This is a genomic window from Devosia sp. MDV22-iso42 (assembly GCF_058629155.1).
In genome coordinates, this window is sequence record NZ_JBZVWR010000006.1 from 168,650 (window position 1) to 225,030 (window position 56,381).

Annotated in this window: 54 protein-coding genes and 1 tRNA gene (2 of these 55 running past the window's edge); 39 read left to right on the plus strand and 16 right to left on the minus strand. The window is 64.2% G+C overall.

Translation table 11 applies throughout. The features are described from left to right. Positions 1–722: the 5' portion of a type III PLP-dependent enzyme domain-containing protein gene (locus tag AC4NN3_RS02525; protein ID WP_491925549.1), read on the minus strand. Its footprint begins 460 nt before the window's first position; the window shows 722 of its 1,182 coding nt (coding positions 1–722); it begins with the start codon at positions 720–722; its stop codon lies beyond the left edge, outside the window. A 201-nt stretch (positions 723–923) separates the two neighbouring features. Here AC4NN3_RS02525 and AC4NN3_RS02530 point away from each other — a divergent pair, with 201 nt between their 5' ends. Then, positions 924–2,393, plus strand: a complete 1,470-nt coding sequence (locus AC4NN3_RS02530; RefSeq protein WP_491925550.1) for a Do family serine endopeptidase — start codon at positions 924–926, stop codon at positions 2,391–2,393. A gap of 46 nt (positions 2,394–2,439) precedes the next feature. On the opposite strand, the gene AC4NN3_RS02535 is transcribed toward AC4NN3_RS02530, so the two are convergent. After that, positions 2,440–2,823: a VOC family protein gene (locus tag AC4NN3_RS02535; protein ID WP_491925551.1), complete on the minus strand. Its 384-nt coding sequence runs from the start codon at positions 2,821–2,823 to the stop codon at positions 2,440–2,442. 133 nt (positions 2,824–2,956) lie between these two features. Between AC4NN3_RS02535 and AC4NN3_RS02540 the strand changes: the two genes are divergently transcribed. From AC4NN3_RS02540 to AC4NN3_RS02560, 5 genes are read left to right on the plus strand one after another with little or no spacing between them, the layout of a single operon-like run. Continuing rightward, the gene (locus tag AC4NN3_RS02540; protein WP_491925552.1) at positions 2,957–4,285 is read left to right on the plus strand and encodes a replication-associated recombination protein A; all 1,329 of its coding nucleotides are present in this window, start codon (positions 2,957–2,959) and stop codon (positions 4,283–4,285) included. Positions 4,286–4,287: 2 nt separating this feature from the next. Continuing rightward, positions 4,288–4,668 (plus strand): fluoride efflux transporter CrcB, encoded by a 381-nt coding sequence (gene crcB, locus AC4NN3_RS02545; protein WP_491925553.1) that lies wholly within the window; start codon positions 4,288–4,290, stop codon positions 4,666–4,668. Further along, positions 4,665–5,651 carry an RluA family pseudouridine synthase gene (locus AC4NN3_RS02550; protein WP_491925554.1) on the plus strand — a complete coding sequence of 329 codons (987 nt, stop codon included), beginning with the start codon at positions 4,665–4,667 and terminating at the stop codon, positions 5,649–5,651. The genes crcB and AC4NN3_RS02550 overlap by 4 nt, the downstream gene beginning before the upstream one ends. Beyond that, entirely contained in the window at positions 5,648–6,310 is a 663-nt protein-coding gene (locus tag AC4NN3_RS02555; protein ID WP_491925555.1) for an HAD-IA family hydrolase, read from the plus strand. Before AC4NN3_RS02550 ends, AC4NN3_RS02555 begins: the two co-directional genes overlap by 4 nt. Before the next feature lie 4 nt (positions 6,311–6,314). Then, on the plus strand, positions 6,315–7,094 hold the full coding sequence (locus AC4NN3_RS02560; protein WP_491925556.1) for an ATP12 family chaperone protein: 780 nt from the start codon (positions 6,315–6,317) through the stop codon (positions 7,092–7,094). Here AC4NN3_RS02560 and folK read toward each other — a convergent pair. The 4 genes from folK to AC4NN3_RS02580 are packed head-to-tail and all read right to left on the minus strand — an operon-like array spanning position 7,091 to position 10,563. Next, positions 7,091–7,537, minus strand: coding sequence for a 2-amino-4-hydroxy-6-hydroxymethyldihydropteridine diphosphokinase (gene folK / locus AC4NN3_RS02565; RefSeq protein ID WP_491925557.1), 447 nt, complete (start codon positions 7,535–7,537; stop codon positions 7,091–7,093). The two genes, AC4NN3_RS02560 and folK, sit on opposite strands and share 4 nt — an antisense overlap. Next, complete coding sequence (gene folB, locus AC4NN3_RS02570; RefSeq protein ID WP_491925558.1) at positions 7,534–7,920, minus strand: dihydroneopterin aldolase; 387 nt, start codon at positions 7,918–7,920, stop codon at positions 7,534–7,536. Before folB ends, folK begins: the two co-directional genes overlap by 4 nt. A 4-nt stretch (positions 7,921–7,924) precedes the next feature. Continuing rightward, positions 7,925–8,794, minus strand: a complete 870-nt coding sequence (folP, locus tag AC4NN3_RS02575) for a dihydropteroate synthase (RefSeq protein ID WP_491925559.1) — start codon at positions 8,792–8,794, stop codon at positions 7,925–7,927. Further along, entirely contained in the window at positions 8,794–10,563 is a 1,770-nt protein-coding gene (locus AC4NN3_RS02580) for an SLC13 family permease (protein WP_491925560.1), read from the minus strand. The genes folP and AC4NN3_RS02580 overlap by 1 nt, the downstream gene beginning before the upstream one ends. Before the next feature lie 125 nt (positions 10,564–10,688). On the opposite strand from AC4NN3_RS02580, the gene AC4NN3_RS02585 reads away from it, so the two are divergent. Beyond that, positions 10,689–11,609 (plus strand): phosphotriesterase family protein, encoded by a 921-nt coding sequence (locus AC4NN3_RS02585; RefSeq protein WP_491925561.1) that lies wholly within the window; start codon positions 10,689–10,691, stop codon positions 11,607–11,609. A gap of 124 nt (positions 11,610–11,733) precedes the next feature. Here the strand turns inward: AC4NN3_RS02585 and AC4NN3_RS02590 are convergent, their stop codons facing one another. After that, positions 11,734–12,588 carry a helix-turn-helix domain-containing protein gene (locus AC4NN3_RS02590; protein WP_491925562.1) on the minus strand — a complete coding sequence of 285 codons (855 nt, stop codon included), beginning with the start codon at positions 12,586–12,588 and terminating at the stop codon, positions 11,734–11,736. A 132-nt stretch (positions 12,589–12,720) separates the two neighbouring features. Between AC4NN3_RS02590 and AC4NN3_RS02595 the strand changes: the two genes are divergently transcribed. Beyond that, on the plus strand, positions 12,721–13,659 hold the full coding sequence (locus AC4NN3_RS02595) for a phytanoyl-CoA dioxygenase family protein (protein ID WP_491925563.1): 939 nt from the start codon (positions 12,721–12,723) through the stop codon (positions 13,657–13,659). Between the two features lie 105 nt (positions 13,660–13,764). Further along, positions 13,765–14,982 (plus strand): HPP family protein, encoded by a 1,218-nt coding sequence (locus tag AC4NN3_RS02600; RefSeq protein WP_491925564.1) that lies wholly within the window; start codon positions 13,765–13,767, stop codon positions 14,980–14,982. A 39-nt stretch (positions 14,983–15,021) separates the two neighbouring features. On the opposite strand, the gene rimO is transcribed toward AC4NN3_RS02600, so the two are convergent. Continuing rightward, positions 15,022–16,353: a 30S ribosomal protein S12 methylthiotransferase RimO gene (gene rimO, locus AC4NN3_RS02605; protein ID WP_491925565.1), complete on the minus strand. Its 1,332-nt coding sequence runs from the start codon at positions 16,351–16,353 to the stop codon at positions 15,022–15,024. Between the two features lie 237 nt (positions 16,354–16,590). Here rimO and AC4NN3_RS02610 point away from each other — a divergent pair, with 237 nt between their 5' ends. Beyond that, a complete protein-coding gene (locus AC4NN3_RS02610) occupies positions 16,591–16,965 on the plus strand; it encodes a DoxX family protein (protein ID WP_491925566.1) in 375 nt (124 codons plus the stop codon). 73 nt (positions 16,966–17,038) lie between these two features. On the opposite strand, the gene AC4NN3_RS02615 is transcribed toward AC4NN3_RS02610, so the two are convergent. Together AC4NN3_RS02615 and lipB are read right to left on the minus strand one after the other, a co-directional pair. After that, entirely contained in the window at positions 17,039–17,632 is a 594-nt protein-coding gene (locus tag AC4NN3_RS02615; RefSeq protein WP_491925567.1) for a DUF4282 domain-containing protein, read from the minus strand. 44 nt (positions 17,633–17,676) lie between these two features. Then, the gene (gene lipB / locus AC4NN3_RS02620; RefSeq protein WP_491925568.1) at positions 17,677–18,402 is read right to left on the minus strand and encodes a lipoyl(octanoyl) transferase LipB; all 726 of its coding nucleotides are present in this window, start codon (positions 18,400–18,402) and stop codon (positions 17,677–17,679) included. Between the two features lie 116 nt (positions 18,403–18,518). On the opposite strand from lipB, the gene AC4NN3_RS02625 reads away from it, so the two are divergent. From AC4NN3_RS02625 to AC4NN3_RS02660, 8 genes are all read left to right on the plus strand, one after another. After that, the gene (locus tag AC4NN3_RS02625) at positions 18,519–18,752 is read left to right on the plus strand and encodes a FliM/FliN family flagellar motor switch protein (RefSeq protein WP_491925569.1); all 234 of its coding nucleotides are present in this window, start codon (positions 18,519–18,521) and stop codon (positions 18,750–18,752) included. A gap of 206 nt (positions 18,753–18,958) precedes the next feature. Beyond that, positions 18,959–19,045 (plus strand) — tRNA-Leu (locus tag AC4NN3_RS02630). A 167-nt stretch (positions 19,046–19,212) separates the two neighbouring features. Continuing rightward, entirely contained in the window at positions 19,213–19,503 is a 291-nt protein-coding gene (locus AC4NN3_RS02635; RefSeq protein ID WP_491925570.1) for a type II toxin-antitoxin system TacA family antitoxin, read from the plus strand. After that, complete coding sequence (locus AC4NN3_RS02640; protein WP_491925571.1) at positions 19,500–19,991, plus strand: GNAT family N-acetyltransferase; 492 nt, start codon at positions 19,500–19,502, stop codon at positions 19,989–19,991. The genes AC4NN3_RS02635 and AC4NN3_RS02640 overlap by 4 nt, the downstream gene beginning before the upstream one ends. Positions 19,992–20,223: 232 nt before the next feature. Further along, positions 20,224–21,639, plus strand: a complete 1,416-nt coding sequence (gene mgtE, locus AC4NN3_RS02645) for a magnesium transporter (protein ID WP_491925572.1) — start codon at positions 20,224–20,226, stop codon at positions 21,637–21,639. Between the two features lie 491 nt (positions 21,640–22,130). Next, entirely contained in the window at positions 22,131–22,556 is a 426-nt protein-coding gene (locus AC4NN3_RS02650) for a DUF1489 family protein (protein WP_491925573.1), read from the plus strand. 88 nt (positions 22,557–22,644) lie between these two features. Further along, positions 22,645–23,505, plus strand: coding sequence for a division plane positioning ATPase MipZ (locus tag AC4NN3_RS02655; protein ID WP_491925574.1), 861 nt, complete (start codon positions 22,645–22,647; stop codon positions 23,503–23,505). 94 nt (positions 23,506–23,599) lie between these two features. After that, positions 23,600–24,508 carry a division plane positioning ATPase MipZ gene (locus AC4NN3_RS02660; RefSeq protein ID WP_491925575.1) on the plus strand — a complete coding sequence of 303 codons (909 nt, stop codon included), beginning with the start codon at positions 23,600–23,602 and terminating at the stop codon, positions 24,506–24,508. Positions 24,509–24,531: 23 nt separating this feature from the next. Here AC4NN3_RS02660 and AC4NN3_RS02665 read toward each other — a convergent pair whose 3' ends face one another. Together AC4NN3_RS02665 and AC4NN3_RS02670 are read right to left on the minus strand one after the other, a co-directional pair. Further along, on the minus strand, positions 24,532–24,801 hold the full coding sequence (locus tag AC4NN3_RS02665; RefSeq protein ID WP_491925576.1) for a hypothetical protein: 270 nt from the start codon (positions 24,799–24,801) through the stop codon (positions 24,532–24,534). Between the two features lie 94 nt (positions 24,802–24,895). Next, complete coding sequence (locus AC4NN3_RS02670) at positions 24,896–26,485, minus strand: SPOR domain-containing protein (RefSeq protein ID WP_491925577.1); 1,590 nt, start codon at positions 26,483–26,485, stop codon at positions 24,896–24,898. A gap of 493 nt (positions 26,486–26,978) precedes the next feature. Between AC4NN3_RS02670 and clpS the strand changes: the two genes are divergently transcribed. Further along, positions 26,979–27,311, plus strand: a complete 333-nt coding sequence (gene clpS / locus AC4NN3_RS02675; RefSeq protein ID WP_491926450.1) for an ATP-dependent Clp protease adapter ClpS — start codon at positions 26,979–26,981, stop codon at positions 27,309–27,311. Between the two features lie 9 nt (positions 27,312–27,320). Further along, positions 27,321–29,660 (plus strand): ATP-dependent Clp protease ATP-binding subunit ClpA, encoded by a 2,340-nt coding sequence (gene clpA, locus AC4NN3_RS02680; RefSeq protein WP_193335677.1) that lies wholly within the window; start codon positions 27,321–27,323, stop codon positions 29,658–29,660. A gap of 111 nt (positions 29,661–29,771) precedes the next feature. Here clpA and AC4NN3_RS02685 read toward each other — a convergent pair whose 3' ends face one another. Continuing rightward, the gene (locus AC4NN3_RS02685) at positions 29,772–31,256 is read right to left on the minus strand and encodes a sensor histidine kinase (RefSeq protein WP_491925578.1); all 1,485 of its coding nucleotides are present in this window, start codon (positions 31,254–31,256) and stop codon (positions 29,772–29,774) included. Positions 31,257–31,707: 451 nt separating this feature from the next. Between AC4NN3_RS02685 and AC4NN3_RS02690 the strand changes: the two genes are divergently transcribed. Further along, complete coding sequence (locus AC4NN3_RS02690) at positions 31,708–31,929, plus strand: DUF2798 domain-containing protein (protein WP_491925579.1); 222 nt, start codon at positions 31,708–31,710, stop codon at positions 31,927–31,929. 71 nt (positions 31,930–32,000) lie between these two features. Here AC4NN3_RS02690 and AC4NN3_RS02695 read toward each other — a convergent pair whose 3' ends face one another. After that, positions 32,001–32,654, minus strand: a complete 654-nt coding sequence (locus AC4NN3_RS02695; protein WP_491925580.1) for a YoaK family protein — start codon at positions 32,652–32,654, stop codon at positions 32,001–32,003. Between the two features lie 379 nt (positions 32,655–33,033). Here AC4NN3_RS02695 and dnaE point away from each other — a divergent pair, with 379 nt between their 5' ends. The 17 genes from dnaE to AC4NN3_RS02780 all read left to right on the plus strand — a co-directional run bounded on the left by dnaE (position 33,034) and on the right by AC4NN3_RS02780 (position 52,963). Then, entirely contained in the window at positions 33,034–36,489 is a 3,456-nt protein-coding gene (gene dnaE, locus AC4NN3_RS02700) for a DNA polymerase III subunit alpha (RefSeq protein WP_491925581.1), read from the plus strand. Between the two features lie 163 nt (positions 36,490–36,652). After that, complete coding sequence (locus AC4NN3_RS02705) at positions 36,653–37,570, plus strand: aldo/keto reductase (RefSeq protein ID WP_491926451.1); 918 nt, start codon at positions 36,653–36,655, stop codon at positions 37,568–37,570. A gap of 157 nt (positions 37,571–37,727) precedes the next feature. Beyond that, a complete protein-coding gene (locus tag AC4NN3_RS02710) occupies positions 37,728–37,979 on the plus strand; it encodes a hypothetical protein (RefSeq protein ID WP_491925582.1) in 252 nt (83 codons plus the stop codon). A gap of 290 nt (positions 37,980–38,269) precedes the next feature. Further along, positions 38,270–39,619 carry an MFS transporter gene (locus tag AC4NN3_RS02715; RefSeq protein ID WP_491925583.1) on the plus strand — a complete coding sequence of 450 codons (1,350 nt, stop codon included), beginning with the start codon at positions 38,270–38,272 and terminating at the stop codon, positions 39,617–39,619. A gap of 542 nt (positions 39,620–40,161) precedes the next feature. After that, the gene (gene rpsB / locus AC4NN3_RS02720) at positions 40,162–40,962 is read left to right on the plus strand and encodes a 30S ribosomal protein S2 (protein ID WP_491925584.1); all 801 of its coding nucleotides are present in this window, start codon (positions 40,162–40,164) and stop codon (positions 40,960–40,962) included. A gap of 74 nt (positions 40,963–41,036) precedes the next feature. Continuing rightward, positions 41,037–41,966 (plus strand): translation elongation factor Ts, encoded by a 930-nt coding sequence (gene tsf, locus AC4NN3_RS02725; RefSeq protein WP_491925585.1) that lies wholly within the window; start codon positions 41,037–41,039, stop codon positions 41,964–41,966. A gap of 206 nt (positions 41,967–42,172) precedes the next feature. Next, complete coding sequence (pyrH, locus tag AC4NN3_RS02730; RefSeq protein WP_491925586.1) at positions 42,173–42,883, plus strand: UMP kinase; 711 nt, start codon at positions 42,173–42,175, stop codon at positions 42,881–42,883. A gap of 26 nt (positions 42,884–42,909) precedes the next feature. Beyond that, the gene (gene frr, locus AC4NN3_RS02735; RefSeq protein ID WP_193335694.1) at positions 42,910–43,464 is read left to right on the plus strand and encodes a ribosome recycling factor; all 555 of its coding nucleotides are present in this window, start codon (positions 42,910–42,912) and stop codon (positions 43,462–43,464) included. Positions 43,465–43,493: 29 nt separating this feature from the next. Next, positions 43,494–44,255: an undecaprenyl pyrophosphate synthase gene (gene uppS / locus AC4NN3_RS02740; RefSeq protein WP_491925587.1), complete on the plus strand. Its 762-nt coding sequence runs from the start codon at positions 43,494–43,496 to the stop codon at positions 44,253–44,255. 17 nt (positions 44,256–44,272) lie between these two features. After that, positions 44,273–45,112 carry a phosphatidate cytidylyltransferase gene (locus tag AC4NN3_RS02745; protein WP_491925588.1) on the plus strand — a complete coding sequence of 280 codons (840 nt, stop codon included), beginning with the start codon at positions 44,273–44,275 and terminating at the stop codon, positions 45,110–45,112. Between the two features lie 33 nt (positions 45,113–45,145). Then, entirely contained in the window at positions 45,146–46,303 is a 1,158-nt protein-coding gene (gene rseP, locus AC4NN3_RS02750; protein WP_491925589.1) for an RIP metalloprotease RseP, read from the plus strand. A gap of 184 nt (positions 46,304–46,487) precedes the next feature. Beyond that, the gene (gene bamA / locus AC4NN3_RS02755; RefSeq protein WP_491925590.1) at positions 46,488–48,626 is read left to right on the plus strand and encodes an outer membrane protein assembly factor BamA; all 2,139 of its coding nucleotides are present in this window, start codon (positions 46,488–46,490) and stop codon (positions 48,624–48,626) included. A 73-nt stretch (positions 48,627–48,699) separates the two neighbouring features. Beyond that, the gene (lpxD, locus tag AC4NN3_RS02760; RefSeq protein ID WP_491925591.1) at positions 48,700–49,728 is read left to right on the plus strand and encodes a UDP-3-O-(3-hydroxymyristoyl)glucosamine N-acyltransferase; all 1,029 of its coding nucleotides are present in this window, start codon (positions 48,700–48,702) and stop codon (positions 49,726–49,728) included. Continuing rightward, positions 49,725–50,189, plus strand: a complete 465-nt coding sequence (gene fabZ / locus AC4NN3_RS02765; protein ID WP_491925592.1) for a 3-hydroxyacyl-ACP dehydratase FabZ — start codon at positions 49,725–49,727, stop codon at positions 50,187–50,189. Before lpxD ends, fabZ begins: the two co-directional genes overlap by 4 nt. Beyond that, positions 50,186–50,995: an acyl-ACP--UDP-N-acetylglucosamine O-acyltransferase gene (gene lpxA / locus AC4NN3_RS02770; protein ID WP_491925593.1), complete on the plus strand. Its 810-nt coding sequence runs from the start codon at positions 50,186–50,188 to the stop codon at positions 50,993–50,995. The genes fabZ and lpxA overlap by 4 nt, the downstream gene beginning before the upstream one ends. Then, positions 50,995–51,840: a UDP-2,3-diacylglucosamine diphosphatase LpxI domain-containing protein gene (gene lpxI, locus AC4NN3_RS02775; RefSeq protein WP_491925594.1), complete on the plus strand. Its 846-nt coding sequence runs from the start codon at positions 50,995–50,997 to the stop codon at positions 51,838–51,840. The genes lpxA and lpxI overlap by 1 nt, the downstream gene beginning before the upstream one ends. Continuing rightward, positions 51,833–52,963: a lipid-A-disaccharide synthase gene (locus AC4NN3_RS02780; protein ID WP_491925595.1), complete on the plus strand. Its 1,131-nt coding sequence runs from the start codon at positions 51,833–51,835 to the stop codon at positions 52,961–52,963. Before lpxI ends, AC4NN3_RS02780 begins: the two co-directional genes overlap by 8 nt. Here the strand turns inward: AC4NN3_RS02780 and gltA are convergent. After that, positions 52,960–54,249 carry a citrate synthase gene (gltA, locus tag AC4NN3_RS02785; protein ID WP_491925596.1) on the minus strand — a complete coding sequence of 430 codons (1,290 nt, stop codon included), beginning with the start codon at positions 54,247–54,249 and terminating at the stop codon, positions 52,960–52,962. The genes AC4NN3_RS02780 and gltA overlap by 4 nt on opposite strands. Positions 54,250–54,405: 156 nt before the next feature. Further along, complete coding sequence (gene gltX / locus AC4NN3_RS02790; protein ID WP_491925597.1) at positions 54,406–55,824, minus strand: glutamate--tRNA ligase; 1,419 nt, start codon at positions 55,822–55,824, stop codon at positions 54,406–54,408. A gap of 77 nt (positions 55,825–55,901) precedes the next feature. On the opposite strand from gltX, the gene AC4NN3_RS02795 reads away from it, so the two are divergent. Beyond that, a protein-coding gene (locus AC4NN3_RS02795; protein WP_491925598.1) for a ComEC/Rec2 family competence protein crosses the window boundary here: on the plus strand, positions 55,902–56,381 show its start. It continues 1,668 nt past the right edge of the window; only the first 480 of its 2,148 coding nucleotides appear in the window; its start codon is at positions 55,902–55,904; the stop codon falls past the right edge of the window.

The window sequence follows — 56,381 nt, forward strand, 5'->3', positions numbered from 1 at the left end:
ATGGTTTCGAAATAATAGTCCATCGGCGGGGCTTCGCTGGTCGGGTAGGGGGCCGGATAGCCGCCACCGATATTGAGGCGCTTGAGCTCGATGCCCGATTCCTCGACGATGCGGGCCGCCGCGGCGATGTGGCGCTCATAGGCATAGGCATCTTCGCACTGGCTGCCGACATGGAAGCACAGGCTGGGCGTATACCCCATCTGCTCGACCATGGTGACGATCTCGGCGGCGCCCTGTTCCATGACGCCGAACTTGATGCCGAAGTCATAGGACTTGAGCGCCTTGCCGGCCTTGAAGCGGGTGGTCACTTCAACATCGCGCGATGGCGAGACCACGGCAGCCAGCTGGTCGAGCTGCTGGGGGTGATCGATGGTGAAGGAGCGGACGCCGAACTCCTCATAGGCGCGGGCGATCTCGCGCTTGTTCTTGATGGGGTTGTTGTAGTGCATCGCCGCGCCCGGCGCATTGTCACGCACCAGTTCCATTTCGGTATTGGAGGCGACGTCGAATGCCTTGAGCCCTTCGCGGTGCAACTGGGCGATGATGTGCGGGGAGGGGTTGCATTTCACCGCATAGGTCAGCAATCCGTCAAAGCCCTTGCGAAAGACCTTTGTCGCCTTGTGCAGCTCACGTTCAGAGAACAGGAAAGCCGGAAAATCGGGGGCTTCGGCTGCGATAAGCGCAGAGGTGTTCGGGTAAACGTGGTTCGGCTCGGTGGTCATGGACGACTGGCCTTTCAGGGCTGGGGAATGCGAGAAAATGAGCGCTGCATATAGGGCGGCATGCCCCCTCGCGCAAACGATTATTTGGGCGGCAAATGCGTCACTGGCGTGACGTCATTTTCGTGCCCGATTTCAGGCGCTTGCGTGGCGCCCAGACCAACCGGATCTGCCGGTTTGTCACTATGGCCGGAGGTTGAATTGATGTCGATGCGTAGGCTGCTGCTGGCGGGTGTGGCGATCATGGTCCTGGCAATCGGGGGTACGCTCGCCTTTGCCCCCTGGAACGCGCCAAGCCTGGCACAGGTTGCCGTGGCGCCTGCAACGCCACAGCTGGAGGCGCCAGCGGTGCCGAGCAGCGCTGCCCAGGTCAAGCTCAGCTTTGCGCCGGTGGTCAAGGCCGTCTCGCCCTCAGTGGTCAATGTCTATGCCACGCGCATAGAGCAGAGGGCGGTCTCCCCCTTCGCCAATGATCCGTTCTTCTCGCGCTTCTTCGGTCAGCAGCAGTTCCAGAGCCGGCCGCGCGAGTCGCAGTCGCTGGGCTCGGGCGTCATCGTGGAAGCGGGCGGGGTCATCCTGACCAACCGGCATGTCATCGAGGGCGCGACCGACGTGCGCATTGCTCTGTCGGATGGCCGCGAGTTCGCCGTCGACGTGGTGATCGAGGACGCCCAAACCGATCTGGCCGTGTTGCGGGTGCGCGACCCGGCTGACACCCGCTTTCCGGCCATTACCTTCGCCAATTCCGATAGCCTGGAGGTCGGCGACCTGGTGCTGGCCATCGGCAATCCCTTCGGCGTTGGCCAGACGGTGACCAGCGGCATCGTTTCGGCGCTGGCGCGGACCGGCGTCGAGCAGTCCGACTACGAGTTCTTCATCCAGACCGATGCGGCGATCAATCCGGGCAATTCGGGCGGGGCACTGGTCGACATGGATGGGCATCTGGTGGGCATCAATACGGCCATCTATTCGCAGAGCGGCGGCTCGGTGGGCATCGGCTTTGCCATCCCGGCCAATATGGCCCGGCTGGTGGCCGAGGCCGGCGTCAATGGCGGCGACATCATCCGCCCCTGGTTCGGGGCCAAGCTGCAGGCGGTCAATGCGGACATAGCCGCCAGCCTGGGTATGGTGGCGCCGCATGGGGCGCTGATCACCGAGGTGGCGCCCGATGGTCCTGCCGCCAGGGCTGGCTTTGTCTCGGGCGATGTGGTGCTCAGCGTGGACGGTACGGCGGTCGACGACCCGAGCAGCTTCAACTTCCGGCTGGCCACCAAGCCCATCGGCGAGCGGGCGGTGTTGCAACGGCTGCGGGCCGGCGTCACCGAGAGCGTCGATTTCACCGTCGAGGCCGCCCCGGTGCTCGACGCCAGCCAGATGGCGGCGATCAGCGGCAATTCGCGCTTTGCCGGCACCAGCGTGGCGCAGCTCGATGCGGCTCTGGCCGAGGCCAAGGGCCTGCCCTATGACGCCAAGGGGGTGATCGTCACGGCGGTTGAGCCCGGGTCACCGGCCGAGCAGATGGGCCTGCGGGTTGACGATGTGATCCTCTCGCTCAATGACGTGGCCATGGACACGGCCAAGGCTTTTGCCGATACCGCGTCCCAGCGGGTACGCACCTGGCAGATCATCCTGCAGCGCGGGGGCAGGGTGATGCGCAGTATCGTCAGCGGTTAGTTACCAACGGCACCCCGACGCCAGCGGCGCCGGGGCGTCGGCCGACCTATGCCGGCGCGTGGCAGACCGCTTCGATATTGTTGCCGTCCGGATCGCGGACGAAGGCGGCGTAATAGGTGGCGTGGTAATGCGGCCGCAGGCCCGGTCCGCCATTGTCGGTACCGCCCGCCGCCATGGCCGCCTGGTAGAAGGCATCGACCTGGGCATGGGTCTGGGCGGAAAAGGCGAAATGGGCGGGTGGCCGTTGCGCCTCGCCCTCGGTGATCCAGAAGGCGGCGCTGTCCTGGCCGAAGCCGCCGACTTTGACGCCGCCGGTATGCTCGGGCGGGATCTGCACGAGGAAGCGGGAACCCAGCGGCGCCAGGGCCTGTTCATAGAAGGTCTTGGCCTGGTCAAAGTCGGTTACGCTGATGCCGGAATGGTCTATCATGGTGGTCCTCCGTCGAAACTGATGGTGTCGTGCTGATAGAGCTCGCTGCTGACAGGGCGCGTCAGCAGTTTCTCGACTGTTTGTTTTGGCCAAGCGCCCGCCGCGGGCCGATGATTTTGAAGTGATATCTGGCATGGCCGATCTGTTTGCAGCCGATCCCGAAAGCGTCGTCGACAGCGACACCGCCCGCCCGCTGGCCGACCAGTTGCGGCCGCGCGCGCTCGACCAGGTGATCGGGCAGGGCCATCTGCTGGGGCCCAATGGCACGCTGCGCCGCATGATCGCCTCCGGCCGGCTGGGGTCGCTGATCCTTTGGGGGCCGCCCGGGACCGGCAAGACCACGGTGGCGCGGCTGCTGGCTGATCAGATTGGCTATCGCTTCGAGCAGATTTCGGCGGTGTTTTCCGGCGTGGCGGACCTCAAGAAGGTGTTCGAGAAGGCGCGCTTCGAGCGGCTGAGCGGGCACAAGACCCTGCTCTTTGTCGACGAGATCCACCGCTTCAACCGCGCCCAGCAGGATGGCTTCCTGCCGGTGATGGAAGACGGTACGGTGGTGCTGGTCGGCGCGACCACCGAGAACCCGTCCTTCGAACTCAATGCCGCTTTGCTGTCGCGCAGCCAGGTGCTGCGCTTTGAATCCCTCTCCTCCGCGGACCTTGAGGCCCTGGTGGCGCGTGCCGAGGCGCTGACGGGGGCCACGCTGCCGCTGGAGCCCGAGGCGCGGCAGACCCTGCTGACGCTGGCCGATGGCGACGGGCGGGCGCTGCTGGGCCTTGTGGAGGAGGTCCTGGCCTCAACCCGGCAGGACGAAATGCTCGATACGGCGGGCCTGCTCACTGTGGTGCAGCGGCGGGCGCCAATCTATGACAAGGCGCAGGACGGCCACTACAATCTGATATCAGCGCTGCACAAGACCATTCGCGGCTCCGATCCTGATGCGGCGCTGTATTATTTCGCGCGCATGCTCGACGCCGGCGAGGATCCGCTGTTCCTGGCGCGGCGGCTGATCCGCATGGCCGTGGAAGACATTGGCCTGGCCGATCCGCTGGCTTTGCCGCAGGCCGTGGCGGCGCGCGATGCGTTCCAGATGCTGGGTTCGCCCGAGGGCGAGCTGGCTTTGGCGCAGACCGTGGTCTATCTGGCGCTCGCCCCCAAATCCAACGCCGTCTATACAGCCTTCAAGGCGGCCAGCAGCGTGGCCAAGTCCACTGGCTCGCCGATGCCGCCCATGGTCATCCTCAATGCCCCGACCAAGCTGATGAAGGGGAGCGGCTATGGCGAGGGCTATATCTACGACCACGACACTCCGGAAGGGTTTTCGGGGCAGGAGTATTTCCCCGAAGCCATTGGCCGGCAGAGCTTTTATGAGCCGGTAGAGCGTGGTGCCGAGCGGGATTACCGCAAACGGCTGGACTATTTCGAGCGGCTGCGGGCAGCCAAGGCGAACAAGGACGAGGTCTAGACATGTATCCCTATCTCCTCGTCGGCCTTGGCGGCGCGATCGGCGCCATGTCGCGCTATGGCTTAGGCTCGATCATCGGCCGGTGGTGGCCGCTGTCGTTTCCGCTGGCGACCTTGCTGGTCAATATCACCGGCTCGGTGCTGATGGGGGTGTTCATCGGCCTGCTGGCGCGCTTCATGCCGCCGCAACAGGGCGAGCTGCGCCTGTTCGTGGCCGTCGGCGTGCTGGGTGGTTTCACGACATTTTCGGCGTTTTCGCTCGACACCATCGTGCTGATCGAGCGCGGTGCGCTGCTGCAGGCTGGCTTATATGTGCTGTTGTCGGTTGTGCTCTGCCTCATTGGGCTTTATCTCGGGCTTTTGATGACCCGAGGCGTGGCATGAGTGGCGTACAACAGCGGCAGGTAGAGGGCGACGAGGACGGCATGCGTCTCGATCGCTGGTTTGCCCACCATTTCCCCCAGCTCGGCTTTGGTCGGCTGCAGAAACTGATCCGCAATGGCGAGGTCAAGGTCGACAAGGCCAAGGTCACGACCAGCACGCGGCTGTCGCCGGGCCAGGTGGTGCGCATTCCGCCGATCGATGATCCGGGCGTGGTCAAGCCGGTCACCGTCAGCGATGACGACGCCCAGTTCATCCGCGACATGATCATGTACGAGGATGACGACATCTATGTGCTCAACAAGCCGCATGGCCTGGCCGTGCAGGGCGGCACGGGGATGAAGCGGCACCTGGACGGCATGCTCAAGAGCCTGCCCAACAAGAAGGGCGAGCCGCCGCGCCTGGTGCACCGGCTCGACCGTGATACGTCGGGCTGCCTGATTGTGGCCAAGACCAAGCAGGCCGCCAGCCATTTCGGCGAAGTATTCCGCTCGCGTTCGGCGCGCAAGATCTACTGGGCCATCGTCGCCGGCAATCCGCACCCGCAGCAGGGCGAGATTTCGTGCTTCCTGGCCCGGCAATCGACAGACGATGGCGAGCAGATGGCCGTGGTCAAGAACGGCACGCCGGGCGCGCAGCATTCGATGAGCTATTATTCGACCACCGATACGGCCAGCCGGCGCTTTGCCTGGGTGACGCTCAAGCCCGTCACCGGTCGCACGCACCAGCTGCGCGTGCATATGGCCCAACTGGGCACACCGATCATCGGGGATCCGCGCTATTTCAACATCGAGAACTGGCAGGGCGCGCCGGGGCTGAGCTATGGCCTGCACCTGCATGCCCGCCGCATCGCCATTCCGCTGCGCAATGGCGAGCGGCTCGATGTATCGGCGCCGCTGCCGCCGCATATGCGGCACAGCTTCGAGACGCTGGGCTTTGATCCGGACCGCTACGATTCCAGCGGCGATCCCGAGGACGGCATATGATCCTTGTCATGTTCGACATGGACGGGACGCTGCTCGATACCGAGGCGCTGATCACCGAGCACATGGCCGCCACCTTTCGGACCATGGGCCTGGCCGAGCCGACGCCAGCACAGTCGCGCCGGGTCATCGGCCTGTCGCTGCCGGTAGCCATGGCGAGGCTGGCCGCGACCGACGACGCCGTGCTGATCGGCGGACTGGTCGAGGCCTATCGCACGCATTATCGCGCCTCGGTGCTGACTGATCAAGGCCGCGAGGGCCTGTTTCCGGGCGCAATCGAGGCCCTGCAGCAGCTCAATGCCCGCGACGACGCCGTTTTGGGGATTGCCACCGGCAAGGGCCTCAATGGCGTGCATCGCCTGCTGGCTTTGCATGGCGTGGCCAACTATTTCACCACGCTGCAGACGCCCGACCACAATCCGAGCAAGCCGCATCCGGGCATGCTGGAAACCGCGATGCGGGAAACCGGCATTGGGCCGGAGCAGACGGTGATGATCGGCGACACCACTTTCGATATCGACATGGGCGTGGCCGCGCGTTGCAGGACCATCGGCGTGACCTGGGGCTACCACGAACCGCGCGAGCTGATCGCGGCGGGCGCCAGCACCATGATCGACCGCTTTGACCAACTGGACGGCGCCATCCGTCAATTCGTGAAGTAAAGCCATGCGCGACCAGCTCGACGACATCCAGAAGCACCTCAATGACGGCTATGGCCGCGCACAACACCTCAACAAGGTCGAGCTGCCCAAGCGGTTCTACAAGGACGTCGCCGTAGCGCCCGTCGAGGGCGGCTTCGGGGTGACGCTGGACGGGCGGCCGGTGAAGGCACCAGGGCTCAAGATCCCCGTCGTGGTGCCGGTGGCGCCGATTGCCACGGCCATGGCCGGGGAATGGGCGGCGCAGGGCGAGTTCATCAATCCGGGCACCATGCCCATGGTGCGGCTGATCAATTCGGGCGTCGAAAGCGGCGAGAAGATTATCCCCGCCTTTCGCGCCGAGATCATCAAGTTTGCCGGCGGCGACTTGCTGCTCTATCGGGCCGACAGCCCGCAGCCTTTGGTGGCGGCGCAGGAAGAGCACTGGGACGGGGCGCTGGTGCGGCTGGCGCGGCATTTCGGCGTCAGCTTCCAGCCCACCTTTGCCATCCAGCACCAGAAGCAGCCGCAGGCAACGCTGGATCGGCTGGCCGAGGCGCTGGAGGGGGAACAGCTGCTGACGTTGACCGCCATGGTGTCGATGACCGGGCTGACCGGCTCAGGCCTGCTGACCCTGGGATTCTGGCACAGATTGCTCGATGCCGACGCGGTCTGGGCGGCGGCGCATGTGGACGAGGATTTCCAGATTTCCCAGTGGGGCGAAGACGAGGAAGCCGTGGCACGGCGGGCGATGCGTCGGGTCGAGTTCGACACCGCCGTGGCCGTGCTGGAAGCGATGCGCGCCTAAGCGGGACCGGTGCCGGTGGCGATGACCCAGGCCACGGTGTCCGGGGCGATTTCGGCCAGCGGTACCGTCACGAAGTCGCGCTCATGCGCATGCGGGTGGGGCAGGGTCAGGCGCGGGGATTTCAGCACCAGCCGATCATAGGCGATGATGTCAATATCGATCAGCCTTGGACCCCAGACCTCCTTGCGGACGCGGCCCATGGCCAGCTCAATACCCAGCAGGACATCAAGCAGCGCAATGGGTTCGAGGCTGGTTTGCACCGTGATGGCCATATTGGCGAAGTCGGGCTGGTCGGTCTTGCCCCAGGGGGCGGTCGTCAGCACGGTGGACTGGGCTGTGACGGTGATATCGGCGTGATCGTCGATGGCCTGCACGGCCTGCGCCAGCTGCGCGCGGGGATTGCCGATATTGGCGCCGAGGCTGAGCCAGGCGGTCGCCATCATGCCGGCTTCCGCTGGCGATGCAGCTCGATGGCGGCTTCGCCGCGCACCATGGCGATCGGCGCTTCGGGCTTGCGCAGGCGGATGGTGATCCAGCTAACGCCTGGAAAAGCCGCGAAAAGATCGGTGACGATATTGCCGGCCACGGCCTCGAGCAGCTTCATGCGCCGGGTTTCGAAGCTGGCTTTGACCACGTCATAGATGTCGGCATAGGAAATGCTGTCGCCCAGCCGGTCGCTGGCGGCGGCGGCGGCCAGGTCGGTGCCCAGTTCGAGATCGATGAAGAATCGCTGGCCGAGCTTCTCCTCCTCGGCAAAGACCCCGTGGTAGCCGTAAAAGCCCAGATCTTTCAGGATGATACGGTCGCCCGTGAATGCGTCGGCCATTGCTTTACCCCAGCGCTGCAGGCGGACCATACAGCGTTGCCTCGGCGACGCGAAGGGCGTCGCGATTGGCCCTGACGTCATGCACGCGAAAGATATGCCCGCCTTGGACATAGCCCAGCACGCTGGTGGCGATCGTGCCGGCGAGGCGGTTATCCACGGGGGCATCGAGCAGCCTGCCAATCATCGACTTGCGCGAGGTGCCGACCATGGTCGCCATTTGGTCACCAGTATGAACGGATGATGTACAGGCGGCGCGGAGATTTTGCAGAATGGCGTAATTTTCGGCCAGGGTCTTGCCGAAGCCGAAGCCAGGATCGAGGATCAGCTGACCGGGATCAATGCCGGCCTGGCGGGCCCTGTCGATGGTGGTGGCGAAGTAGCGCTGCATCGCATCGAGCAGCGGCTCTCCGGGGTCGCGCGCCTTGTCCCAGTGCATGGCAATGACGGGCACGCCATAGAGGGCGGCGACCTCGGCCATTTCGGGCGCGCCCTGCAGGCCATGCACGTCGTTGATGATGCTGGCGCCCGCCTGGATGGCCTGGTCGGCGACCAGCGGCTTGAAGGTGTCGATGGAGATGGGCGCGGCAATGCCTTCGGCGATCAGCGCATCGATTACCGGCAGGACGCGGTCGAGCTCTTCCTGCACATGTACCGGCTCGGCGCCGGGCCGCGTGCTTTCGCCACCGATATCGATGATGTCGGCGCCCTCGGCCAACATCTGGCGGGCATGGGCGAGGGCGTGTTCGACCAGATTGTGCCGTCCACCATCGGAAAAACTGTCTGGCGTGACATTGAGGATGCCCATCACCAGGGCCGTCCGGCCGAGCTGCAGTGGCGGATGCCGGGGCAGGCGGATGGTGTGGGTACTGTGCATCAGAACGGCCAGACCAGCATCAGCATGGGCACGGCTACCAGCACCACGATGATCGAGAGCGGTGCGCCCAGCCGCCAGTAATCGCCGAACTTGTAGCCGCCCGGTCCCATGACCAGCGTGTTGCACTGGTGCCCGATGGGGGTGAGGAAGTCGCAGCCGGCGCCAATGGCCACCGCCAGCAGGAAGGCCTCGGGCTGGTAGCCCAGATCGGTGGCGAAGGTGGCGGCAATGGGCGCCATGACCAGCACGGTGGCGGCATTGTTGAGGAAGGGGGTGACGGCCATGGCCGCCACCATGATCAGGGCCAGCGCCCCCCAGCCGGGCAGCACGCTGGCGGTGGCGGACAGCCAGCTGGCAATGACGTCGGTGCCGCCGGTGCTCTGCAGGGAATCGGCGACCGGGATCAGGCAGGCCAGCATGATCAGGATGGGCGCATCGAGCTGGGCATAGACGTCGCGCAGCGGCACGGCGCGGCTGAGCACCATGGCCACGGCTGCAGCAAAGAAGGCGGGAGCAACCGGCACAAGACCCAGCGCGGTGGCGCCCATGGCCACGGCCAGGATAGCCAGCGGCAGCAGGCCGTTGCGGATGCTGCCCAGGCGCAGGCCGCGTTCGACCAGCGGCAGGCAGTCCCATTCGCGCAGCAGTTCGGGCAGGCGGTTGATATGGCCCTGGATGAGGATCACGTCGCCATTCTGGAAGCGGATCTGGCCGAGCCGCTCGGTAAAGCGTTCGTCGCGGCGGCTGACGGCCAGCAGGTTGAGGCCGGTACGGTCGAACAGGGTGAGTTCCTGCGCGGTGGCGCCGATCAGGCCCGAGCTTTCGCCGACGACGGCCTCGATGACGCCGAAATCGGCGGCGTCCTTGGTCGCCGCGCCGCGGCGCTCGGAAAATACCATGCCGGACTGGTTGACCATCTTGTCGAGGGCATCCGGTTCGCCGGCAATCAGCAGGATGTCGCCGGCGCGCAGCTTGGCGTCGGGCAGGGGCGTGCGGGTGCGGCCGCCGGTGCCCATGATGCGGGTGACCATGCCGCGGCCGTCGGCCAGAGCCTGGATCTCGCCGATGGTGCGGCCAATGGCCGAGGAGTCCTCGGTGACGCGGGCCTCGGTCGTGTAGTTCTTGATGTCGACGGCGCTGTCCATGCCCTGGGATTCGCGCTGACGCTCGGGCAGCAGCTTGTAGAACAGGGCGAGAAAGACCAGGCCGACCACGGTCAGCGCCAGGCCGACGGGGGTGTAGTCGAACATGGTGAAGGGGGTGCCGGTCAGCTCCATGCGCACGCGCGAGACGATGATATTGGGCGAGGTGCCGATCTGCGTCATCAGCCCGCCCAGCAGCGAGGCAAAGGCCATCGGCATCAGGAAGAGCGAGGGCGAGACCCCCGACCGCCGGGCCATCTGGAAGGCGATGGGCATCATGATGGCCAGGGCGCCGATATTCTTGATGAAGGCGCTGAGCACGGCCACCACGACCACCAGCAGGATCAACTGGGCGCGCGGACCCGACAGGTTGGGGGCAAAGCGGCGCACCGCCACCTCCATGATGCCCGAGCGCGACACGGCGGCGCTGACGACCAGGGCGCTGCCGACAATGATGACAATGTCATCGGCAAAGCCGGTAAAGGCGTCGCCGGGAGCGACAACGCCCAAGGCAAGTCCGGCCAGCAGGGCACAGACGGCAACCACGTCATAGCGCCAGCGGCCCCAGATGAAAGCCACCATCATGGCGCCAATCAACAGGAAGGCCAGAATTTGCGGAAGGGTCATGTTGTTCCTGTCAGAAGCCGAACGGTGCCCAACTCACCTCAGAGCCGGTCCGGAGACAAGGGACAAAATCGACTTGCCTGCTTATAAACACGGGAACCGAATGGAATTTCGAGGGAGGAACAGACATGCCGGATAGACGCCTTTTCACCACACTGGGACTGTTGCGCCGGGAGCAGCTGGGCATGATCCTGCCGCATGAACATGTGTTCGTAGACCTGCGCACGCCCGACCAGCCCGGCTATGCCCAGGCCGAGGCGGCCGACGTGGTGGCGCTGATGGCGCCGCAGATCGAGGCGATCAAGGCGCAGGGCATTACCGCTCTGGTGGAATGCTCGACCGGTGGGGTGGGGCTGCGCGTGGATCTGGACCTCGCCGTGTCGCTGGCCACCGGCTTTCCCATCGTGGTGCCGACCGGCAATTATCGCGAGCCGTGGATTCCCGACTGGGTGCGCACGGCCAGCGAGGAAGCGCTCGAGGCGCATATGCTGGGCGAACTGACGACGGGCGTAGGGGACACCGGCGTGGTCGCGGCCTGGATCAAGGTCAGCGCCGGCGATGACGGCATCACCCCGATCGAAGCCAAAATCCTGCGGGCAGCGGCCCGGGCGGCCAAGGCCTGCAATGCCGTGATCGGCTCGCACACGATCAGGGGTCGTGTGGTGATGGACCAGCTCGATATCATCGAGGAAGCCGGTTACACCGCCAAACGCTTCATTTCCATCCATACCCAGGCCGAGCCGGATTTCGACTTGCACAAGGCGGTGGCGGCGCGCGGTGCCTGGATCGAATATGATCATGTCGGGCGTGAACCGGATGACGAGGTCGTGGCGCTGATTCTCCGGGCGCTGGAAGCTGGGCTCGGCGACCAGCTGCTGCTCAGCCACGATCTGGGCTGGTATGACCCGGCCCAACCCGGTGGCGGGTCGCCCAGACCCTATACGCATCTGGTCGACAGCGTCCTGCCCAAGCTGCGCGTGGCCGGAGTGGACGAGGCGATGATCGTGCAACTGACCCAGACCAACCCGTTCGAGGCGTTTGCGCGGTAGTTTTCCCCAACCGAGCCTCCCCCCTAAAAGGGGGAGGGACCGTGCGGTGGGTGGGGCATGTTCGTGCCAAATACCCGATCCGTTTCTCGCCCTTCAGGGGGAGGCCAGGTGGGAACCCCTCATCTCATAAAAACGCGGCCCGATATTCCCGCGGCGTGGTGCCCTTGAGCGCCTTGAACTGGCGGTTGAAATTGGCCAGCGAGTCATAGCCGACTGCGCCGGCGATCTGGCCGATGGGCATGGCGCCGGAGGAGAGCAGGGCGCAGGCGCGACCGATGCGCAGGCGGATCAGGTACTGGCTGACCGTCTGCCTGGTGTGGCGCCGGAAGGTGCGATGCAGGCCCGAGGGGCTGAGGGCGGCGATATCGGCGAGGTCGGCCAGGCCGATCGGCGCGGCGAAGTGCTGGTGAATATGGGTAAGCACGCGGTCGATGCGGCCGCGATTGGTGGCGGCCAGAGCCAGTTCGGGGGCGGTGGCCGATAAAGGCGTGGCCTCGCGATCCTCCGCGAGAATGGTCAGCAGCCGGACCAGGCCGATAAAGCGCTCCACGGCCGGCTGGGTGAACAGCGTCTCGATCAGCGGGCGCATGCGGGCGGCCATGGCGGGGGAAAACTGCAGGCCGGTGGCCGCCCGGGCCAGCAGGGCGGCCACCGGGCGCAGTTCGGCATTTGCCGTCAGCCGTTCGGCCCAGTCGGGCAGGAACCACATGACCAGCGCGGTATGGGGCTGGCCGGCATTTGGGCGGGCCAATGAATGCCAGGTATGGGGCAGATAGGGGCCGATCAGCACCAGGTCGCCGTGGTCATAGCGGCCGATATGGTCGCCAATGAAGCGCTGGCCCTGCGAGTTCAGCGTCAGAGTCAGCTCGAACTCGGGATGGTGGTGCCACTGGAAGGGAATGCCATCGTCCAGCCGACGGTTGAGCGTCGCCCAGGAGGCGCCATCATCGGCGGTGAGATGTTCGAGATAGGGCTTCATGTGGCGGAATGGGCCTGCGTTACGCCAGAATAGTATCAATCATAGCCAGCTCCGGGCAAGCGCGGCGGCGCGGCTCGGCATAGCCTGATGCCACAACCAGGCCCGAAGGGGGCAGGACAATGGGAGACCGAGATGCAGCCAGCAACCAAGCGCGACAGCCACCCCACCACGCAGGTGGTGACCACCCCGCTCAAGGACATCGTCAAGACGCTGCCGCTGCGGGTGCTGAGCCCGGCCGACTGGGAGCACTGGCAGACGCGCGGCTATGTGATTGTGCGCAATGCGGTGCCGCCGGAAAATGTGGAGCGGCTCAAGGCCTTATTGTGGGAATTTGAAGAAAAGAATCCGGCTGATCCGGCCACCTGGTACACGCCGCAGCGGCGCGACCACATCATGAAGGAGCTCAACGGCACCGGCATGGTGGAGATCTACAACCACCAATATCTCTGGGATAACCGGATGACGCCGCGCGTCTATGACGCCTTTGTCGACATCTGGGACATGGAGGAGCTGTGGACCAGCATCGACCGGGCGAATCTGAACGTACCCAAAAAGGTCAAGGGCAATCCCAATGGCTTCATCCACTGGGACAGCGATACCTCGCTCGATCCGCTGCCGATCGGCGTGCAGGGTGTGCTGAGCCTGGTCAAGCAGGACGGCGATGTCGGCGGTTTCCAGTGCATTCCCGAGCTGTTCTACAATTTCGACGACTGGGTGAAGACCCAGCCGGCCGATCGCGATCCGATGCATCCGGACACCACGGGGCTCACCATCACCAATATCGAGATGGAGCCGGGCGACCTGATGATCTTCAACACGCTGCTGGCCCATGGCGTGCGGCCCAACCATTCCGACGGCCGGGTGCGCATGGCGCAGTATATTTCGATGTTCCCGGCCGATGAGGGCAATCAAGCCGAACGGGTCGAGCGCATCCGGCTGTGGCGCGAACTGGACCACCCCCAGCGCGACGCCTTTCCCGGCGATCCGCGCGACTGGGAGAAAAAGAATGCGACCACGGCTGAACTGACCGAACTGGGCGAGAAGCTGCTGGGGTTGAAAGGCTGGCACTGAGCCGGTAGAGGTGGCCGAGGTCCCTCAGCCACCCTCTCGAGAATGGGAGGGTGGCTGGCGCCGCGCAGTTGGCGGTGCTGCGCGGGCCTGCTACAGGGCTCGCCCATGTCCAGCGTCATCCCCTTCTTCAAGCGTTTCGTCCCCGGCCTGGCCCCGGTCAGCCTGGGGGAGCGCCTGCGCGCCTCGATCGGGGCGCTGTTCGGCATCGTCATTACCGGTACCATTGCCAGCCTGGCGCTGAGCGGCAGCGATGTGCCGCTGCTGATTGCGCCGATGGGCGCCTCGGCGGTGCTGCTGTTTGCCGTGCCGATGAGCCCGCTGGCGCAGCCCTGGTCGATCATTGGCGGCAATACCGTGTCGGCTCTGATCGGAGTGACCTGCCTGCGCTATGTCGGCGATCCCATGCTGGCGGCGGGGCTTGCCGCCGGGCTGGCCATTGCGGCGATGATGGCCTTGCGCTGCCTGCATCCGCCCAGCGGGGCGGTGGCGCTTACCGCAGTGCTGGGCGGGCCCAGCATTGCCGCGGCCGGCTATGGTTTCGTCATCTGGCCGGTGCTGATCAATTCCCTGCTGCTGCTGGCAGTGGCGCTGGTGTTCAACAACCTGACCGGACGGCGCTATCCGCACCTGACGCCCGGGCCGGCGGTCAATATTCACAAGACGGCCGATCCGCTGCCGACCGGCCGGCTGGGCGTGTCGCAGGCCGATATCAGCGCGGTGCTGGCACAGCATGACATGGTGCTGCCGGTGGCGCCCGACCAGCTGGCGGATATTCTGCATCTTGCCGAGATTCGCGCCTATGACCGGCGCTCGGCCGGCGTCAGCTGCGGACAGGTGATGAGCCGGGATGTGCTGTCGGTCGGGCCCAAGACCAGCCTGCGCGAGGCGCTGCGGCATCTGCGCGCCCACCATATCAAGGCGCTGCCGGTGGTGGATGCGGACAATCGGGTGATCGGCATCCTCACCCAGACCGATCTGCTGGACAAGGCCGACTGGGGCATGTCGGCCACCGGCTCGGGGCTGGGATGGCGGCTGCGGGCGCTGAGCAATTCGGACCGGGCGCTCAAGGGCCGGGTCGAGGATATCATGAGCGCGCCGGTCCGCGCGGCGCATCCGGACACGCCGATTGCCCAGGTGGTGCCGCATATGGTCGATGCCGGGCTGCATCACCTGCCGGTGGTGGACGATGACGGCAGGCTGGTGGGCATGCTCACCCAGTCCGACGTGATGGCGGCGATGTATGCGGTGTCGCTGGGCGGCGCAGCGCAGGCGCCAGAGCAGGCCGGCATGCAAAAGGCGCCGCCGGTGGGCAGCGCCTCATGACTTGAGTCCGGAAAAGCCGGCAAGTGCCTGAAAACGAATCTAGTTCAGATTGGCGATCGGGGTGGCGAACAGGTCGTATTCGTCGCTGTCGGTGACCAGCACATCGAGCATGTCGCCCGGCTTGATGCCGGTGGCATTGGCGATGATGACCTGGCCGTCGATCTCGGGCGCGTCCCATTTGGAGCGGGCAATGGCCTTGTTGCTCTCGGGCTGCACGTCGTCGACCAGCACCTGGATGGTGCGGCCGACCTTCTTGGCGAGCTGGCCGGTCGAGACATTCTGCGCCACTTCCATCAGCCGCTCGAAGCGGTCCTGCATGACGTCGTCGGGAACGATGCCCTCGAGTTCATTGGCCGGAGCGCCGGTGACGGGCTCATATTTGAAGCAGCCGGCGCGGTCGATCTCGGCTTCCTCGATGAAATCGAGCAGCATTTCGAAATCGTCCTCGGTCTCGCCGGGGAAGCCGACGATGAAGTTGGAGCGCACGGTGAGGTCGGGCACCTGCTCGCGCCACTTGAGGATGCGGTTGAGCGTCTTGTCCTGGTGGGCGGGACGGCGCATGGCCTTGAGCACGCTGGGCGAGGCGTGCTGGAAGGGAATGTCGAGATAGGGCAGCACCAGGCCCTCGGCCATCAACTCCATCACCTGGTCGACATGGGGATAGGGATAGACATAGTGCAGGCGCACCCAGGCGCCGAGCTGGCCGAGTTCCTTGGCCAGGTCATAGAACTTGGCCTTGACCGGCCGGCCGCGATAATTGCTCTCGGCATATTTGATGTCGACGCCATAGGCGCTGGTATCCTGGGAGATCACCAGCAGTTCCTTGACGCCGGAACGGATCAGGCCCTCGGCCTCGCCCAGAATGCCGGCGGCGGGGCGGGAGGCCAGGTCGCCACGGATCTGCGGGATGATGCAGAAGGAGCAGCGGTTGTTGCAGCCCTCGGAAATCTTGAGATAGGCATAGTGGCGCGGGGTCAGCTTGAGACCCTGTTCGGGCACCAGGTCGAGGAAGCGGTTGGGGACGGGGGGCAGGTGCTCGTGGACGGCATTGACCACGTTCTCGTATTGGTGGGGCCCGGAAATGGCCAGCACCGAAGGATGGGTCTTGCGGATCAGCTCTTCTTCGACGCCGAGGCACCCGGTGACGATGACGCGACCGTTTTCGCTGAGCGCTTCGCCGATGGCTTCGAGCGATTCCTGCTTGGCGCTGTCGAGGAAGCCGCAGGTATTGACCAGCACGATGTCGGCGCCGGCATAGTCGCGGCTGAACGAGTAGCCCTGCGCGCGCAGGGTGGACATGATGCGCTCGCTGTCGACGAGGGCCTTGGGGCAGCCGAGACTGACGAGGCCGATTTTAGGCGCTTGGCTCATGAGAGCTTGATATTCCGAAACGGGAAAGGATTGCGCGCGTCATACAGAGAATTTGACGGTTACGCAATGTGACTGTCCCCCGGCCGGTGCGGGGCTGGTCTGCGCGGGCGGCGGCGGAGGATTGGTGCCGATCGTCGAACGATGCGTCGTTCATTGTTTCGTTTGCGGCGAGTCGGACACATGGCTATGGCTGTCGGCGCTGCGCCTGCGCGGCACAGTTCATCCTAAGGAAAACCAATGTTCGATCGTCTCTCCGCCTACGCGCCGCAGGCCCTCGCCGTGCTGCGCATCGTCACCGCCCTCCTGTTCATCGCCCATGGCACGCAGAAGCTGTTCGGCTTTCCCGTCGCCGCTGCCGGCCCCACAGAGGGCCTGATGCTGATCGGTGGCCTGCTTGAGGTGATCGGCGGCCTGGCCGTGCTGGTCGGCTTCTTCACCCGTCCCGTGTCCTTCGTGCTGAGCGGCATGATGGCCGTGGCCTATTTCATGTTCCATTTCCCCGCCAGCATCTTCCCGCAGGCCAATGGCGGCGACGCGGCCATCCTGTTCTGCTTTGTCTTCCTGTACCTGGTGTTTGCCGGTCCGGGCGCCTGGAGCGTCAACAAGAAGTAAGCTTGAACTCACAAATCAAGAAGGCCGCCCAGACGCTTGTCCGGGCGGCCTTTTTTGTACCTTAGCGTACTGATCAGGGCTTGGTCGGCGGGGTGCGCTTGGCGGTGCGGCGCGGCTTGAAGGTTTCGCCCGGCTTGGTGGCCGGGGCGCGGGGCGCCTCGCTGCCGGCGACGGCGGTGGCCGGCGTCACCGGGGTGGCCGGGGCCGCAGCGGCGGCCGGGCGCGGCGTGCTGGCCGGGGCCACATAGGGGGCCGGATCGGTGGCCGGGGTGATATATTCGTCGGCCTCGGCATAGTCGGCTTCGTCACCATGCTCGGCCAGGTCGCGAATGGCGTCGCGCACCTCGTCGATCAGCGAGGAGGAATAGCGCGCGCGGTTGACCGTGTCGCCGCTTGTCTCATGGGTCTTGAACCAGACCAGCAGCGCCTCGCAGGCAATGCGCAGGCCGATCAGCGAGAGCAGGCCGAAGACGAGGATTTCCAGAATCCCCCACAGGCCCATGCCGAAACCGTAGCCGAAGGTGAGGAAGAGGTGGCTGACGGCCCAGAGCAGGATGGCGGCCAGACCCAGGGCATAAAGGATGGGCACCAGCTTGGGCGAGAGAATGGCATCGAGCCGGAACAGGGTCTGGCGGGTGAACAGGCGCTTGAGGTCGTCCAGCGTCATGACGGGCTCCTAGGAAATGGCTTTAAACGGCGGTGATTCGATTTTTACGCAACTTGGTCCCGCAAGCCAGCCCCGACAAGGCCTTGCTCGGTTGCGGAAAGCGTGGGGCCGAAGCGCGCCTCGAAAGCCTGGCGCAGTACGGAATCGACCTCGGGCAGCGAGACCAGGTGGCCCAGATCCTCGAAGCTGGTGACGCCGCCATCGGTAATGCCGCAGGGGACGATGCCGCTATAGTGGCCGAGGTCAGGGGACACATTGAGCGAGATGCCGTGAAAGGTGACCCATTTGGACACGCGCACGCCGATGGCGGCGATCTTGTCCTCGGCCAGCACGCCCTTGTCTGGTCGCTTGACCCAGACGCCGATGCGCGGCGCCGGCTTGCTTTCCGCGACGATATTGAAGGCGGCCAGGGTATCGACCACCCAGTCCTCGAGCCCCTGGACGAGGCAGCGGATGTCGCGGCCACGCGCGGTCAGGTCGAGCATGACATAGGCCACGCGCTGGCCAGGGCCATGATAGGTATATTGCCCGCCGCGACCGGCGTCGAACACGTCAAAGCGCGGCGACAGCAGGTCCTCGGGCCGGGCGGAGGTGCCGGCGGTATAGAGCGGGGGATGCTCGAGCAGCCAGACGGCCTCCTCGGCCTCGCCGCGGGCAATGGCGGCGGCGCGCGCCTGCATGGCGGCCAGCGCGGCCGGATAGGCCACCGGCGCCTCCGAAATCACCCACTGCACCGGGCGGTCATCGCTTCGTGCCAATTTGCTACGCATTTGGTAGGCGTCGTCATGATTTGTTAACGCTTCCATAACCATGGGTGTCCGAGGATGGCTTTCATATCAGAGGCAGGGGCCGCGACGGCGGCGCCAGGACGGGCAAAGACATATCTATGGGCACCTTAGACAATATTGAAGTGGACATCACTGTCGAACTGGGTGCCACCAGCATGCCGATCCACCATCTGCTGCGCATGGGGCGCGGCGCGGTAATCGAGCTGGATGCCGGCGAAAATGATCCGCTATGCATCTATGCCAATGGCACGCTGATCGCGCATGGAGAAGTCAGCGTCGAGGACGGGCACTTGCGCGTGCAGATCATCGGCAAGACCTCGCGCCACCGCTAGCGCGGGGGGCGACTGAACCCGTCAGCTTGCCGCCTGCTGGTCTGTGCCGCCGCATCGGGGACGCGGAAACCGGCCCCGCTTTGCCGCCCCGGGCACCGGGCTCTCCACAGGCAAATGCAATTGGCCATTTAAGCGCTTGAGGTTAGCAGGAACCTTTGCTACATCCCCAATCGCTTCGCCCGGTGGGCTTGGCTCTACCAGAATGTGCGGTCGTGGCGGAATTGGTAGACGCGCAGCGTTGAGGTCGCTGTGCCCGAAAGGGCGTGGAAGTTCGAGTCTTCTCGACCGCACCATCATCCTCAGGGATGAAACGAAAAATGGGCTGCCCCGCGGGGCAGCCCTTTTTGTTTCTGGGGGGAAGGGCTTGTCCAACCGACTTGGCGAGCCAGAGCGAAGCCCCAAGCATATTTGTCATGACATTGTCGGGCGCAGTTTGGTATGGTGGGGCTGTGAGGTAGCCATGACAACACGTACCACCCGTACTGAAAAGCTCGATCTGCGGCTCACGCCGGAAGCGAAACGCACCCTGGCTGCCGCCGCCAATGCTGAACGCCGCTCCTTGAGCGACTTTGTGCTCGACAGTGCCCTGGGCCGGGCCGAGGAGACCCTGGCCGACCGGCGGGTCTTCCAGCTGGCGCCAGAGCAGTGGAACGCCTTTGCCGCGGCGCTGGATGCGCCGGTAAAAGAGATGCCCGCTTTGCGCAAGTTGCTCGACGAGCCCGGCATCTTTTCCGGCAGCGCGCCGGCGTGACGCAGTTTCGAGTCGCAAAGCTCGGCCGCCACCATACGGTCGATGCTTTCGATTGCGGCGAGCAGCCGCTCAACCGCTTTCTCATTCGCTTTGCCCTAGTCAATCAGCAGGCCAATGCCTCCCAGACCTATGTGGGACTGGCCGATGACGTTGTCATCGGCTTTTACACCCTGGTCGTTGGCGAGGTGCGGCACGAGGCGGCGCCCGAGCGCCTAACCAAGGGGATGGCTTCCCACCCGGTGCCGATCATGCTGCTGGCCCGTCTGGCCGTAGCCAGGGACTGGCAGGGCAAGGCAGTCGGAGCAGGGCTGCTGCGCGATGCCGTGCTACGGACGCTGCAGGCGGCCGATATTGCCGGCATTCGGGCGCTAGCTGTGCATGCCAAGAATGACAAGGCCCGCAGCTTCTATCAGCGCTACGATTTCATCGCATCGCCAACCGATCCGCTGCATCTGTTCGCGCTGCTCAAGGATTTGCGGCGGCTATAGCCGCACTTCTCCCCAGCGCGCGAAACGAGCACCGTCTCGCAGGTGAAACGCTTCAACAGGGGCGCCGGGTGAGCAAGCCCAGTGCCGCTGCACCGGCCGGCGCCATCTCCCTCCATCTCACCCCAACAATTCTCCGCAACCCCTGCCGAAATCGCCGCTCTCCCGCTGGCGGAGCATGGTGGGATTGGCTACAGCTTTGGGGCCCCGCAATGCCGGACCGAAGGGCCTAGTCTTGAGCACAGATTCCGACACCAGTACCGCTGCCGAAAACGGCATTGATCCCAATGTCTTCCGCGATGACGATGACCGCATCAGTCCGCTCTGGCTGGAGCGGCTGCGGGCGTTTCTGAGCGCCGGCCGGGCCGACGATATCGCCCTGGTCATGGCCGAGCTGCACGCGGCCGATATCGGCGATGTGCTGGAATCGCTCGATGCGCCCGAACGCGTCGAGCTGGTGCAACTGCTGGGCGATCGCTTCGACTATTCGGCGCTGACCGAAGTCGATGAATCGGTGCGCATGCAGCTGATGGAAGAGCTGCCCAATGCGGAAATCGCCCGCGGCGTGGCCGGGCTGGACAATGACGACGCCGTCACCCTGCTCGAGGACATGGAACAGGTCGACCGCGACGAGGTGCTGGCGAAGCTCCCCACCTTCGAGCGGCTGAGCCTCAAGCGAAGCCTGGATTTCCCCGAGGATTCGGCCGGGCGGCGGATGCTCACCGACTTCATCGCCATTCCGCCCTTCTGGACGGTGGGCCAGACCATCGACTACCTGCGGCGCGAGCGCGAGCTGCCCGACGAATTCTACCAGCTCTATGTGGTCGATGCCGCCTACCAGGTGCTGGGCACTATCCCGCTCGACAAGTTCATCCGCGCGGAGCGGACCACGCCGATCGAGGCGCTGATGAACACCAATCTGGTGCTGGTAGACGCCAATGAGGACCAGGAAGAGGCGGCGCGCGATTTCGAGCGCTACGATCTGGTCGAAGTGGGCGTGGTCGACGAGAGCAAAAGGCTGGTCGGCGTGCTCACCATCGACGACATGGTCGACGTCATCCACGAAGAGGCCGACGAGGACATCAAGCTGCTGGCCGGCGTCGGTGACGAGGACATTTCCGACAGCACGGTGGATACGGCGCGCAGCCGCGTGCCCTGGCTGGTGATCAACCTGGTCGCCGCGGTCTGCGTGTCGCTGGTCATCGGGCTGTTCGACGCCACCATCGAGCAGATGGTGGCGCTGGCCGTGCTGATGCCCATCGTCGCCTCGATGGGCGGCAATGCCGGCACGCAGACCATGACGGTCACCGTGCGGGCGCTGTCGATGCGCGAGCTGGACGGGCGCCGCCTGCGCCGGCTGATCCGGCGCGAAATGGTGGTCGGGCTGATCAATGGCGTGATCTTTGCCATATTGATCGGGCTGGTCACCTGGCTGCGCTTCAACAATCTCGAACTGGGCGTGGTGATCGCCGCGGCGATGATCATCAATATGGTGGTGGCCGGCACGGCGGGCATCCTGATCCCGCTGACGCTGGACAAGTTCAAGGCCGACCCGGCGATCGCCTCGGCAGTGTTCGTGACCACCATCACCGATGTGGTGGGGTTCTTTGCTTTTCTGGGGATTGCCGGGCTGTGGTTCGGGTTGTTCTAGGAGGGGGCCCGGTGGTGCGACAGGGGGATCTTGCGGTCGTGCGGGCGTTGCCTCGGGGCACAAGCTAATGTCTCGCCAGTCAAGGATTTAGCCTAACGAGCGGCCGTGGCCATTCGAGCGTAGCTCTCATGGCCTCCTCAGCTAAAATCGCGCCACTGGCGCGATTTTGCCCTTCGGGCCGCTTCGGAGTGTGACATCTTCGCCGCTTGCAAAGGATTTGTGACACGGTTAACGCTTTGATACCGGGGGTGTGGCGGTACGGTCCGCCGGCTTTCCGGAGCAGTGAACGGCTGACAAGGAGCGATAGATGCGAAGTCAACCGAGGGCCACTATGTGGCGTGCAGCAAGCTGGACAATGGTTTGCCTGCTCTCGATGGGATTGGTTTTCTCCGTGGTTGCTGGCGTTTAGGCGCTAGAGTTTTTCACTCACAAAATTTATGAACGGGCGCCCGGGCCACTCGGGCGCCCGTTGCTTTGCTGGAAGGCCATCGATGATCCACATGATCAAGCTGTGCGTGGGGGTGTCGAGCTTTGAGGAGCTCGAGAGCTACCGCAACGAGCGCGCGCATTGGTGGGGCGCCGATTATGGCGAGGACGTGCATGTGCACCGCACCCGCATGATGCCCAAGCGGGCCGCCGAGATGGAGGGCCTTGCCTCGATCTACTGGGTGATTGCCGGGCAGGTGTCCTGCCGCCAGCCAATCCTGCGCCTGGCGCCCTACGAAGACGGCGAGGGCAAAAGCTATTGCGACATCATCCTCGCCCCCGAGCTGATTCGGACGATTCCCTATCCCAAACGACCGTTCCAGGGCTGGCGCTATCTCACGCCGGCCGATGCGCCGCCCGACCTCGGGGCCAATGAAAACGCCGGTTCGCTTGAGCTGGCGGCCGACCTTGCCAAATTGGGACTGATCTAGCTGTTGGCAGGCGCCAATCTTAAGGGGCTATTAACCATAGCGGCCTCTGTTAGCGGTGTGCGGCAGGCGCATTGATTTGGGGGCGGCAATGGCGCGAAGCGGTGCGCATGTCATCGTGGTGGGCAATGAAAAGGGCGGCTCGGGGAAATCCACGACGGCCTTCCATCTGGCCATCTATCTGCTGCATGCCGGCTATCGCGTGGCCAGCGTGGACGTGGACAGCCGCCAGCAGACACTGACCCATTATCTGCGTAACCGGCGTGCCCATGCGCAGGAGCGGGGGCTGACCCTGCCCAATCCGCAGCATTTCCACCTGCCATCGGCCTGGGGCGACTCGGTGCGGGAAAACGACAAGGCAGAATTCGACGTGTTCCGCCGGGCCATTGGTGAGGTGGAGAACCGCGCCGATTTCGTCATCATCGACACGCCCGGCTTCGATACCAATCTGACGCGGCTGGCGCATTCGCTGGCCGATACGCTGGTGACGCCGGTCAATGACAGCCTGATCGACCTCAACGTGCTGGCCCGGGTGGATGCCCGGAGCGGCCAGCCGATCGAAACCAGCCACTATGCCAAGCTGGTGCAGCGCGCGCGTTCCGAGCGGCTGTCGGTGACCGGCGAGAGCGTCGACTGGGTGCTGGTGCGCAACCGCATCTCCATGCTGGGCTCGCGCAATGCGCGCCAGGTGCAGGTAACGCTGGACGCCATTGCCACGCGCTTTGGCTGCCGGGTGGCGGACGGCATTGCCGAGCGCGTCATCTTCCGCTCGCTGTTTGCCAGCGGCCTGACGGTGTTCGATCCGCTCGATGGCGACATGGGCGCCGAAGGCTCGAGCGTGTCGCATCTGGCGGCGCGGCAGGAATATCGTAACCTGGTGGCGGCGCTCAACCTGCCGATCAGCCAGCCGAGCGGGCAGGGCGCGGCCGAGGCGCTGCGGCTCTCAGCCTGAGGCAAATTAAGCGTTTAACTATTATTGACCATGCCCAAGCTTGCCAGCCGGGCATGAAAGCCGGACAATTGCGCCCTTAGATCGGGAGCGCGCAATGGCCGGACATGGCGTACATGTCATTGTTATCGGGAATGAAAAGGGCGGGTCGGGCAAGTCCACAACGGCCTTTCACCTGGCCATCCAGCTGCTCTACGAAGGCTACAAGGTGGCCACGATCGATGTCGACAGCCGGCAGCAGACGCTGACCCACTATGTGCGCAATCGGCGGGAATGGGCGCATAATCGCGGCCTCAAGGTGCCCCATACCACCCATTTCCACCTGCCGGTGTCGCGCGGGGATTCGCTCAAGGCCAATCACCGCATCGAGTTCGACCTGTTCCGGCAGGCGGTGGGGGAGGTCGAGCATGACGCCGATTTCCTCATCATCGACACGCCCGGCTTTGACACCAACCTGACGCGGCTGGCGCATTCGCTGGCCGATACGCTGGTGACGCCGGTCAATGACAGCCTGATCGACCTCAACGTGATGGCGCAGATGGACCCGGTGACAGGCGAGCCACGCGAGATGAGCCATTATGCCAGGCTGGTGCAGCGCGCCCGCGCCGAACGGCTGGCCGTGGACGGGCGGACCTTTGACTGGGTGCTGGTGCGCAACCGCATTTCCATGCTGTCCTCGCGCAACATGCGGCAGGTGCAGACCATGCTGAAGCGCATTGCCCTGCGGCTGGGCTGCCGGGTGGCGGACGGTATTGCCGAGCGCGTCATCTTCCGCTCGCTGTTCGCCAGCGGGCTGACGGTGTTCGATCCGCTCGACGAGGACATGCTGGGCGGGCTGCCATCGGCGTCGCATCTGAGCGCGCGGCATGAATATCGCAACCTGGTGGACGCGTTGCATCTGCCCAGCAGCGCGCGCTCACGGGCGCGCCAGGCCCTCGCCACCAGCCTGTCGCCGCAAGCAGCGGCCGAACAGCGCTTCGTGCACATGCTCAACAGCGAAATCTGAGGGTTACCGTCGGGCAGGCGGGCTCAGCGCTTGCCGAGATCGAGCTGGATGGCGCGGGCGCCACCGGGGGCGAAGACGTCGATATCGACGGTGACCGGATCCTGCACCATGCGGCGGGTGCGGGCGGACAGCGCCAGGACCACGCCGAGCAGATCGCCGACGCTGCGCTTGCGCGGCAGCATGCGGCCGGTAATGCCGGCCAGCACGCGGTTGCGCGTGGCCATGTCCTCGTTGAGCAGACTCGAGCGGCCGACAAAATTGGCCAGCTCGGTCAGGGCAGTACGTTCGCTCATTGGGCTACTCCAAACACAGGCGCCAATTTGCTTCCCCTCGTGGCCGGCGGCTCATCGGCCCCGGCTCGTCTTGTCAGTCTCGTTCCGGTTCAGCTCAGCTTTGCATGGCCAGGCAGGCCAGGTTCTGCTGCTTGAGCTGGTTGCACATGGCGGTGGCGTCGTCGCGGCCGCCAAAGCCGACAAAGCGGGCGCGATAGAACACGCTGCCGTTCTTTTCGAAGCGCTCCACATAGGAGCGGAAATCATTGAGGCCGCCGGCCTTGCCAGCCGCGTCGGCAAGCATGGCGCGGGCACTGTCTTCCGACGGACCGGCACCGATCTGCACGACCCAGCCGCCTGGCGTGGCGCCGGCATCAGCGGTCGGGACGCTGCCCGAAGTCAACAGGTCAACCGGCTGGCCTTCTGCCGGGGCGCCCGTATCGGCGGGTGGTACATAGCCCAGTGGCGCCGATGGCGGCGTCTGGCCGAGCGCGCTGGGCGGGGCGCCCAGATTGTAGGTATCGCTGAGCCAGGCGCCGATGACGTCCTGGGTGGGCACGGCCGGCTGCGGGGTCTGCGAGGGGGCGCCGAGGGTATTTGCAGCCTGCAGGGCTGGCTGCAGGCCAAGATCGGCCGGGATGGGCTGGGGCAGTGGCGCCGTGGTGGCGACGGCCAGCTGCGGGGCGACCTGGGTCTGCGGCTGGGCGCCATTGGCGGCCACCAGCTGCGCCAGGCGGAAGCCGGGCAGGGGCATGGGCATGACAAAGACCGGCACGGGTGGCGACTGGGCCACGGCGACCTGCACGGTGCCCTGGCTGCCGGGCATGGGGATCATGGCGGTGCGCAGATAGTCGCCGCGGCGGCCCTTGGGCAGATAGCTCGAGACCAGCTGGCGGACCTTTTCGTCGCGCGAAGCCGAGGAATTGAAGCCGAAGGCGACCACGACGATATGGCGGTTGTCCTTGCGGGCGGCGGTCAGCAGGTTGGAGCCGGCGGCATTGATATAGCCGGTCTTGATGCCATCGACGGCGCCGAGATAGCCCAGCACGCGGTTGTGGTTGCCATAGGTGGACTTGCCGTAGCTGAAGCTCTTGGTCTGGAAGAACTCATAATAGCTGGGGAAGTGCTGATAGATGGCGATGCCCAGAATGGCCTGGTCGCGCACCGTGGTCAGCTGGCCGCCATCGGGCAGGCCCGAGGCGTTGCGATAGGTGGTGTTGCGCATGCCCAGGGCGCGGGCCGTGGCCGTCATGCGCTGGGCGAAATTGCTCTCGGAGCCGGAAACGTGTTCGGCGATGACGCGGGCCATGTCATTGGCCGACAGGGTGACCAGCGACTTGATGGCGTCTTCCACCGTTATGGTGGCGCCGGCGCGCAGGCCCAGCTTGGTGGGCACGGCCGCAGCGGCATGGGCCGAGACGGTCATCTTGGTGGACAGCTTGAGATTGCCGGCGCTCAGTTCCTGGAACAGGACATAGAGCGTCATCACCTTGGCGACCGAGGCGGGGTAGCGCCGGCTGTCGGCGGCCTCTTCGTAGAGCACATTGCCCGATTTGGCATCGACGACGATGCCGGCATATTTGCGGAGATTTTCGATGGCCTGAGCCGGTGCTGCAGCGTGGGCGCTGACAGCCAGGGCAATTAGCGTTGCGGCAAGGGCGCGCAGAAATGCAACGCGCCATGGGGTTTTCGCCTTGAAAGCCACCCGGTACTCCAACTCTTCACTCTCGGGCACAACAGTGCCCGTACGCAACTACGACAACTCGGGTTCTGGTACGGTCCGGGGAGCCCCACGCGTCCGGATCGACCAGTAAGTCATCATCCTTAAGCCGGGCCCGTTACTATTCCGTAAAATGCCATCGATTTCTGCGAGAGGGCGGAGAGCCAGAGGCGACGGCGCCGCCGTTCCGGCGCGGGCAGTTGCCGCGCTACCGTCGGCGGGCGCGCGCGGGGCGGCAAAAGCAGGGGATCCGCGCCGGCCCTGCCGGCGTATAAGGCCTTGCCGGACCGGGCTTTTGCTCCCCTCACAAATTCGGGATGCATGGGCCCTTAACACGGGCTGGATTTTGCCTACATAATGGCTCCCACCAGCTGCTTCGTTTTTCTCACGACAGATGATTTTTGCCATGACCTTGAAGAGACGCCACGCCAAGACCGATGAGGTGCCGACCGCCCGGGGTCTGGTGCCTGGCCCTACCATGGCAGGGCCCAAGAGCGAGGATCCGGGCAAGGGTGATACCGATACCGGGACCATCACCAAGACCCGACCCAAGACCAAGCGCCCGAGCCTGTATCGGGTGCTGCTGCTCAATGACGATTACACGCCGATGGAATTCGTCATTCTCGTGCTGCAGGACGTCTTCAACAAATCGCGTGAAGACGCCATGCAGATCATGCTGCACGTTCACCAGAAGGGGGTCGGTGAGTGCGGCGTATATCCTTACGAAGTGGCCGAGACCAAGGTCACCCGCGTAATGGATACGGCACGCAAGAACCAGCATCCGCTGCAATGCGTGATGGAAAAGCAATAGGAACATCATATGCCCTCATTCTCCCGCGGACTTGAAAAGGCTCTGCATCAGGCAATGAACCTGGCGCGTGAGCGAAACCATGAGTTCGCCACGCTCGAACACCTCTTGCTGGCCCTGACCGACGACCGTGAAACGATCGCCGTTCTGACCGGCTGCGATGTCGACGTCGATGCGCTCAAGAGCGACCTCGAGGACTTCATCAATGAAGAGCTCGACAGCCTGATCGTCCCCAATGGCCAGGATGCGCGGCCGACCGCCGCGTTCCAGCGCGTCATCCAGCGCGCCGTCATCCATGTGCAGTCGTCCGGTCGCGAAGAGGTTACCGGCGCCAATGTGCTGGTGGCGATCTTTGCCGAACGCGAAAGCCATGCCGCCTATTTCCTCGAACAGCAGGACATGAGCCGGCTGGACGCGGTCAATTTCATCAGCCACGGGATCACCAAGTCCGGTCCCAGCGAGGAGCGCAAGGTGCATGGCGCCGAAGATGGTGAGAACCATGCCGAAGGCGGCGCCGAGGCCAAGAAGAGCTCGGCGCTGGCCGATTTCGCCGTCAACCTCAACGAGAAGGCCCGTGCCGGCAAGATCGACCCGCTGATCGGGCGCGATGCCGAACTGCGCCGCACCATCCAGGTGTTGTGCCGGCGCTCAAAGAACAACCCGCTCTATGTCGGCGATGCCGGCGTGGGCAAGACCGCCATTGCCGAAGGCCTGGCCCGCAAGATCATCGAGGGCGACGTCCCCGAAGTGCTGCGCGAAGCGGTGATCTATTCGCTCGACATGGGTTCGCTCCTGGCCGGCACGCGCTATCGCGGCGACTTCGAGGAACGCCTCAAGGCGGTGATGAAGGAGCTCGAGAAGATGCCGAATTCGGTGCTCTTCATCGACGAGATCCACACCATGATCGGGGCCGGCGCGACCTCGGGCGGGGCGCTCGACGCGTCCAACCTGCTCAAGCCAGCCTTGGCCAGCGGCGCGATCCGCTGCATCGGCTCGACCACCTACAAGGAATATCGGCAGTTTTTCGAGAAGGACCGGGCCCTGGTCCGGCGCTTCCAGAAGATCGACGTCAACGAGCCGACGATCCCGGACGCCATCGAGATCGTCAAAGGCCTGCGCCCCTATTTCGAAGAGTTCCACAAGATCAAGTATACCGACGAGGCCCTCAAGGCCGCGGTCGAACTCAGCGCGCGCTATATCAATGACCGCAAGCTGCCCGACAAGGCGATCGACGTGCTCGACGAGACCGGCGCCGGCCAGATGCTGCTGACGCCCGACAAGCGCAAGAAGATCATCGATGTCGAGGACATCGAGGCGACCATTGCCACGATCGCGCGCATTCCGCCCAAATCGGTCTCCAAGTCCGATGCGGAAATGCTGGGGAGCCTTGAGACCAACCTCAAGACCGTGGTATTCGGCCAGGATGCGGCGATCACGGCCCTGTCCTCGGCGATCAAGCTGGCCCGGGCCGGCCTGCGCGAACCGGAAAAGCCGATCGGCTCTTACCTCTTCACCGGGCCAACCGGCGTGGGCAAGACGGAAGCCGCCAAGCAGCTTGCCGACACCCTCGGGGTGGAGCTGTTGCGTTTCGACATGTCGGAATACATGGAGCGCCACACGGTCAGCCGGCTGATTGGTGCCCCGCCGGGCTATGTCGGCTTCGACCAGGGCGGCCTTCTGACCGATGGCGTCGACCAGAACCCGCATTGCGTGGTGCTGCTGGACGAAATCGAGAAGGCCCATCCCGATCTCTACAACATCCTGTTGCAGGTGATGGACCATGGCAAGCTGACCGATCACACCGGCAAGTCGGTGGATTTCCGCAATGTCATCCTGATCATGACGTCCAATGTGGGCGCCATGGAGCTGGCCAAGAGCCCGATCGGCTTTGGGCGCAAGCGCGAGCAGGGCGACGACGAAGAGGCGATCAACCGCCTGTTCAGCCCGGAATTCCGCAACCGGCTCGACGCGATCATCTCGTTTGCCCCGCTGCCGCGCGAAGTCGTGCGTCGCGTGGTCGAGAAGTTCGTGCTGCAGCTGGAAGGCCAGCTGGCCGAGCGCAATGTCACCATCGTGCTGCAGCCCGCAGCCGCCGACTGGCTGGCCGAACGCGGCTATGATGAACGCATGGGCGCGCGGCCGCTTGGTCGCGTGATCCAGGAATATATCAAGAAGCCGCTGGCTGAAGAGGTGCTGTTCGGCGAACTGGTCAATGGCGGCACGGTCACCGTGGCGGTGGTCGGCGAAGGCAAGGATGCCAAGCTCGAGCTGATCGCGGCGCCGCCGCGCGCCGCCAAGCCCAAGGCGCTGCCCAAGCCGAAAAAGCCCAAGGCCACCGTCGACAAGGACTGATGTCCCCAACCAACAGAAAAGAGGCCCGGAGCGATCCGGGCCTTTTTGTTTGCGAGACTTCGGGGAGGTCAAGCGACGTCAGCCGGGCCCGATCAAAAATACCCGTTGGCGCTACGAACTCAAGATTTCAACAGCCGATGCTGTCAGTCTGAAGCTGAAGCCGATGGGGGCGTAGGTCAGCTCGACGCTGTTGGCGACGCCGGTGATGCCGCCGCGAAGCAGCCTTGTGCCAAATCCCAACGATGACGGCTCACGCACGGGCGGTCCGCCGGCCTCCCTCCAGGTCAGGTTGAAAACCGATCTGCCGTCCACCGTCGCCGTCGTCGACTGGATTTCCAACCGCCCCTCGGGCACCGAGAGTGAGCCATATTTGACGGCATTGGTGGCGAGTTCATGCAAGATAAGCGCCAGCGACAGAGCGGCTTTCGGCGCGAGTTCGATGTCGGTGCCGACAATGGAAATCTGATGCTCGTTGCTGCGTCCATAAGGCGCCATTGCCGTCTCGATCAGCTTGAGCACCGAAGCGCGTTCGCCTTTTCCCCGCAGCAACAGATCGTGGGCGCTGGCAAGCGCGACCAGCCGATCATTGATCAACTGTTGGGCCGCGCGAATGTCGGGCGCGCCGCGCAGGGTCTGATTGACGATGGCCTGCACGACGGCCATCTGGTTCTTGATGCGATGTCCCATTTCCTCGCTGAGCAGCGCCTGCATCTTCTCGACGTTGTGTCGCTCCGTGGCGTCGACGACCTCGACAAAAATAGCGTCGACCTGGCCATCGGCGTTCCGCATCGGCTGATAGACGAAGTCCATCACCCGTTCGGTGCTGGTGCCGGTCTCGGGATCGAGTACGGTAATGGGGACGCCCGAGCCGACGAAAGGCTCGCCGGTCGAATAGACGCGATCGAGCAGATCAGCGAAACCTTGCTCCAGCAGGTCTGGCATGACCTCGGCAACGGGTTGCCCCACGAGGTCCCTTTTCGCTACAAGCCGCTGATACGCCGAGTTGGCCACTTCGAATATGTATGTCGGCCCGCGCAACACGGCGATGGCGCTGGGAGCCTGCTCGAACATCTCGGTCAGGCGCTGCGCGTCAGCTTGCCGGGCCTTTGCTTCAGCAACCTTCGCGGTGATCTCAAGGGCGGTACAGAACATGCCCGCAATATGATCGTCGTGGTCGTGGACGGGCGTGTAACCGAACGAAAAATGCGTCTCGACCTGCTGGCCGTGTCGGGTCATCAGGAACTCGATGTCATCCATGTAAGTCGGGATGCCGGCATAGGCGGCATCCATTATCGGACCAACAGCCTCGATAATGTCGGCCCAAACCGCCGAGAAAGGTTTTCCGAGGGCCCAGGGGTGCTTGTTGGCGCACATGGGCGCGTAGCCGTCATTATACAGCATGATGCGCTCGGGGCCCCAGGCGATAAACATCGGCTGCCCGGACATGAGCATCACCTGCACGAGGGTCCTCAGGCTACCCGGCCAGCTGTCTGGCGGACCCAAGGGTGTCGCAGACCAATCCATCGCCCGTATGCGCTGGCCCATCTCGCCGCCGCCGGCCAGAAATTTCAGCGAAGGCACTGGCAATGATGACATCAGAGTCCCTTGGATGGCGTCAAAGACAGCCGTGGAAACACAGGCTTAGACCGAATGGTACAATGAAGATAGCTGGCGGCGTGCCCCCGGTAAACAGCCCCAGGACATTGCGCAGCGTTGCTCAGAATTGACGATGGTCGCTTAGAACTGGTTCCCGTTCAGCCCATGACCTTGCCGGGCTGCCGAGCATGGTGGTGACCGCTTGGTAGCAAAAGCGGTGATTGCGTAAGCGTTTTCTGCGCAAGCCAGCCATTCACCATCGCGGCTTGCGCTGTGGCGTGGCCTTGACTAGGTCACGCAGGCCGAAAGAAGTCGCCGGTTGGTATCCCGGTCCCTGCGCTGTGCAGGCTTCGTCGCAGTTTCTGCGGTCCCACTGGCACCAACCCTCGTTTTATGGGGCTGGTGCTGACGTGGGAATGGTCTCCGTCAGTCCGCTCTTGATGGAGACAGTATGCCGAAGAAAACCCAGCTTACCCTTACCCTCATCATGACCTTCTTGATGGCCCTCACCATGAGCGGCGTGATGGGGTTCATCAATGCCGGGCCGGCTTTCGTGGCCCATTGGCCAGTATCATTCCTCACCGCCTGGCCGATCGCCTTCGTCGTCAGCCAGGTCGTCAATCCGCTGGCCTTCAAGCTCGCCTTCATCGTGGCGCCGCCGCGCCGCGCGTAACAGCATGGTTACGGGTTCGGGCCGGCCTGACAGGGCTGGTCCGGATGGCCGGCTGCCGGACGCCCGCGTGATCAGGCCATGACCTTGGCCGGGCGGCGGACGATGAAGGCGATGAGGAAGCCCAGATAGATCAGGCCCGGCAGCAGCAGCGCATTGATGCCGGCAAAGGCATAGCCGAGGCCGCCGAGCAGGCCGCCCAGCAGCAGCGAGAACCAGACCAGCAGATGCTGGGCCCAGCGCCAGGGCGGGGCGAGGCCACGCAGGGCGCGGGCGAGATCCTGGCCGGCGGCAAACAGCGTGCCGGTGACGAAGGTGGTGCCCAGCCGCACCGAGCCGGTGGAGGGCAGGATGGCGTTCTGCGCACCGGCGCCGGCCGCCAGGAACAGCATGAACTGGCGCGGCGGGCTGCCCAGGGCGGCGCCGATGAGGGTGGCCAGGAAGCTCAGCACCACCAGCGCCGTGACCAGGCTCGAGCCCCAGCGCGGCCCGGCCAGCAGCGCCAGCAGCGAGCCGAGCAGGCTGCCGGCAAAGAACAGGCCGACCAGCGAGCCGGTCAGCAGCGCCACCGACCAGTCGCCCAGCGCCAGGGCATCGCCGAGCTGGGTGGTGTTGCCGCTGACAAAGGAGGTGAAGTGGCCGCCCAGCTCGATGAAGCTGACCACATCGGAAAAGCCGGCCGAGGCAGTGAGCAGCAGGCCCAGGCTGAGTTGCGGCGTCGGTGTCATGGTGGTGTCTGACCTGTGAGTCGCGCGCGAAAGCTGCGCCCCTGAAACTGGCCCCTGGCGCGGCGGACGGCAAGGGGCCCCTGCGGCCTGCGCTACGGCAAATGTTAACAGTTTGCTAACCAGTCCTCACCAATCCCCGCTGTTCCCGCTGCCCACACTCGACAAGAACAAAGCTGGAACATATAAGAACATTATAGCAACACGGGAGATGCAGATGCTTACCTTCATCAAGGACTTCGCCGCATTCGTTACGCTGGGCGCCTTCACCATCGGCTCGCTCACCTGGATGGATATCCTGGCCCGACTCGTGTGACCCTGCCTGTGGATTGCAGCGTCGGGGCGGTATGATCCGCCCCCCGCGTCCGTCATAAGGTGTGTCATGACAGGTCCCGGTTTCATCCATCTGCACGTCCATTCCGCCTATTCCCTGCTTGAGGGGGCGCTGCAGCTCGACACCATTCTTAAGCTGGCCGACGCGGACGCCCAGCCCGCGCTCGGCATTGCCGATACCGGTAACCTCTTCGGGGCGCTGGAATTTTCGGAAAAGGCCAGCAAGAAGGGCATTCAGCCGCTGGTCGGGGTGGAGCTGGCCATCGACTTTGCCGCCGGCGAAGAGCGCATCAGCGAGCGCGGGCACGTCGCCTGGTCGGGCAAATCCAGCGTGGTGCTGATCGCCCAGACCGAGACCGGGTTCGGCAACCTGTCGCGGCTGGTGTCAAAATCCTATATCGAGGGCGATGGCGGCACGGCTCGGGCGCAGCTCGACTGGCTGAGCCGCGAGCGGCTCGAGGGCCTGATCTGCCTGAGCGGCGGGCCCGAGGGCGCAGTGGACATGGCCTTCGCCCAGGGGCAGGACGGCAATGCCATCCGGCGCCTCGATCGGCTGGCCGAGCTGTTCGGCGAACGCTTCTATATCGAGCTGCAGCGGCATGGCCGGGTGCAGGAGGCCGCCGTGGAGCCGCGCCTGGTGGACTATGCCTATCGCAAGGGCATTCCGCTGGTGGCCACCAATGAGCCCTTCTTCAAATCGGTCAAGGAATTCGAGGCGCATGACGCGCTGCTGGCGATTGCCGGTGGCACCGTGCTGGCCCAGACCGAGCGGCGCAAGCTCAACGACCAGTACTATTTCAAGACGCGTGCCGAGATGGCCGCGCTCTTCTCGGACCTGCCCGAGGCGCTCGATTCCACCGTCGAGATTGCCCGGCGTGTGTCCTATCGACCTTTAACGCGTAAACCGATCCTGCCAAAATTTGCCGCCGCGCCTGACCTCAGCGAAGAGGATGCGGTGGCGGCCGAGGCCGATGCCTTGCGCGCCATGGCGGAGGAGGGGCTGCGCAATCGCCTCGCCAATCCGGGGCCGGCGCCGGGCAAGACCGAGGCAGAATATTGGGAGCGGCTGGAATTCGAGCTGGGCATCATCCAGTCCATGCAGTTTCCCGGCTATTTCCTCATCGTGGCCGATTTCATCCGCTGGTCCAAGGCGCAGGGCATTCCGGTCGGGCCCGGCCGCGGCTCGGGCGCCGGCTCGCTGGTGGCCTATGCCACGACCATTACCGACCTGGATCCACTCGCTTACAACCTTCTGTTCGAGCGCTTTCTCAATCCGGAACGCGTCTCGATGCCCGACTTTGACATCGACTTCTGCCAGGACCGGCGCGAAGAGGTGATCCGCTATGTGCAGCGGAAATACGGTACCGAGCAGGTGAGCCAGATCATCACCTTCGGAACGCTGCAGGCGCGCGCCGTGCTGCGTGACGTCGGCCGCGTGCTGCAGATGCCCTATGGCCAGGTCGACCGCATCTGCAAGATGGTGCCGGCCAATCCGGCCGATCCGTGGTCGATCGAGCGGACCATGAAGGAAGTGCCCGAATTCAAGGCCATGGCCGACGAGGACGAGACGGTGGCCGACCTGGTCGCCATTGCCAAAAATCTCGAGGGCCTGTTCCGCCACGCCTCGACCCATGCCGCCGGCATCATCATCGGCGACCGGCCACTGCATGACTTGGCGCCGCTCTATCGCGACCCGCGCTCGGACATGCCGGTCTGCCAGTACAACATGAAGTGGAGCGAGGCGGCGGGCCTGGTCAAGTTCGACTTTTTGGGCCTCAAGACGCTGACCACGGTGCAATATGCCGTCAATATGGTGAACCTGGATGGCGGCAGTTTCCGCATCGAGGATATCCCGATCGACGACAAGCCCACCTATGATCTCTATGCCAAGGGCGACACGTTTGGCGTGTTCCAGGTCGAAGGCGCGGGCATGCGCCGGGCGCTGCTCGACATGAAGCCGGACCGCTTCGAGGACATCATCGCAATCGTGGCGCTCTATCGCCCCGGTCCGATGGACAATATCCCGATGTTCTGCGACCGCAAGCACGGGCGCGAGGATGTGGAATATCCGCACGAGGACCTCTCCAAGGTGCTCGACGAGACCTATGGCATCATCGTCTACCAGGAGCAGGTGATGCAGATCGCCCAGCTGCTCTCGGGCTATTCGCTGGGCGAAGCCGATATGCTGCGCCGCGCCATGGGCAAGAAGATCAAGGCGGAGATGGATGCGCAGCGCGAGCGCTTCCGCGAGGGCGCCATCCGGCACGGGCTCAAGCTCGGCCAGGCCGACACCATATTTGACCTGCTCGCCAAGTTCGCCAATTACGGCTTCAACAAGAGCCATGCGGCGACCTATGCGCTCGTCTCCTACCAGACGGCCTATCTCAAGGCGCATTACCCGCACGAATTCCTGGCGGCGTCGATGACGCTGGACATGGGCAATACCGACAAGCTGGCCGAGTTCCGCAGCGAGGCCAAGCGGCACAAGATCGCGCTGGTGCCGCCCTGCGTGAATGGCTCGCAGGTGGTGTTCTCGGTCAAGGACAAGCAGATCCTTTATGGCCTCTGCGCCGTCAAGGGCGTCGGCCGCCAGGTCGCCGAGCATATCGTGGAAGTGCGTGGCGATACCCCCTTCAAGGATCTGGGCGACTTTGCCCGCCGCGTCGATCCGCGCGTGCTGTCCAAGCGGACGCTGGAAACCCTCTGCAATGCCGGGGCCTTCGACGCCATCGTGCCGCGGCGCGAGGTGGCCTTTGCCGCCATCGAGGCGGTGATGGGCATGGCCCAGTCGCTGACCGCCGAGCGCAATGAGGGCCAGTGGAACATGTTCGACGCCGGAGAACCGGAAACCGTGCGGTTACCGGAGGGCGTGCCGGGCTGGAGCACCACCGAGCGGGCCGATCGCGAGCTATCGGCCTTCGGCTTTCACCTCTCGGCGCATCCGCTCGACGCCTATTCTGACATGTTCGACAAGCTGCGGGTGCAGCGCTGGGCCGATTTCGAGCGCGCCGTCAAGGATGGCGCCTCGGCCGGACGGCTGGCCGGCACGATCAGCGGGCGGCAGGACCGGCGTACCCGCAAGGGCACGCCGATGATGATCCTGACCCTGAGCGATCAGACGGGGAGCTTCGAGGTCATCGCCTTTTCCGAGCAGATCAGCCAGTTCGGGCCGATCCTGTCACCGGGCAAATCGGTGATCCTGCAGGTGGGCGCCGACGAGCGCGCCGAGGGCGTCAGTCTCCGGCTGCTCTCGGCCGAGCCGATCGACGGCATCGAGGACAAGATCGACCGCCAGCTGACGGTCTTTGCCGCCAGCGCCTCACCCCTGGGCTCGATCAGCGCCCAGCTCAAGCGGGGCGGCGAGGGGAAGGTGAACTTCGTCGTCATCCGTGATGGCGGGGCACGGGAATATGAAATCGAGCTGCCGGGGGCCTATCGGCTGACGGCCGAAGTGGCAGGGGGCATCAAGGCGCTCGAGGGCGTGACGGATGTGCGGTTCCACTGAGGGCATTGCACCAGCCCAAGCCCACCCCGCCGAATAATCCTATGCAGCCGGCGTCGCCAAGGCTTACGCTGCCTGCGCATTATATCGGAGCGGGAGAGCGGTTTTGGACCACAAGCGACTGGGTAATAGCGGCCTGAAGGTCTCGCGCCTCTGCCTTGGCTGCATGACCTATGGGGCTCCCGACCAGGGCAATCACTCCTGGACCCTGCCCGAGGAAGAGAGCCGGCCCTTCATCCGCCAGGCGCTGGACCTCGGCATCACCTTCTTTGACACCGCCAATGTCTATTCCGACGGCAGTTCCGAGGAAATCCTGGGCCGCGCCTTCAAGGATTTCGTGCGCCGCGAGGACATCGTCCTGGCCACCAAGGTCAATGGCGCCACCCGCCGCACCGATGCCAATGCCACCGGCCTCTCCCGTCGCGCCATCCTGCGCGAGATCGACGCCTCGCTCGAACGGCTGCAGACCGACTATGTCGACCTCTACCAGATCCACCGCTGGGACGATGACACGCCCATCGAGGAGACCATGGAGGCGCTGCACGACGTCGTCCGCTCCGGCAGAGCCAGCTATATCGGCGCCTCGTCCATGTCCGCCTGGCAGTTCTCCAAGGCCCAGTATGTCGCCAGGCTGAATGGCTGGACCCCCTTTGTCTCCATGCAGAACCAGCTCAGCCTGCTCTATCGCGAGGAGGAGCGCGAAATGCTGCCGCTCTGCGCCGACCAGGGCGTCGGTATCATCCCGTGGAGCCCGCAGGGCAGGGGCCTGCTCACCCGCCCCTGGGGCCAGGCCACCGGTCGCTCCGGCACCGACAATGTCATTCCCAAGGTCTATGGCGACACCGCCGAGATGGATCATGGCATTGTCGATGCCGTCCAAGCCGTCGCCCAGCGACACGGCGTCGCCATGTCCCAGGTCGCCCTCGCCTGGGTCCTGCAAAACCCGCTGGTCACCGCGCCGATCATCGGCGCCTCCAAACCGGGGCATCTGGCCGATGCCGTGGCCGCGCTCGACCTGAAACTCAGCCCGGAAGACATCGCCGAACTGGAAGGGGCCTATCGGCCAAGGGCGGCGGTGATCTAGGGCGGGAATCGACCCCATCGCGGTCGTTTGACCTCTGATCACAAGACGCTTAAAGCGGCCATTAACAAACTCACCTACGGAGCGTTGCGATAGGGTTCTGGTTCGACCATTGTTCGACAGTGAGCGGGGAAACACTATGCGTGGCGGATTGTTGTTCTTGTACATGGCCATCATTCTATTTGGGTTTGCCGCACATGGCTTACTCTCGGATGGCGTACTACCTTTGCAGCGGCATTCCAGTCAGCTAATCCTACGTGCTGAGCAGCCTTTCTGGTTCGGCTTAACGATACTGCTTTATGCAGCTGCGGGCATGCTTATGACCGGAGTTTCGGCCTTTTTGTTCTGGTCGCTGCGTAAAGAGAAAGCAGCTGAGGAGCGGTTTTTTCGCCAGCGCAAGTTCCTGCAGTAAACGGTTCCCCACCCGAGGCTGCTCTTGCCGCTCGTTTGCCAAAACCTGCCCGTCAGCATTCCACCCCAACGTGACGATCAAGCCCGGTCCGCCCCGGCATCTGTGGGACCTGTGGCACGTCATCCCGTAATCGTCGGTAGACCATGTGCTCCTCGCCCAAGCGTGTCGAACCAGCCCTGCGCCACTCGTCGCCATGATGCCGGCTGCTGACACATCTCGTCAGCCTGCCGGCGCAGAGCTACACTCAGCAAGGCCCGCCTGGCGCGCGGGTTCAGGTACGGGACCGATAGATGAAGCCGTTTCACCAGATCCTGGCCAATAACCTTGTGGCCAATATCACCAATTTTACCGTCTGGTTCGCCATCACGTTCTGGACCTTTCTGGAAACAAGGTCGGTCTTCGCGACCGGCATGATCGCCGGCGTCTATCTCGTGCTCACCGCGGGTTTCGGCTTCTGGTTCGGCTCGATCGTCGATCACAATGCGAAAAAGACGGCCATGCTGGGCTCGAGCGTGGTTTCGGCGCTGTTCTACGGGGCGAGTCTCGTCATCCTGCTGCTGGAGCCGGAAGGTGCCTTTGCCGACCCCTATGGCCCCTATCTCTGGGGCTTCGTGCTGCTGGTGATGCTGGGGGTGATTGCCGGCAATATCCGCTCCATCGCCCTGACCACGCTGGTGACGATCCTGGTCCCCGAAGGCGAGCGCGACAAGGCCAATGGCCTGGTCGGCATGGTCTCGGGCATCGGCTTTCTCACCACCTCGGTGATTTCGGGGTTTCTGGTGGCCTATACCGGCATGCTGGGCGTGATCGGGCTGGCCCTGGGCTCCACAATGCTGGTGCTGCTGCATCTTGGCCTGGTGCATATCGATGAGGGTCGCGTGGCGCCGAGCGCCGATGACCCGGCCGAGCCCCGGCGCGTCGATATTGCCGGCACCATCAGGGTGATATCAGCCGTGCCGGGCCTGTTTGCGCTGATCTTTTTTGCCTGCTTCAACAATTTTCTGGGTGGCGTCTTCATGGCCCTGCTCGACGCCTATGGGCTGTCACTGGTGAGCGTCGAGGTCTGGGGCCTGCTGTTCGGCGGACTGTCGACCGCTTTCATCCTGAGCGGCATCATCATCGCCCGGACCGGGCTGGGCAGGAACCCGCTGCGCACGCTGCTGCTGGTCAACCTCATCACCTGGTCGGTCTGCTGCGTGTTCACGCTGCAGTCCTCGATCTGGCTGCTGGCGGCAGGCTGTTTCGTCTGGATGCTGTTGGGGCCCTATGCCGAGGCGGCCGAACATACCACGCTGCAAAAGGTGGTGCCGCTGGAGCGGCAGGGGCGGGTGTTCGGCTTTGCCCAATCGGTGGAGCAATCCGCCTCGCCCGTGACGGCCTTCCTGATCGGGCCGCTCACCCAGTTCGTGGTCATCCCGTTCATGACCGATGGGGCAGGGGCGCGATCGATCGGGGACTGGTTCGGTACCGGGCCCGACCGGGGCATCGCGCTGGTCTTTACCCTCGCCGGCCTGGTCGGCGTGCTGGTGACGGTGCTCGCCTTCAATTCGCGGCCCTATCGCGACCTGTCGCGGGCCTATGCTGCGGGCAAGGACGATGACGACGCGGACGGCGGCGCGGCCGTGGCCAGTCCCGCCTGAACCGTAAGCGTGCGGTTACCGGTGCGGGGCTGGCGCCGTGCCGACGCGGCGACGAATGTGTCCATCTTATCCCCGCAACTGGAACTGCGCGCATACTCTGCCCATCACCCCATACGGCGGCCTGCAGGCGAACAGTGGTGGGGTGAGCCGGGTGGAGGTTTTGCCTCTTCCACAGGTTCCACGCTTCGGTTGCGACAGGGCGAGCGTTCCTTAGGACCGAACAGTTCCAAAAACCGGCGCCCCGAGACGGCTGTCGTCTCACTATTTAACTTACTCAGGGGCGATTGCCGTCTCGGGGTCCGCTCTTGTTGTGAAAACCGCGTTTCAGGCGGCGCCTTGGCATAAGTGCTATCCCGAGCGGGCAGGGCGCAGGTACTTGCCCTTTTCGACCGCTTCGCCTATATCGCCCCTGCGTTCGACCGTGTGTCGGCGCGATTTCACACACGAGGCAGGTATTTTCGGGCAACCGGAATGCCATCCGGTGGCGGGCAACCGCCGCAAGGCCTCGTGGCGGCATCAACCGGTAAACAGGAGCAGCCCCAATGGCACTGCCCGATTTTTCTATGCGTCAATTGCTTGAAGCTGGCGTTCACTTTGGTCACCAGAAGCACCGCTGGAACCCCAAGATGGAACGCTACATCTTCGGCGTTCGCAACGACATCCACATTCTCGACCTGAGCCAGACGGTTCCCGTGCTGAGCCGCGCGCTGCAGCTGGTCTCCGACACCGTTGCCGATGGCGGCCGCGTGCTGTTCGTTGGCACCAAGCGCCAGGCCGCTCCACTGGTCGCCGAGGCTGCCAAGCAGTCGGCCCAGTATTTCGTCAATTCGCGCTGGCTCGGCGGCACGCTGACCAACTGGCAGACGATTTCCAAGTCGATCGCCCGTCTGCGTGAACTTGAAGCCATGGGCGATGACGAACTCGCGCTGCGCACCAAGAAGGAACGCCTGATGATGAGCCGCGAACAGGAACGCCTCGAGCGCGACCTGGGCGGCATCAAGGACATGGGCAACCTGCCATCGCTGCTGTTCGTGATCGACACGAACAAGGAAGCCAATGCGATTAAGGAAGCCCGTCGCCTGGGCATTCCGGTCATCGCCATTGTCGATACCAATTGCGATCCCGATACCGTCGACTACGCCGTTCCCGGCAATGACGACGCCTCGCGCGCACTCGAGCTCTATACCTCGCTGATCTCCCGCGCGGCGATCGACGGCATCGGCCGTTCGTCCTCGGCGCTGGGTGCCGATGCCGGCGCCCGTGAGCAGGCCCCGGTTGAAGACCTGCCGGTCGAAGCCCCTGCCGCCGAAGAAGCGCCTGTCGCGCAGCCCACCATCAACTAAGTTCGCGCCCCGCGGATTTTGTCCTGATTTTGAACGATGCGGCCCCTGCAATGGGGCCGCCAAGAGGTGAACCCATGGAAATCACTGCAGGAATGGTCAAGCAGCTCCGCGACGCAACCGGCGTCGGGATGATGGACTGCAAGAAGGCCCTGGCCGAGACCAATGGCGAGATGGAAGCGGCGATCGACTGGCTGCGCACGCGCGGTCTCGCCAAGGCCGCCAAGAAGGCCGACCGCGTCGCCGCTGAAGGCCTGGTTGGCATTGCCAATGCCGGCACCACGGCTGCCGTTGTCGAAGTGAACTCGGAAACCGATTTCGTTGCCCGCAACGAGCAGTTCCAGACTATTGTCGAAAACATTGCCAAGCTGGCGCTCGACGCCAAGGGCGACGTCGCCAAGCTGGGCGAAATGGCCTATCCCGGCACCAGCAATACAGTTTCGGTTGAGCTGGGCGAAGCCATCGCCAAGATCGGCGAGAACATGAACCTGCGCCGCACCGAGTTCGTCTCGGTCAGCGACGGCGTCGTGGAAAGCTATGTCCATAACGCCGTCAAGACCGGCCTGGGCAAGATCGGCATTCTGGTTGCGCTGGAATCGACCGGCGACAAGGCTGCCCTGTCGGCTCTCGGCAAGCAGCTGGCCATGCACATTGCAGCCACCAATCCGCTGTCGATCGATCCCGAAGACCTCGACCAGACCGTGGTGGCCCGCGAGCGCGCCATCATTCTCGAGCAGGTCAAGGAATCGGGCAAGTCGGCCGAGATCGCCGAAAAGATGGTCGATGGCCGCATGCGCAAGTATTTCGAGGATGTCACGCTGCTGGCGCAGACCTTCGTGATCGATGGCGAGACCAAGGTGCGCGATGCGATCAAGAATGCTGAAAAGACCGTCGGCGCGCCGATCAAGCTGACCCGCTTCGTGCGCTTTGCCCTGGGCGAAGGCATTGAAAAGGTCGAGACCGACTTTGCGGCTGAAGTGGCCGCCACTGCCGGCGTCAAGAAGTAATCCTGTCGTCGCTTATTGCGGGTGGGCCCATGGGTCCACCCGCTGTTCTCCCCAAGCCGCCTTGATTTGGCCGGGGATTGAGCACAAGACCCTGCCTGAGTTTGTTTTGCCCGGTGCGGCGCTTTCTTTTGAAGGCGCTTTTGCCTTAGTGTCTGCCGGGCCGCCGGATTCGGTGCCCCGCGCTGTTTTCCGTAAGGGGTTCGTCGATGGTGCCTGCCTATAAGCGCATTTTGCTCAAGGTATCGGGTGAGGTGCTGGCCGGTGACCAGTCGTTTGGTATCGAGCCGGAATTCCTGCAATCGGTCGCCAAGCAGATCGCCGATGCCGCCAAGAACGGCACGCAGATCGCCATCGTCATCGGCGCCGGCAATATCTTTCGCGGCATGGCCGTGGCTGCCAATGGCACCGACCGGGTCACCGCCGACCTGATGGGCATGCTGGGCACGGTGATCAATTCGCTGGCGCTGAGCAATGCCATCAGCCGGCAGGGCGTCAAGTCCAAGGTGTTCTCTGCGCTGACCATGCCGTCGGTGGCCGACAGCTTCACCGCCCGCGCTGCCAAGGCGGCGCTGGACGAGGGCTTTGTCGTGGTCTGCGCCGGAGGCACCGGCAATCCCTTTTTCACCACCGATACAGCCGCGGCGCTCAAGGCGATCGAGCTGGAATGCGACGTGCTGCTCAAGGGCACCAAGGTGGACGGCGTCTATTCGGCCGATCCCAAGAAGGACCCGACCGCGACCCGCTACGATACCGTCAGCTATGACGAAGTGATCGGGCAGAACCTCAAGGTCATGGATACTGCCGCATTCGCGCTTGCCCGCGACAATGGCTTGCCGATAATCGTATACGCGCTTGACGACGACGCTGGCCTTGCCGGTGTGCTGGCGGGAACCGCCCGCTCCACCCGCGTGGGCTAGACGCGCCAGACTGGAAGGACGAAAGAATGGCCTACGACCTCACTGACATCAAAACCCGCATGCAGAAGTCCATCACGTCCCTCAAGGACGAGCTGGCGGGCCTGCGCACGGGACGCGCCAGTGCCAGCCTGCTGGAACCCGTGACCGTGGAGGCCTATGGCTCGCGCACGCCGCTCAACCAGGTGGCGACGGTGACGGTACCCGAGGCGCGCATGCTCAGCGTGCAGGTATGGGACCGCAGTCTGGCCAATGCCGTGGAAAAGGCCATTCGCGACAGCGGGCTGGGGCTCAACCCGATGGGCGAGGGGCAGATCATCCGCGTGCCGCTGCCTGAGCTCAATGAAGAGCGCCGCCGTGATCTGACCAAGGTCGCCCACAATTATGCCGAAGCCGCCCGCGTGGCGGTGCGCCATATCCGTCGCGACGGCATGGATGCGCTCAAGAAGGCGGAAAAGGACGGCGACATGGCCCAGGACGATGCGCGCGCGCAGTCCGACCTGGTGCAGAAGGCCACCGATGCCGCCGTGACCGAGATCGACCACGTCGTCGCGGCCAAAGAAGCCGAAATCATGCAGGTTTGAGCCGAACCGGCTGCGCCGGGAGGGCGTAGATGTCGATTGATCCAGCCATCGTCGCCGACCCAGCGCAGCGCGCATCCCTGCGCGTGCCGACGCATCTGGGCGTCATCATGGATGGCAATGGACGCTGGGCCACGGCCCGCGGCAAACGCCGCACCGAGGGGCATATCGAGGGCGTCAAGGCGCTCCGCAGCATGGTTGAGCTGTGCATCACCTATGGCGTGAAATACCTCACCGTGTTCAGCTTCTCGTCGGAGAACTGGTCACGCCCGCGCGAAGAAGTGGCGTTCATCTTCAACCTGCTGCGCCGGTTTGTTGCGTCAGACCTGCAGCGGCTGATCCGCAACAATGTCAAGGTGCGCATCATCGGCACGCGGGCAGGGCTCGAGCCGTCGCTGGTGCGGCTGATCGACGATGTCGAGGCCAAGACGGCCGACAATACCGGGCTGGTGCTGGTGGTGGCGTTCAACTATGGCGCCAAGGCGGAAATTGTCGACGCCACCCGCTCGATTGCCCGCGAGGTCGCCGCCGGGCGGCTGGCGCCGGACGATATCGATGAGGCCACGGTCGAGGCGGCGCTCTATACGGCGGGCCTGCCCGATCCCGACCTGATCCTGCGCACCAGCGGGGAGCAGCGCATTTCCAATTTCCTGCTCTGGCAGGCGGCCTATGCCGAGTTCGTCTTTGTCGACGAGCACTGGCCCGATTTCAACGAGGCCAGCTTTGTGCGGGTGCTCGAGACCTATGCGCAGCGCGATCGGCGTTTCGGCGGGACAGGGGCGGCACGATCTTGAGTGAACCTGGCAATCGTGTGCCTGAGCCGTCCGGGGAGCGTCGCCGCCTGTGGTCCGACCTGGGGCCGCGCCTGATGTCGGCGTCGGTGCTGATCGCCCTGACCGCGGCCGCGCTGCTGGTGGGCAGCTACTTCTTTGCGGCCGTGGTGGGGGCGGTGTTTGCCGGCGCCTATCGCGAATGGGAAACCATGGTGTCACGCGCCCCGCTGACCAGCACCGGGATGGTGTTGATCGGGCTGGTGGCGCTGTCGGGCCTGGTATTCCCGCTCTGGGGCGCCTGGAGCAGTGTGGCGGTTATCGCCGTTGCCTGCGGCATCGCGCTCGTCGCCCGGGGCGAGGGAATGTGGTGGCGCGTGCTGGGCCTTGCCCTCTATGGCGCCATTGTCATCGCGGCTTTGGCTATGCGGGGTGACAGTTTTGCCGGGGTCTGGGCCGGGGTCTATCTGGGCACCGTGGTTTGGATGACCGATTCGGCTGCCTTCTTTGCCGGAAGGCAGATCGGCGGGGAAAAGCTGGCGCCCGACATTTCGCCGGGCAAGACCTGGTCGGGCGCGCTGGGCGGGCTGGCGCTGGGAACCGGGGCAGGGCTGGTGGTCTGGGTTCTGGTCACGGATTCGCCGTGGTGGATCGGCCTCGTGCTGTCCGCGGTGATCAGCGTGCTCGGGCAACTGGGCGATCTCAGCGAAAGCGCGGTCAAGCGCCATTTCCGCGTCAAGGACAGCGGCGATATCATTCCGGGCCATGGCGGGTTGATGGATCGGCTCGACAGCCTCACATTCGGCATCTTGCTGGTGCTGATCATCGGCACACTGCATGCCGGTTTCGGGTCGGTCGCCCAAGGACTGCTCTACTGGTAGTCTGGCGACACCGCTGACCGCACAAGGAAGACAATGCTCGAATTTTTCGCCTGGCCCTTTGCGAATATCTACTGGCTGCTGACCTATGTGGTGCCGTTCCTGGCGGTGCTGACGGTGATCGTCTTCGTACACGAGATGGGCCACTATCTGGTGGCGCGCTGGAATGGCATCGCCATCCAGACCTTCTCCATCGGGTTCGGCCGCGAGGTGTTCGGCTGGAACGACAAGGCGGGGACGCGCTGGCGGCTGTCGGCCATCCCGCTGGGCGGCTATGTGCGCTTTGTCGGCGACATGGACGCTGCCAGCACGCCGGACAACGAGGCCATCGCCAATGCCGATCCCGCGCTGGCACCCAGGCTGTTTGCCAACAAGAATGTGTGGCAGCGCATCGCGGTTGTGGCGGCCGGGCCGGCGGCCAATGTCATTCTGACCTTCGTCATTCTCTATGCCCTGCTGCTGGGCTATGGCCGCTATACCATCCCCCCCGTGGTGGGTGAGGTCATTGCCGGCTCCCCCGCCGAGTCGGCCGGCATTGCGCCCGGCGACATCATCATCTCGGTGGACGGCTATGTCGTGCGCGGCTTCGAGGATTTCCAGCGGCTGGTGGCGACCAGCCCGGAGCGCGAGGTGACGGTGGTCCTTGATCGCGGCGGTGCCAGCGAGACCCTGGTGCTGTTGCCCGAGGCCACCGAGGTGGAAGACCGGTTCGGCAATATGCAGCGGATCGGTCGAATCGGGGTGAGCCGGGATGTCGAGCAGACCGATGTGACGTTGTACCGGCCCGGTCCGATCGAGGCGATCGGCATGACGACCGAGGAGATCCGCTTCATCGTGCAGCGCACCGGCGCCTTTCTGGGTGACTTTTTTGTCGGCCGCGGCGATGTCGAGCAGCTGGGCGGACCGATCAAGGTGGCCAAGGTTTCCGGGGAAGTTGCGACTCTGGGGATTATCGCACTCATAAATCTGACGGCTCTGCTCTCGCTAAATATCGGGATATTCAATCTTTTGCCGGTACCCATGCTCGACGGCGGCCACCTCATGTATTATCTGGTTGAAGCTGTGAGAGGGCGTCCGCTCAGCATGAAAGTTCAGGAGATCGGCTTCCGCATCGGATTTGCCCTCGTTCTGAGTCTCATGGTGTTTACGCTCTTTAATGATACGCTCTTTGCGCATCTCGGGATCCTGCGTTAACCCCAGGTTAACCTTGGTTTGTAAGGTGTTGCAGGAATACAAGAGCACCAAGCTTTTGCTAACCGCGACGAGGCTTACGCCTTGCCGTTGGTTAAAAAGGCGGTAAAACGGTGTAATGGAATTGGCTTGGGGGAGCGCTATGCATGGCGATTCCTTGGGCATGGTCGCAGAAGGCAATAATAATATGATCCACCCCACCAAGTTGATGCGCGGCGCGTTCCTGGCGCTGGCGATACTGGGCTCAGCTTCGCTCGCAGGTCCCGGCATCCCACTTGTTGGTGTTGCGACGGCCCAGGCCCAAGAGCAGCTGGTTGGCTCGGTTCTGTTCGAGGGCAATCGGCGTTTCACCGACAAGCAGCTGCTGGGCATGGTTGATGTGTCGACCTCCGGCATTTTCACCCAGGGCCGGCTGGCTTCCGACATCGAGAGCATCCGCCAGGCTTATGACGGCGAAGGATTCCTCGGCGTTTCGGTGACGTCGCGCACCGAGGCGCTGCCCGATGGCCGCGTTCGCGTGGTCTTCGTGGTCAATGAAGGCAATCGCGCGGGTATCGCGGCGATCAACTTCACGGGCAATAATTCACTGTCGGCCGGCAACCTCAAGGGCGCCATGCTGACCAAGGAAACCGGCTTCCTGAGCTGGTTGCTCAAGGACGACGGCTATGACGAGCGCAAGCTTGCGGTCGACCGCGAGCGCGTCCGCCTGTACTACGCCAATCGCGGCTATCCTGATGCGCAGGTGACCTCGGTGGGTGAGTATGATGCGGCCCGCAACGCCTACTTCGTCAACTTCACCATCAGTGAAGGCCAGAAGTACGAATTCTCCGACGTCGGCATCGAGACCAGCATTGCCGGTCTCAACACCGATGTGCTCAAGGGCACGGTCCAGACCGGCAAGGGCAGCCGCTATTCCGTCAGCGACCTGCAGTCGACCATCGAGGACATGTCCTACGAAGCGACGACGCAGGGCTACTCCTTCGCCGACGTCCGGGCTCGCCTGGATCGCGACGTTGCCAGCGGCACCTTCAAGGTCACCTATCTGGTCGATGAAGGCCCGCGGGTCTATGTCGAGCGCGTCAACATCACCGGCAATACCAAGACGCGTGATTTTGTGATCCGTCGTGAACTGGAGTTCGCTGAAGGCGACCCCTTCAATCGTGCACTGGTGGTTCGTGGTCGCAACAATATCGACGAGCTTGGCTTCTTCTCCGCCGTCAGCGTGACGACGGCAGCTGGCTCGGCTCCCGACAAGGTTGTGATCAACGTTGCCGTTACCGAAGACTCGACGGGCGAATATGGTGCGACGGCCGGTTACTCGACCTCCGATGGCATCCTGGGCGAACTCTCGCTGACGGAACGCAACTTCCTTGGCCGTGGCCAGTATCTGCGGGCTGCCGTGGGTGCATCGCAGGCCGGCCGGACGTTCGACTTCTCGTTCACCGAGCCGCGCTTCATGGGCCTCAAGGTTTCGGCCGGCGTGGACGCCTACCATCGCATCAATGAAGAGACGACGACCACGTTCTATGGTTCGCAGGCCACTGGCGGCCAGTTCCGCCTGGGCATCCCGCTGACCTCCGACCTGTCGGCCACGGTGTTTGCCGGCGGTGAGCACAAGGTCATCAAGGACAATGCAGACAATCCCGCCTACCGTTCCTCGCTGGTGGTTGACGGTCAGGAATTCAACAAGGCGTTTGTTGGCTATACCCTGACCTGGAATGGCGTCGATGATGTCAAGAAGCCAACCGAGGGTCTCTATGCGACCTTCACCCAGCAGTATATCGGCTGGGATCACAACCTGATCAAGTCGGAAGCCCGTGCCCGTTATTTCGTGCCCGTGCTGGAAGATGCCGGTCTGGTGGCGAGCCTGAAGGGTCAGGCTGGCGTGATCAACGACATGAGCGGCAATGGCGTGCATGCGGTTGAGGCGTTCAATCCAGGCACCTCGCTGATCCGTGGCTTTGAAAGCCGTGGCCTCGGGCCGCGCCTGAATAGCGGCGAATATCTCGGCGCCACCATGTATGCCGGTATCTCGGCCGAACTGAGCTTCCCGATCCCGGCCCTGCCGGAGAGCTACGGGCTGAGCGGTGCGCTCTGGGCCGATGCGGCCTGGGTTGATGGTCTGCCGCGTACCGGTACGGGCGCTGCGCCTGCCTCGGGTGTCAGCGGCGCCAGCCAGGATACCCCATGGCGGACCTCGATCGGCGCGTCGCTGATCTGGGATAGCCCGTTCGGTCCGCTGCGTGGTGACGTCGCTCATGTGCTGAGCAAGTCGTCTGCCGATCGTACGCAGGTCTTCCAGCTGTCGCTGCAGACTCTGCTCTAGCCAAAAATGGCGTAAAACAGTTCATTGAGCCGCGGGGCGGTAGCGCCGCGGCTCAATGCTTTTAAGTGACATCATGGTCGATATTCGTTTTCATCGCTTCGCTGGCCCAGCCACAGTGGGCACCATCCTGACCGCGCTTGGGCGCGGCGACCTGTTGGCTGGCCTGGCCGATCCTGACTTCGTCATTGCCGGTGTCACCGATCTGGACACGGCCGGACCCGGCGACCTGGTGCTGGCTGCCCATGCCAGTTACACCGACGCGCTGCGGGCAACGGCCGCGGGCCTGGTGATCGTGCTGCCGGCGCTGCTGGAGGCCGTGCCTGAGGGCAGCCTGGCGCTGGTCAGCGACAAGCCCCATCATCTGTTTGCCGACTTCCTCGACTACATCTATCCGGCCAGCACCCGCAGCGTCATTGCCGGCGGGCGTGACGATCTGGGCGAGCCGGTGCTGGAAGAAGACGTGCTGCTTGGCGCCAATGTCGTGCTCGGGCAGGGCGTCGAGATCGGGCGCGGCACGCTGATCGGCGCCAATAGCGTGATCGGGGCCGGGGTGACCATCGGGCGAAACACCACCATTGCCGCCAATTGCACCATTGATTGCGCCCATATCGGCAATGAGGTGGTGATCCATTCCGGCACCCGCATCGGTACCGAGGGCTTTGGCTGGCTCGATTTCGGCGTTTCCAACCGGAAATTGCCGCAGCTGGGCCGCGTGCTGATCCAGAACAAGGTGGAAATCGGCGCCAATTCGACGGTTGATCGCGGCGCCCTGGGCGACACGATGATCGGGGAAGGCACCAAGATCGACAACCTCGTGCAAATCGGCCACAACTGCCGGATCGGCCGCAATTGCCTGATCGCGGCGATGAGTGGCCTGTCGGGTTCGACGGTGCTCGGCGATGGCGTGCTGTTGGGCGGCGGGGTTGGCACCTCCGGTCACCTGAGCATTGGCGCCGGTTCGGTCGTGCATGGGCGGGCTGCCGTGACCAAGGACTGGCCGGAAGGCTCCAAGCTGGCGGGCGCTCCCGCTCAGGACATCGGCGATTTCTGGCGTGAACTCGCCACCATGCGTAAACTTTCCAAAGGGGTAAAGCGGGGATGACCGAGAGCACCGAGCTCACTGCGATGAGCATTGCCGAGATCCTCATCAGCCTGCCGCATCGCTATCCGTTCCTGATGATTGACAAGATCATCAAGATCGATGGCGACACGTCGGCGGTCGGGGTGAAGAATGTCACCTTCAATGAGCCGATCTTTCAGGGGCATTTTCCCGGCAATCCGATCTTTCCCGGCGTGCTGATCATCGAGGGCATGGCCCAGACAGCCGGCGCCATTGTCATCAAACACGATTCCGGCACGGGCAAGAAAAACATCGTGCTGATGCTGGGCGTCGACAAGGCCAAGTTCCGCAAGCCGGCGGGACCGGGCGATGTCATCGAATTCCATATCGCCAAGATCCAGCGCCGGCGCAATGTCGGCCGCTACAAGGCGGAAGCCAAGGTTGACGGCGTGGTCATCGCGGAAGCCGAAATCACGGCGATGATCGTCGAGGCAAGTTCGTGAGCACGGCATTCGTGCATCCGACGGCGATCGTCAGCCCCGGCGCGCAGCTGGGTGCGGGCGTCAAGATCGGCCCGTTCTGCATCGTGGGCGAGCATGTGGTGCTGGGCGACAATGTCGAGCTGGTGTCGCATGCCACGGTTGGCGGGCATACCAATGTGGGCGCGGGCACGCGCATCTTCCCGTTTGCCTCGGTTGGCCTCGAGCCGCAGGACCTCAAATATCATGGCGAGGCGTCGCGCCTGGAAATCGGCACCAATTGCATCATCCGCGAGTCGGTGACGATCAATCCGGGCACCGAGGGCGGCGGCATGCTGACCCGCATCGGCAATGACTGCCTGCTGATGGCCTGCGCGCATGTCGCCCATGATTCGATCATCGGCAACAAGGTGATCATGGCCAATTATGTCGGCATCGCCGGCCATTGCCAGATCGGCGACAATGTCATTTTCGGCGGCAGCAGCGTGGTGCACCAGTTTACCCGCGTCGGGGCGCATGCCTTTGTCGGCGCGCATTCGATGATCGATGGCGATCTCATTCCCTTCGGCATGGCCGTGGGTAATCGGGCGGCGCTGACCGGGCTCAACCTGGTCGGGCTGAAGCGGCGCAAGTTCGATCGCGAGGCGATCTACCGCCTGCGCGCGGCCTATCGGCAGATCTTTTCCAATGAGGGCACGCTGCGCGAGCGAGTCGAGGATGCCGCCGATCTGTTCAAGGACGATGCGCTGGTGCAGGAGGTGGTTGCCTTCATCATGGCCGCGTCCGACCGGCCGATTCTGACTCCGCGCAACGGCCCAGCCGCTGAGTGATGGCCAAGGTGGCGGGCCGGCTGACGATCTTTGCCGGCACCGGGGCGCTGGTGCCGCATGTGGTCGAGGCGGCTCTGGCCGCTGGCTACAAGGTGCAGGTGCTGACCCTGGCGCCGCGCGAAGCCATTGCCGGCGTCAAAATGGGCAGCGTCGATCTCGATAACCCGCTGGGCATCATCTGGTCGCTCAAGGTGTTCCGCACCAGCCATATCATCATGGCCGGCGGCATTGACCTGCCCGACAAGGCGCGGGCCGGGCTGATCCGCTTTGCCAATGGCAATGCGGCGCCGGGCGAGGGCGTGGCTGAGACGCCGATCGGCGATGCAGCCCTGGCGGCTTTGGCCAAGGTGCTCAAGAAGATGGCCGGGGCCGACCTCGTGGGCGTGCATGAGCTGTCGCCCGACCTGCTGGCCGGCGAGGGCGCCCTTGCCGGACCTGGTTTTGACGATGCCGCCGCCGCCGCCTTTGCGCTCGAAACGGCGCGGGCCATCGGGGCGCTCGATATCGGGCAGGCGGCGGTCGTCTCGGGGCGGCGGATCATTGCCGTCGAGGATATCGGCGGCACCGATGCGCTGATCGACCGGGTGGGGGCGCTGCGGGCGCGCGGCTCGACCGGCACCGGATCGGCGCCGCTGATCCTGGCCAAGGCAAGGCAGCCGCAGCAATCGGGCTTTGTCGATCTGCCCTCGATCGGGCCGCAGACCGTGGAGCGCTGCGCCGCTGCCGGGATTTCGGTGATCGCCGTCGAAGCCGGGCAGAGCCTGGTGCTGCAGCGGCCCGCCCTGGTGGAAGCCGCGGCAAGGCTTGGCATTTCCGTCATCGGCATGAGGCTTGACCATGACTAGTCCGCTCAAGCTGTTCATCCTGGCCGGGGAGCCGTCGGGCGACCGCATCGCGGCAGACCTCGTGGCGCGGCTGCGGCAGCGTGTCACTCTGAGCCTGAGCGGCGTGGGTGGCGACGAGCTGGTCGCCCAGGGGCTGGAATCGCTCTATCCGATGGGCGACCTGTCGGTGATGGGCATCAGCGATGTGCTCAAGCGCCTGCCGCTGCTGCTGTGGCGGGTGGAGCAGACTGCCCGCGCCATTCGTGCCGGCCGGCCCGATATCGTGGTCCTGGTGGACGCGCAGGACTTTTCCAAGCTGGTCGCCAAGCGCCTCAAGGCGCATGGCCATGTGGGGCCGGTCATCCTTTATGGCGCGCCAACCGTCTGGGCGCGGGCGCCCGAGCGTGCCGCCAAGCTCACGCCGCTGTTTGACGAAGTGCTGGCGGTGCTGCCCTTCGAGCCGGCGGTGATGGCAAAGCTGGGCGGACCGCCAACAAGCTATGTCGGCCATCCGGCGCTGGCCGAGGTGCTGGAACGCACCGCGCCGGTCGAGCGCGGCCCGCTGATCCTGCTGCCCGGCAGCCGGGATGGCGAATTGCGGCGGCACCTGCCGCTGTTCAGAAAAGTCGTCGCCGCGCTGGCCGACCACCCAGCCATCGATGGCGTGGTCGTTCCAACCTTGCCGGCCTTGGCATCACGCATCGAGGCTGCCGTGGCCGACTGGGAGGTGCCGGTCAGCGTGGTGTCGGCGCGGGCCGAGCGGCGGGCGCTCTATGGCAGGGCCGTGGTCGCCCTGTCGGTGGCCGGGACGGCCACGCTGGAGTTGGCGCTGGCGCGGCTGCCCATGGTGGTCAGCTATGTGATGGACAGCCATCAGGCGCGGGTATTCGACAAGATCGGGCGACCGGTGGTGTCGCTGCCCAATATCATCCTGGGCCGACCCCAGGTCACCGAACTGGTGCAGGCGCAGCCTGACGCCGGGGCCATGGTAGGCAGCCTGCTCGAGCTGCTGGACAACAAAAAAGCCCGCCAGGACCAGATTGCGGCCTTTGGCGAGCTTGCGCAGCTGATGGAGAGCGGCACCGCAGAGGCGCCACGCCAGGACCCGGCTGACCGGGTCCTGAGTCACTGGACCGGCGCCTAGCGCCCGTCGAGAGCCTTGTAGTCGCGGGCCGGCGCGCCGTTGTAGAGCTGACGCGGACGGCCGATCTTCTTTTGCGGATCGCCGATCATTTCCTTCCACTGGGAAATCCAGCCGACGGTACGAGCCACCGAGAACAGCACGGTGAACATCGAGGTCGGGAAGCCGATCGCCTCGAGGATGATGCCCGAGTAGAAGTCGACGTTCGGATAGAGCTTGCGCTCGATGAAGTAGGGGTCCTCGAGCGCGATCTTTTCGAGCTCCTGGGCCACCTGCAGCGTCGGGTTGTTGTGCACGCCCAGCAGGTCGAGGACCTCCTTGGCGGTCTTCTGCATCACCGTGGCGCGCGGATCGAAGTTCTTGTAGACGCGATGGCCAAAGCCCATGAGCTTGAACGGGTCGCTCTTGTCCTTGGCCCGGGCGATGAACTCGGGAATGCGATCGACGGTGCCGATCTGCTTGAGCATGTTGAGCGCCGCTTCATTGGCGCCGCCATGGGCGGGGCCCCAGAGGCAGGCCACGCCGGCCGCGATGCAGGCGAAGGGATTGGCGTCGGACGAACCGGCCAGGCGGACGGTCGAGGTCGAGGCGTTCTGCTCGTGATCGGCATGCAGGGTGAAGATCAGGTCCATCGCCTTGGCGATGGTGGGGTTCACCACGTAGTTTTCGGCCGGGACCGAGAAGCACATATGCAGGAAGTTCGACGCGTAATCGAGATCGTTGCGCGGATAGACGAAGGGCTGGCCGACCGAATATTTATAGGCCATGGCCGCGATCGTGGGCATCTTGGCGATCATGCGGATCGAGGCGATCTCGCGCTGCTGCGGATCGGTGATGTCGGTGGAGTCATGGTAGAAGGCGGCCATGGCGCCGACCACGCCGGTCATGATGGCCATGGGATGGGCATCGCGGCGGAAGCCACGATAAAAATAGTGCATCTGCTCGTGCACCATGGTGTGGCGCGTGACCAGCTCGTCGAACTCGGCCAGTTCCTTCTTGCCGGGCAGTTCGCCATAGAGCAGCAAGTAGCAGACTTCGATATAGGAGCTTTTTTCCGAGAGCTGGTCGATCGGGTAGCCGCGATAGAGCAGTTCGCCCTTGTCGCCATCGATATAGGTGATGGCGCTGTCGCAGGCCGCCGTCGAGGTGAAACCCGGATCGTAGGTGAACAGCCCGGTCTTGGCATAGAGGGTGCGAATGTCGATCACATCCGGGCCAACGGTGCCCGACAGAACGGGAAATTCGTGGGTGATGTCCCCGATGACGAGTTTGGCGACTTTATCGGTCATTTAGCTCTCCTCGAAGGCCCCGGAACCCCGGTTGGAAGGGGATTTCGGCAGGGTCGGGGCCGTGTATGTGGCAGTCACATATATATTCGGACAGGTATCAGCTTTTACCGGCCTGAGGCAACTGATGGGTAAGCAAGGCTTACCCTGCTAATAGCACTAGACAGCGCTGATTTGATCCTCAAGACGCGCCATGGATTCATCGCGGCCGATCAGCACCATGACTTCGAAAATGCCGGGCGACACGGTGCGTCCGGTGAGGGCGGCCCGCAGCGGCTGGGCGAGCTTGCCCAGCTTGAGGCCCTTGGCTTCGGCCAGCACGCGCATGGCCGCGTCGATGGCCGGCACCGACCAATCGTTGAGACCGCGCAGCACCTCAGCCATGTCAGCCAGCACGGCACGGGAATCGGCAGTCAGCAGGGCCGATGCCGCCGCATCAATAGCAAGCGGACGTGTCGCATAGATGAACTGGGCCAGGTCGATCAGTTCCAGCACGGTCTTGGCGCGGGGCTGCAGCTCGGGCAGGGCGCTGAGGACCGTCGCCTTGTTGGCAGAAAGCCCCTCGACGTCGACCTGGCGGCCGACTTCGGCAGCGGTGGCCAGCATCACGTCATAGAGGTAATCCGGCTTGGCCTCGCGGATATAGTGGCCGTTAATGTTCTCGAGCTTGACGAAGTCGAAGCGCGCTGCGCCCTTGTTGAGCGCGTCGAGGCTGAACCATTCGACCATCTGCTCGGTGGAGAAGAATTCGTCGTCGCCATGGCTCCAGCCGAGGCGCGCCAGGTAATTGCGCAGGGCCTCGGGCAGGTAGCCGAGCTGGCGATAGGCCTCGACGCCCAGGGCACCATGGCGCTTGGAGAGCTTGGCGCCATCGGGGCCGTGGATCAGCGGGATATGGGCCATTTCTGGCACCGGCCAGCCCATGGCATTGTAGATGATGATCTGGCGGGCGGCATTGGTCAGGTGATCGTCGCCGCGGATGATGTGGGTGACGCCCATGTCATGGTCGTCGACGACCACGGCATGCATATAGGTGGGCGTGCCGTCCGAGCGCATGATGATGAAATCGTCGAGGTTTTCGGCCTTGAAGACGACCTTGCCCTGGACGTGATCATTGACGACGATGTCGCCGCTCAGCGGCGCCTTGATGCGGATCACCGGATCGACGCCAGCAGGGGCTTCGCTGGGGTCGCGATCGCGCCAATAGCCATTGTAGCGCGGCGGCTTGCCGGCGGCACGGGCCTCTTCGCGCATCTGGTCGAGCTCGGCGGGCGAGCTGTAGCAGTAATAGGCGTGGCCGATGGCGACCAGCTCGCGGGCGATCTCGGCATGGCGTGGGGCGCGGGCGAACTGGCTGATCGGTTCGCCATCCCAGTCGAGACCAAGCCACTTGAGGCCATCGATGAGCGCCACAACGGCTGCGTCGGTCGAGCGTTCGCGGTCGGTATCCTCGATGCGCAGCAGCATCTTGCCGCCCTGGTTCTTGGCAAAAGCCCAGCTGAACAAGGCGGTACGGGCACCGCCGATATGCAGGTAACCAGTGGGCGAGGGGGCGAAACGGGTGACGACCTGGGACATGAGACCGGAGTGCTTGGAGAGATTGAGAGCCGTGTGTAGCATAGAGGGGCACGAGCGCAAGGGCGGGGGCAGAGCCGGTGCAACAGGGCGAAATACTGGAGCGGCAAACCGGCGTGGTCGAGGCCTCGACAGTGCCCGCTCCCATTGTCGCCGAGGCGACGCTGGCACGCCGCCCCGCCGCCAAACCAGCTTTGCACACCGCCATTGTCGCGGCAATTGCAGCCGATGTCGCGGGGCGGCGGCTGTTCGTACTGCTGCCCTTTGGCATGATCGCCGGGCTGATCGTCTATGCGGGCCTGCCAGCCGAGCCGGAGGCCTGGGCACTGGCAGGTATTGGCGCGGTGCTGACGGCGCTATGGCTGGCGCTGTACCAGTCGGCGCGGCGGCCGCTGGTGGGCCTGCTGGTGGCCTGCTGGGCGGGGTTCTGCCTGTTGCCGCTGCATGGGTTCTCGTTCGGCACGCCGATGCTGGTCTATCCGGCTTATGGGACATTCGAGGGCAGGGTCGAGGAGATCGTCTCGGCGACCGAGGAAGCACGGCGGGTGATTGTGTCGGAC

Bases quoted from the DNA above. Each gene is read 5' to 3' on its own strand.
- lpxD (WP_491925591.1), top strand. From the start codon at position 48,700: ATGGTCGATATTCGTTTTCATCGCTTCGCTGGCCCAGCCACAGTGGGC.
- AC4NN3_RS02780 (WP_491925595.1), top strand. From the start codon at position 51,833: ATGACTAGTCCGCTCAAGCTGTTCATCCTGGCCGGGGAGCCGTCGGGC.
- AC4NN3_RS02615 (WP_491925567.1), bottom strand. From the start codon at position 17,632: ATGACGCTGGACGACCTCAAGCGCCTGTTCACCCGCCAGACCCTGTTC.
- clpS (WP_491926450.1), top strand. From the start codon at position 26,979: ATGGCAGGGCCCAAGAGCGAGGATCCGGGCAAGGGTGATACCGATACC.
- AC4NN3_RS02650 (WP_491925573.1), top strand. From the start codon at position 22,131: ATGATCCACATGATCAAGCTGTGCGTGGGGGTGTCGAGCTTTGAGGAG.
- clpA (WP_193335677.1), top strand. From the start codon at position 27,321: ATGCCCTCATTCTCCCGCGGACTTGAAAAGGCTCTGCATCAGGCAATG.
- AC4NN3_RS02560 (WP_491925556.1), top strand. From the start codon at position 6,315: ATGCGCGACCAGCTCGACGACATCCAGAAGCACCTCAATGACGGCTAT.
- folP (WP_491925559.1), bottom strand. From the start codon at position 8,794: ATGCACAGTACCCACACCATCCGCCTGCCCCGGCATCCGCCACTGCAG.
- pyrH (WP_491925586.1), top strand. From the start codon at position 42,173: ATGGTGCCTGCCTATAAGCGCATTTTGCTCAAGGTATCGGGTGAGGTG.
- AC4NN3_RS02550 (WP_491925554.1), top strand. From the start codon at position 4,665: ATGAGTGGCGTACAACAGCGGCAGGTAGAGGGCGACGAGGACGGCATG.
- gltA (WP_491925596.1), bottom strand. From the start codon at position 54,249: ATGACCGATAAAGTCGCCAAACTCGTCATCGGGGACATCACCCACGAA.
- AC4NN3_RS02655 (WP_491925574.1), top strand. From the start codon at position 22,645: ATGGCGCGAAGCGGTGCGCATGTCATCGTGGTGGGCAATGAAAAGGGC.
- frr (WP_193335694.1), top strand. From the start codon at position 42,910: ATGGCCTACGACCTCACTGACATCAAAACCCGCATGCAGAAGTCCATC.
- AC4NN3_RS02590 (WP_491925562.1), bottom strand. From the start codon at position 12,588: ATGAAGCCCTATCTCGAACATCTCACCGCCGATGATGGCGCCTCCTGG.
- lpxI (WP_491925594.1), top strand. From the start codon at position 50,995: ATGGCCAAGGTGGCGGGCCGGCTGACGATCTTTGCCGGCACCGGGGCG.
- AC4NN3_RS02695 (WP_491925580.1), bottom strand. From the start codon at position 32,654: ATGACACCGACGCCGCAACTCAGCCTGGGCCTGCTGCTCACTGCCTCG.
- dnaE (WP_491925581.1), top strand. From the start codon at position 33,034: ATGACAGGTCCCGGTTTCATCCATCTGCACGTCCATTCCGCCTATTCC.
- AC4NN3_RS02530 (WP_491925550.1), top strand. From the start codon at position 924: ATGTCGATGCGTAGGCTGCTGCTGGCGGGTGTGGCGATCATGGTCCTG.
- AC4NN3_RS02665 (WP_491925576.1), bottom strand. From the start codon at position 24,801: ATGAGCGAACGTACTGCCCTGACCGAGCTGGCCAATTTTGTCGGCCGC.
- AC4NN3_RS02595 (WP_491925563.1), top strand. From the start codon at position 12,721: ATGCAGCCAGCAACCAAGCGCGACAGCCACCCCACCACGCAGGTGGTG.
- AC4NN3_RS02635 (WP_491925570.1), top strand. From the start codon at position 19,213: ATGACAACACGTACCACCCGTACTGAAAAGCTCGATCTGCGGCTCACG.
- rseP (WP_491925589.1), top strand. From the start codon at position 45,146: ATGCTCGAATTTTTCGCCTGGCCCTTTGCGAATATCTACTGGCTGCTG.
- AC4NN3_RS02535 (WP_491925551.1), bottom strand. From the start codon at position 2,823: ATGATAGACCATTCCGGCATCAGCGTAACCGACTTTGACCAGGCCAAG.
- AC4NN3_RS02660 (WP_491925575.1), top strand. From the start codon at position 23,600: ATGGCCGGACATGGCGTACATGTCATTGTTATCGGGAATGAAAAGGGC.
- gltX (WP_491925597.1), bottom strand. From the start codon at position 55,824: ATGTCCCAGGTCGTCACCCGTTTCGCCCCCTCGCCCACTGGTTACCTG.
- AC4NN3_RS02600 (WP_491925564.1), top strand. From the start codon at position 13,765: ATGTCCAGCGTCATCCCCTTCTTCAAGCGTTTCGTCCCCGGCCTGGCC.
- folB (WP_491925558.1), bottom strand. From the start codon at position 7,920: ATGGCCGACGCATTCACGGGCGACCGTATCATCCTGAAAGATCTGGGC.
- crcB (WP_491925553.1), top strand. From the start codon at position 4,288: ATGTATCCCTATCTCCTCGTCGGCCTTGGCGGCGCGATCGGCGCCATG.
- tsf (WP_491925585.1), top strand. From the start codon at position 41,037: ATGGAAATCACTGCAGGAATGGTCAAGCAGCTCCGCGACGCAACCGGC.
- lipB (WP_491925568.1), bottom strand. From the start codon at position 18,402: ATGCGTAGCAAATTGGCACGAAGCGATGACCGCCCGGTGCAGTGGGTG.
- AC4NN3_RS02610 (WP_491925566.1), top strand. From the start codon at position 16,591: ATGTTCGATCGTCTCTCCGCCTACGCGCCGCAGGCCCTCGCCGTGCTG.
- AC4NN3_RS02690 (WP_491925579.1), top strand. From the start codon at position 31,708: ATGCCGAAGAAAACCCAGCTTACCCTTACCCTCATCATGACCTTCTTG.
- AC4NN3_RS02705 (WP_491926451.1), top strand. From the start codon at position 36,653: ATGACCTATGGGGCTCCCGACCAGGGCAATCACTCCTGGACCCTGCCC.
- fabZ (WP_491925592.1), top strand. From the start codon at position 49,725: ATGACCGAGAGCACCGAGCTCACTGCGATGAGCATTGCCGAGATCCTC.
- uppS (WP_491925587.1), top strand. From the start codon at position 43,494: ATGTCGATTGATCCAGCCATCGTCGCCGACCCAGCGCAGCGCGCATCC.
- AC4NN3_RS02715 (WP_491925583.1), top strand. From the start codon at position 38,270: ATGAAGCCGTTTCACCAGATCCTGGCCAATAACCTTGTGGCCAATATC.
- rimO (WP_491925565.1), bottom strand. From the start codon at position 16,353: ATGAGCCAAGCGCCTAAAATCGGCCTCGTCAGTCTCGGCTGCCCCAAG.
- AC4NN3_RS02625 (WP_491925569.1), top strand. From the start codon at position 18,519: ATGGGCACCTTAGACAATATTGAAGTGGACATCACTGTCGAACTGGGT.
- AC4NN3_RS02580 (WP_491925560.1), bottom strand. From the start codon at position 10,563: ATGACCCTTCCGCAAATTCTGGCCTTCCTGTTGATTGGCGCCATGATG.
- rpsB (WP_491925584.1), top strand. From the start codon at position 40,162: ATGGCACTGCCCGATTTTTCTATGCGTCAATTGCTTGAAGCTGGCGTT.
- AC4NN3_RS02585 (WP_491925561.1), top strand. From the start codon at position 10,689: ATGCCGGATAGACGCCTTTTCACCACACTGGGACTGTTGCGCCGGGAG.
- AC4NN3_RS02685 (WP_491925578.1), bottom strand. From the start codon at position 31,256: ATGTCATCATTGCCAGTGCCTTCGCTGAAATTTCTGGCCGGCGGCGGC.
- AC4NN3_RS02555 (WP_491925555.1), top strand. From the start codon at position 5,648: ATGATCCTTGTCATGTTCGACATGGACGGGACGCTGCTCGATACCGAG.
- bamA (WP_491925590.1), top strand. From the start codon at position 46,488: ATGATCCACCCCACCAAGTTGATGCGCGGCGCGTTCCTGGCGCTGGCG.
- AC4NN3_RS02540 (WP_491925552.1), top strand. From the start codon at position 2,957: ATGGCCGATCTGTTTGCAGCCGATCCCGAAAGCGTCGTCGACAGCGAC.
- folK (WP_491925557.1), bottom strand. From the start codon at position 7,537: ATGATGGCGACCGCCTGGCTCAGCCTCGGCGCCAATATCGGCAATCCC.